This is a genomic window from Paraflavitalea pollutisoli (genome assembly GCF_029360705.1).
GTDB classification, from domain to species: Bacteria; Bacteroidota; Bacteroidia; order Chitinophagales; family Chitinophagaceae; genus Paraflavitalea; species Paraflavitalea pollutisoli.
Genome location: NZ_JARKMX010000008.1, coordinates 634387 through 692057, shown reverse-complemented (window position 1 = coordinate 692057; position 57671 = coordinate 634387). Strand labels below are relative to the sequence as shown.

Sequence of the window (57671 nt, the reverse complement as noted above, 5' to 3'; positions counted from 1 at the left end):
CCCCCTAAAAATTGACTTTTATCAATCAGTATAATTGACACTGAAAGTAATTTAACAAATAGCTATGCACCTAAATGTTGATTCAATACTATAATTTATTTGTTAGCGTTAGGCTTATACTCTAATGATGCGACATTGAATACTAGTATATTGCTGCGGAACTAATCTCCAATTTGCGACATCAAATATTTATGAATATTAAAAATACTCTTCCTTAAAAAAGCGTCGACAATAATACTTTCGAAATGAATGAAACAGATACCATAAAACAACTATGGACATTAATAAATGATATTTTAGCTTTATGTGCAAACTGGTTTGAAGTTATCGGCTTTATACTAATGATAATTACAACGGTTAAGGTCTTTTCAGTTAATAAGCGAATCAAGAATTTGAATAGTAAATATTTACTCAGAGATAGGATTAACGACCACCTCAAGGAACTCAAATCTTCGTCAGGGAAAATTGCGCAGCTTTTAGGAAGCTTCAACATTAATTTAAAGGACCTAAAATTAGAAGTTTCTAGTTGCTATGTAAATACTGTCAATCTCAAAAAGAAATCGTCTGTTTCCAATTTTCCTTCATTAAACTTATTCATTAAATCCGCTAAAAAGGTCTTAAATGCGCATAATGACAATCAGTCAATTTCCGGATGGGCAAGATTTTTGGGAAAACGGGTAATAAGGGAAAGTGATATAGACGAATTTTATAAACAACTCACCGCCCTTATTAAAGAAATTGAACACTTTCAAAAAGATCTAAAAAAGACCATTGTATGAATACAGACAGTCAAAACCAGTTTATACTTGCTCTTATTAAACAAACTAATAGCAAGAATATTGAATGGAGCAGCCGAGCGGTATCAGACCCAGAATTAGCAAACGGAGAAATTGTAATCGACAAAGTTTATTCGACTGAAATAAATGGCAAAAGATTCAATTTGTATCGATACAAATATAAACACTGGAAAGAATACGACGAATATGAATGGAATATAAGACCAAAATTAGAGCTAGTAGACATGTTTGAAAACGTTGAATTTGAATTCAACTACGACTACTCATTAGAGGACTTATATCAAATTGTTAGACAGCAGTCGTCGGGCATCCTGGAATTTATTGAAGAATTTATTTCAACTAAATTAGAAATAACATACGCTACATATGGCATTAAAGACAATATCATTGATGTGACAAATAAAATAAGGAACAAAGTTTTAGACGATAAACTAAGAGTATATGTGACAAACGAGCTAGGCTCCGATCCAGCACCGGGCAAAATCAAAGAACTTTCGATAACTTATAAAATAGGAAGCAAACAATATGTAAAAAAAGCTCAAGAGGGCACTTATTTAGAAGCGCCATAAAAGCTTTGAAAGACAGTATTAGTACCGAGATACTTGAATTAAGCACTAGGCTGTAAACATGCCGTGTTGAATATTTATCAAATGTTCAGCTACGAAATATAAGATCAATCAACTCGCAAATACTTTAACCTATATTCAGGCAATTTATTTTATGACATTTAAGGCCAAGATAAGCAAGAAACAATTTCCTGAGCCATATTGGCATAGGCTACTTCGCCATTTTGAAAGAAAAGGCTACATCCATAATGGTCTAACCATCCCATTTCTGATTGGATCACGTTCAATAATATATCCAGGAGAACCCCTAATAACAATTGAAGAGCTTTTATCAGAAGCCGCGGAATATGGCGCTATATTACAAAAATGCGCTGAAATAGGGGAATTTGTCATGGGCGCCATGAACTCAGATACCAGGCAGGCACAATGCAATCATCACGACATGGGTTGCATTTACCTTGCAGATGGGTCACTAGACCACGTTACTAATGCCGAAGATAAAATAAAGCTTATTCAAAAGATCTATTATCGTTATGTTGTCTACGGTCAATTTTCAAAAAACAACGGGTTATGGACTAGCTTCTCGGCTGAAGATGAAGCCAGAATAAAGGAAGCATTTCTATAAATAATAATAATACTGAATCCTACTTTCTCGACGCATCATCAAGAATGGTCTTGATCCTACGAACCAACTTGATCCAAAGCTTTTCCCGCTCTTGTTCACTCATCTCTATGACGGTATAATTGGGGGGATTAATAGCCTGATACTGACTGATATCCTCGTACTCGGAAAACAGGCAAGGTTTCAAAATTACAGTCAAAATCACAGCCCCCTTTTCTTCGGCAGATTTCAATAGTGAAGGCACTTCTATATCCTGAATAAAATCAGAGTTGAAAAAATCAGCGCTAGCAAACAAAACCCCAACTCTACAACCGCTTAATGCCTGCAAAATTTCGGACTTCCACTTTTGGCCTGGCAATATTTTCGAATCATCCCAAAATGAAATACTTCTAGCAATGGGCTTTAGATGCCTTTTGAATTCGTCTAATAGCTTCTTATCCTGATTGGCGTAACTAATAAAAACATCGGACATAATTATACTTTAAAACATTAATCAATCTTAGCTTCGATGCCCAAAACGTCGTCACCTAATCTAAACTCTCTAATTGCCATTTTTACTTGACTTACAGCATCAACCATTGCTTCGTCGATACCAGTACCAGCTCTGACCAGACCATTTCCATTATACAGGACTGGCCTAATCTCACTAATTGGCAATGACCGCCAATCACAGTCTTTGATAATAACAGGTATATATAGGCAAGACTTTGTCTCAGTTCTATCAAGCGCCTTTGTCATTTCATTGCAACTCGTCTCAGAATTAAAATAATTTGCACTTATTAGAGAGATAATAACGTCAGACGTGTCTAGCCTTTCTCGAATAACAATTTTTTCATTTACTCCAGCCGGCACGGTGTACATATCACTTATAGTTAACTTCTCAGACTTTTCTAATGCCTTGAGATGCTTTATGAAATGCAAACTCTCTTCAGCATCATCCGAGTGAGAAGACACAAATACCTTTATTCCTCCCCCTCGCTTATTGAAGGCAGCTCCGAGTACATCGTCGATTAAAGGGCGAATCTTTATCAAGTCAAAGCTTACATGGCAGCGTTCCGTATTTACGTCATTTCTTAAACATTCCCGCAGATAGTTGAATTCGAAATAATGTGGCTCGCCTTTTTGCCTGCATTTATTGCAAGTGCACGGAATTAACTTCTGCACCTTCAAATTGGAGTACGAAAGATTTATTTTATCGATAGAATCTAGTATTATAGCCAGAAACTCTTTCTTGTTATCTCCCCGAATTCGTATCCTAATCTCATTTTTCCCATAAGTCTCTATAACCTCTGCCCAAGTGCCTTCTCTATACAATACAACCCCATCTCTCCACGCATTTTTTTGATTTTCGATGTAATCATTCATCCTGACAATAAATCGTGTTAATATACCCTTGGGCATGAACTCGTAGGTGTACTTAAACGTAATATTATCTAGCTCACTCCATCTATAAACTGGTTTAGCTACTTGTAGGAGCTGAGCAGCAATGAAGTTATTTGAATCCTCAATTCGGTAGCACAACTCAAACTTCATCATTAGAGAAATTAGTTCATCGTGCATGTCCCTGTATTTCTCTTCACGCCAGATTTCCGCTAAATCTGCCTTACTAAAATAACCATTGCTATCAATTACTTTTCGATTGTCCAACACCCGATAAACTGCTTCCGTACCCCAATCAGGCTTAAGAATGATCCACCTTTTTAATACTACGTTATCTTTAAAGTGAAGCAAGACACCCAAGTCGTGAAAGTAGTCACTAAGAAACCATGCCCTTTCCTTTTCTTCCATGCCATAATTCCTACATATTTCTAAATACTCCCAATCAGTAATATAAGGGACTGTCTTTGATTTCTCTTCTAATTCTTTCCTTATTACCACCCAAATTTTAGGTAGCTCTGTCCCAATATGGGGCAACTCACCAATTTGATGTTGTATTGCTCTCTTGAAAGACGAAAGGCTTTTTTTATCTAGTTTTAAATTAAAGGAAAACGTGTTTCTTAGGATCCCAAAGCGCTCTTGCATTCCTACATTATTGATCCTATGCTTTCTCTCGGATTTCTCATTTTGAAGAAGTAACAAGGGGCTTTCATCGCTAAGCAATTCAATTGAGCTTAACCAATAATTGAAGTCAGTATTTTCAGCACGATTATCTGACAACAAAACATATAGTGATCTTTTAGTTAGAAAAAACTGGTGTGTTGTGTGGTAGATTTCTTGGCCGCCAAAATCCCAAATATTAACTCGGAACTTTGTCCCATCTGACGTTTCAAAATAGTACGGTTCTATCTTTATCCCTTTTGTTGAAGAATCAGTGAAAAATGAATCGTAATTTTCATCTAAAAGAAGATTTAACAGTGTAGTTTTACCAGCACCGGGCTCTCCTACAATGAGTAACTTTGATTCATACAATTTTTCCGTCCCGTTAGTCCGTTCCATAAAGTAATTCTTGGTAGCCTCATATCCCCTTGAATAGACCTCCACAGGCGGATCAATGACAGGATTATTATCTATGTTTAGGTGAGGAATACGAAACATGCCTGCATGCAACCTGGAAATATTATTATCCGCAATGTTTAGATAGGTAAGATTTGGTAGGCTTGACAATTCCTCATCTACTTCTGTTAACTTATTGAATCGAAAATGTAACTGTTTTAGAGAATTCATCCCATAAATTTCCGATGGCAGAATTGAAATACTATTGCTACGCGCATCTAACACTTCAAGATCAGTAAACTCATGCAACCAAGTCGGGAGACTCTTAATATTATTGCTACTGACATTTAAGCGCTGAAGCCAGTTTGCTTGCCGGAGGTTATCCGGAATTTCCAACAAACCGAGGCAGCTAAGATCTATATGGATTGAATGTTCAGCAATAGCTTTGGCAATCTTAGCATTGGCAATCTGTATGCTCATAAATGGTTTTGACTAATAAATATCTCTAAAAGCTCACACAACTTCTATTTAGCAAGATTAACCGTCACAATCTCCCCAGCTGTCACACCCAAGCCCTGGGCCAACTCAACCAAGGTAGTGTAGGTAATATTCACCTTTCCCTGTTCAATCTCTATGATACGATGATGCTCCAGATTGCAGGCGGCTGCAACCTGGCGGTGTGAAAGTTCCTTCTCCTGCCTGATCTTCTTAACATGCAAGCCTAGCTGCTTCAACAATTCAATATCCTTTTCGCTCTTCATAAACGGAAAGGTGATAAACTATGGAAAAAATAATGGTACCAAACTTGGTACCTGTTGAAAAGTTCTCTATCTTCGATTTACATTTGCAGCCTTAAAAACATTAAGCTGCTTCTGGATTCTCGCCTGGGAACGTCGGAACTTCAACAGGGATGAGATGAAAGAAGAAAGCTCACGTTACGGCGTGGGCTCTTCTTTGTCTGTCCCTAACCCTCCGACGGGTCCCAGGCAGCAAAGTCGAGACCTGCGCCTCTTCTTTTTGGGGCAGTCTCCGCACTCCCCATTTTACGCATTATACCATTTACGGGAATCCCTAAGGGACACCTGGCTGCCGTCGTCAGCAACCCATCCTTTTTATCAACAATAATCAGGTAGCTATGAAAAAGAAACGCCCTAATGCGGTCGCCCCGTCATTGGTTGATCTCCTGCGCCAACAAGACAAAGAAGCCTTTAAAACCCTCTACGACCGGTATGCGGCGGCAATATATGGCCTGTTGCTGGATATCCTGGAAAACCGCCAGGCAGCCACACAGTTGCTCGAAGAGACATTCCAGGAAGCCTTCGACACCATCCATCACTACGACCCAACCAAACAATCTCCCTTTACCTGGCTGCAACTCCTCGCACGCCAGCAAGCCATTCATTACCTGCGATCCAGTGAAGTGATACCCGAGCCCGACATCAACCACCAAGACTCAGGGCTGCGGAGCATCATCCGCCATATACCAGCCGACCAACGCCTCGTACTCGAATTGATGTACTACCACGGCTGCTCCAAACACAGCGTCAGCCAGCTACTGAAAGTTCCGCTGGAAACCGTCAACGATCGCTTTGCCAGCGGCGTGAAGATCATCCGGGAACACCTGAACAATATCGAGTCCCGACAATAATCGTCACAAACCCGGTCGATACGCTCATTATTCCACCTTCAATATATCCGTTTGCTTATGCCCAAAAGAAACCAGAACGTCCACACTGCTCTCCTCATCCGTCGACTAAACCCAAAAGATATCAGTCAACCCGCCAACGTCATCACAGAGTTTTTCACCAATTACCACCTGCAAGACCTACGCGAAGCCCTTTGGGAATGGCTGGTAACAGGCCTCACCAGCACCAACAACTATCAGAACGGCAGCAGCCGCAGCAACCTCATCTTCCTGTATGACCAACTTGAAAAACTGATCGAAGCCATCTATCTGCAAAATAGCCGCGCCAGAAAGTCCACCTCAACGAAACCAGTTACCAAACCCTTCAAGCGAACTATTAAAAGCTAACACCATCATCATCAACCTATGCACAACTACAAAATCAACCTGCAGATAGGCTGCGTCTACCAATGCCGGATCATCTATCCCTACGATGGCTGGCAATCCCTGCAAGCCATCTTCTCTCGATACAATGTGGTCGACCTCAAAATAGACCTGTACAATCTTTTCAAGACTGCCGCCATGAACCTGGAGCGCTTTTATTCAGAGACCGACATACTCGACCTTACTTACAGCTATGAGCACATCGACGTACTAATAGAAGACCTGTTCCTGGCGGCGAAAGAGAAAGGCGTTATCACCGAAATACCCGGCACACCACTACTACTCCCAAGGCATAAAAAGAACAATGAGCCATCAATGATCGACTCCGTATTCACCACCTGCCGCATGTACCACCCCCACGAGATCAGGGATGCTATCTGGGATATGTTTCAGTGGGGCATATCCGCCAAATCGGCCCGGCAAACGAAAAAGGGTAGGAGACAGATGATCACGCTCTACGAAACCATTACCGACCTCATCAGCGCTGCCTACTTCCTCTACTACCAGGCAGGCTGCCCCCGCTAACCATACCCGCATCCGCTCGCCAACCCCGCCTAACACCCTAAAATGATTGAAACGCGGCGGAGGTGGAAATGATTATGGTGACGGGCTAATGCTGGTCCAACCGCCATCGACGATAATGGTTTGCCCCGTGATATGCCGCGCCTGATCGCCAACAAGAAATAATGCCGCAGCGGCGATGTCACTCACTGTGGCGGGGCGGCCCATGGGCGTGATCGATGACCAGGTCTTTTGGTATGCTTCGTCTTCCTGTGTACGTTCGGTGAGGGTGGCGCCGGGCGCCACGGTGTTGACGGTAATATGGAAAGGAGAGAGTTCGATGACGAGGTTTTTGGCCAGCATTTCGAGGGCGGCTTTGCTCATGCCGTAGGCGGCAAGGTCCTTATGAGCCTGATGACCGGTTACGGAAGACATGAACAGGAGCGAGCCACCGGTAGCTTGTTGTTTCATTTGATGGGCGGCAGCCTGTGCGAGGAAGAACGTGCCTGCCAGATTAACCTGCATCACGCGGTGAAAGGCTTCAGGTGTATAGGAGAAAAAATCGCCGAATAGGGTAATACCCGCGTTGGCCATGACGATATCGAGGCGCCCGGTTTCGGAGACGGCCCTGTCGACCATCTGCCGGATGAAATGCGTATCGCTGGAATCGCCGGCCATGGCGAAACAACGGTCCGGAACTTCGGCGTTGATCCGGTTGGTTGCTTCATCGGCAAGTGCCGTATCGATATCATTGAGTAATACCCAGGCTCCATGCAGGGCCAGTTGCCGGCACAGTTCAAATCCGATTCCCTTGCCGGCTCCGGTGACGATGGCAGTTTTGTTGGCAAAGCTCATAGGATAAATATACGGAAACAAAAGCCGTCCAATGACCCAACAGATCAATTTGACCCACGACAATAGGTAACGGTGCAGGGCAAGAAAAGCCTGACATAGGGAAAAACTCGTAAGGCAGACATACCTCACCCCTCCACCTGTGCCAGCATGTCATCGATCATGACATCGTAGCCATCGAAGGAGTAGGGCTTGGTAAACACACCCAGGGCGCCTGCCTGGATACATTGTGCTTCCAGGGTCTTGTCGGCATAGGTAGAATAGATGAAGACGGGAATATGTTGATAAGCGGGCAGCTCTTTCAGCTCCTTCAGGGTTTGCAAACCATTTTGCCGGGGCATGTTCTGATCGAGGATGACAAAATCTGGCAGTGTACCAGCATGCGATATTTTGTTGAGCGTATGCAAAAGGTCAACGCCATCCTCCGCGAGGCTGGCCAGGGCCACATCCGCACGGGAAGCCAGGAAGTCGGCAAACATTTCCCGATCGTCTGCGTCGTCTTCCGCCAACAAAATTGTTTTAGGTACCATGTATAATTACTGAGTGTGTTTAATGGGTAGTAGAATCTGAAATACGCTTCCTCTTCCTACGGTGCTGCTCACATGCATCATGCCCTGGTGTTTCTCCACAATCTTTTTAGCGATCGCCAAGCCGATGCCCGTTCCTTCAAATTTCTCCTTAGCATTCAATCGTTCAAACAGGGAGAATATATTTGGAATGTATTTTTCGTCAAAGCCAATCCCATTATCGCTGATGCTAATGAGGTAGTAAGGACCATCTTCCCGGATGGCGCTATCAAAGCTTTTCTCCGCCAGGCGCTGCCCGGCGATCGTTACCACAGGAGCCACATCCGGGCTCGAAAACTTCAGGGCATTGGATACGAGATTCTGGAACAATTGCCGTATCTGCCCCCGGTTGGCTTCGATCGTCGCCGTGGCACCAATAAAGATCTGGGCCTGCTTTTCTTCCACCATCAGTTCAAAATCGTCCAGCAGCTCTTTCAGCAACACATTCAGGTCAACCGGCAGGAACACGCCATCATTGACCGATAACCGCGAGTAATTGAGAATGTCGATAATAAGCGTCTTCATCCGGTTGGCAGCACCGATCATCTTTTCCAGGTATTGTAATTCTTTACCCGCGGGATCGATAGCTGTGGTTGTCCTGATCCGGTCTCCAAACATCAGGATCTTGCGCAGCGGCTCCTGCAGATCATGCGAGGCGACAGAGGCAAACTGTTGCAGATCGTGGTTACTGGCTTCCAGCGTTTTGTTGACCAGCTCCAATTGCAGGTTGTTTTCTTCCAGTTGTTTCTGGTTATTCTTTTGCAGGCTAAGGTCGGTTACTATGATATTGATGAAGGTTCCTTCCGCTTGTTCCAGTTGGTTTAAGGACAACTGTACGGGTACAGACCGTTGGTCATGCACCAGTTCAATTTCGCCTTTGCAATCACCTTTCCCGCACGCTTCAACGAGGGTATGGAAAAATGTCAGGTGCTCCAACCGCACCAATTCATTAAATGGTTTACTGACCACTTCCGACAACGGCAGGCCAACCAGCGCCGCAAACTGCGCGTTCGCATATAAAATATTCCCGTGCTTGTCGAGTGTAACAGCTCCCTCATTCATCTTTTCGATAAAGAGGCGGTAATTGTGATCGGCCGATTGTAAAGTATACAGTTGATGCCCTTCACCGTTTTGAACGACCAGCGCATCGACCTGTCCGCTCCGTATCGCTTCGATCACGTCTTCCGCCTCCGAAAGTCGTCGGCGCGTTTCGGACAATTCCTGCAAGAGGTCTTCCTGTATCTTCGGTGGCTTCGGCATGCTATAAACCCAAATTGAGTATTTTCAATACTTTTTCTTTGTCCGACAGATCGCCAATGAGTTTTCGTTCCGGCAAAGGAAGTTTCTTAACCAGCAGGGGCAGCGCAATGAGCTGTTCTTGCTGGGCCAATGCTGGCTGTTGGTACACGTCGACCACATCCAGTTTATACTGGCCAGTTATATAGGTTTCGCAGATCTCCTGTATATTATTGATGGCACGAATTGAATTAGGGGTATTACCTGTCACGTACAGGGTGAATACAAAGGCAGGTCCGCCTTTGTCCGTATTGCCCGCTAACCCCTTTTTATGCATGCTGCTTTTTTACAGTTTTAATATCAAGTCCTACCAATACCTTTTCTTCGTTCGAGAGGTCGCCTATGATCTTTCGGATGGGTATGGGTACTTTCCGTACCAGGGTAGGGATGGCGAGTATCTGGTCGCCGGCAGCCAACTGTGGATTCACCAGCAAGTCGATCACTTCTATCTCGTAGCGGCCATCCAGGTGCAGCTCACAATACTTTTTCAGGTTGGTCAATGCAGCGGCCGATTTGGGCGTATTACCAGCTACGTACAACCGCAACTGCCATCTCTCTTCGACTGCCTTCGGCGCCGCCTTTTTTACCTTACTAGCTTTTGCCATAGTTACTTTTTCCTGGTTTACTTTTATTGCCGGCTTGCTGGCGATTCTTTTCCATAATGGCGTTCGTCAGTTCCTCTTCCCGGAATGTTTTGTTCAGGTCATCCTGCATCGACTCAAACTCTTCCCGTAAGGAGGCGATCTTGGCCTCCAACACCGTTTTCTTGCGTTCCAGTACCCGGTCTTTAAAACTGAGCGCATGTGTACGAAGTTCCACACCTGTAACCTCATTTAGTTGTTCCGCTTCCCGGGCAGAGCCAACCAGTATACCCTTAGGTCCCAGGTATACATCTACCAATTCGAGGCCAGTATCGGTGATCACAAACTCGCGCACACGGTTGCTGTGTTGCATTCCACGCGACTTCATGATGTAAATACCGCGGTTGCGTTCGCCGTTGGCCTCGATATCCCGTACCAGTATCCAGGCATCGACCAGCGAGGACACCCCTTCGTCGGTTTGAACCGTGTTGTCCTTCTCATATACCAGCGCCGTAAACAATACCGTGATCTTTTCCACCTGCAGGAAATCGATCAGCCTGATCAGCATCGACTTCACCTCCGACATGGAGCCGATCGTTACCAGGTTGGTGATGGGGTCGAGGATCACCGTTCGGGGTTTGAACTGCTTTACCAATTTATGGATCGTCAGCAGGTGCAATTCCAATCCCTGCAGGGTAGGGCGCGAAGACTGTATCTTCAGTAAACCTGCGTCTTCATGTTTTTGCAGGTCGATCCCGATCGACTTCATGTTGCGCACGATCTGCCGGGGCGATTCTTCAAAAGCGAAGTACAGGCAGCGCTCTTTTCGTTTGCAGGAAGCATCGGCAAAATAGGCTGCGATACTGGTTTTTCCGGTACCGGCCGTGCCGGAGATTAATATGGAGCTACCTCTGAAAAAGCCACTTCCGCTCAGCATAGCATCCAGGGTCGGAATACCGGAAGATACCCGTTGCGAAGAGACCTCATTGTCGAGCCGGAGCGAGGTGACCGGCAACACAGAAATGCCTTGCTCGTCGATAAGAAAGGGATATTCGTTGGTGCCGTGTACAGATCCCCTGTATTTCACCACCCGCAGCAACCTGGTGGAGATCTGGTTGATAACCCTGTGCTCCAACAGCAATACGCAATCTGACACATATTCCTCCAGGCCCTGGCGGGTGAGCGTGTTGATACCCTTTTCGCCAGTGATGATAGTAGTAACGCCTTTGTCTTTGAGCCAGGTAAACAGGCGACGGAGTTCCGCGCGCAGGATGCCTTCATTAGACAAGCCGCTGAAAAGGTTTTCAATGGTATCGAGCATGACCCGTTTGGCGCCGATGCTGTCGATGGCATAGCCGAGTCGTATAAAAAGTCCATCTAGATCATACTCGCCGGTTTCCGCTATTTCAGAGCGGTCGACATGAATATGATCGATCCAAACGAGCTTATCTTTTTGTAGCTTTTTCAAGTTGAAACCGAGGGAGGCTACGTTGGTTTCCAGGTCTGTGGCTTTCTCTTCGAAGGTCAGGATCACACCCGGCTCCTTGTATTGGAGGGCTCCGCGAATGATGAATTCGATGGAGAACAGCGTTTTACCTGCGCCCGCTCCACCGCAGATCAGCGACGGTCTGCCGGCGGGCAGGCCTCCGCCCGTGATTTCGTCGAAACCAACAATACCTGTAGGTTTTTTTTCTAATTGTCTGACCATTTTGTCTGAATTGGATCGAGCCATCCGATGCGGTTTTTGATACTTTAATTGCAGAAAATACAGCACATCAGTATCAATTGGTTATGATACCTTCCCAATTCCCCGCTCACTATATTGTCAAAATCATGCCAGACAGGTGCGTCTGTTTCGCTGGCAGGGTTTATAGGGCGAAAAACAGCGGTCAGATAGGAGGTTTTCCCGTTGTTGGGTCCGGGCAATACTGGTCCCCTTGCAGACCATCATTAAATGCAGGACCATCCACTGTCAACCATGATTGACTGTTCCTGTGATATGCCTTGCCTGGTCGGACACCAGGAATGAGGCAGCGGACCTCCCCGATTTTTTGTCCATCAAAATGCAGGCTGCGTCCATTTTCAAGCCGGGCCATTCTCTCCACCTTTGCCTTGTACTAACAAACAAGGCAATGGGCAAAACAGCTATTGTCATTTTATCCGACCCCAAGAAAGGGTCAGACGAATCCCTGGGGCGCGTATTCAATGCACTCGCCGCCTACAGGGCTATCTAAATCGCTATACCATGAATGAAGTTTTCCATGCCGGCGAGCGCGCCATACAACAACAAACCGGTGAAGCGCACCTGGCCGACTCCCTCAAAGGATTGATCGCCCCGGCGATCCCACGTGGTGCAATTCGCTTCGTGGAGCAGCAATCCATGGCCATTGTCGGCAGCAGGAATGTTGCCGGAGAACTCTGGGCATCGCTGCTGGTTGGCCAGCCTGGCTTCGTTCGAGTACCAGACCCAGGCCTGGTGGTGTTCGATACCCGCAAGCTCATCAGCCATCCTGCAGACCTGTTCTTTTCCAATATCCAGGATAATCCGCAGGTCGGTAGTCTCTTTATCGAGCTAGCCACCAGGAAGCGCCTCCGGGTGAATGGGGCCGGCCACTATGATGGCACCTCCATACAGCTTGAGGTTGCACAAGCCTATCCCAATTGTCCCAAATACATCCAGCGGCGTGTGATATCGATGCCGGAGTACTTCGAAGCAGTGAAGTCAATAACAAAGACAGGGGAGGGCCTTACCACGGCCTTTATCGATTGGATACAGGAGGCCGACACCTTGTTTGTGTCCAGTGCCAGCGCTCAGGGCGACCTGGATGTGTCGCACCGGGGAGGCAACCCGGGATTTGTGCAGGTGATCGACCACCAGGTGTTAAAGATCCCGGATTATCCCGGCAACAGCCTTTTCAATACCTTCGGTAATATAGTAGAAAATCCAGCAGTGGGATTGCTGTTCGTCGATTTCAATCAGCGGCAAACGCTGCAGCTTACAGGAACGGTCCAATTGCTGTTTGATCAAAATAGTGAAACAGACTTGCTCCGCACAAAAGGTACGGGTCGGTATTGGTTGTTTCGCCCTTTACACTGGATACACACCATCGACCACCACCAGGTAGACTGGCAGTTGCTGGACTATTCTCCTTATAATCCTTAACGCATGTTGAAAACAGCATCCTTTATAGTAACCCAAACCTCGCTCGGATATAACACCTGACCTGTAAAACCTTTCGCACCTGTTGGCACAATCCGTCTGTACACTCTTCAACCAGCAATCCTGGCGCGTATCACCAAAAACCACTTCCACAAAACCCTGTCGGAACTGATCGCCGAGCGCATCATTATCGAGGCAAAAAGAGAACTCTACCTGACGCCTAAGACTGTCAAAGAGATCGCCTACGAACCCGGCTATGACGACGAATACTACTTCAGCCGGTTCTTAAAAACCCAAACCGGCATCTCGCCGCAGTCGTACCGGGAGACGGTAGGGTGCAATAGCGGCGAGCAATAACTGTCAAAAGGGTGTAAAAACGCCCTGAAATGTTGTTTTCCCCGTTGTGGGTCCCTTTCAATACTGGTAACCTTGCAGAGCAATACTAAAACGTATACACTATAAAACGTTTGACATATGTTCTACACCGTAAAACCATCCGACACGCTGTCGAAGATCGCCGACAAGTTTGATGTGAAGTTGTCGCTGTTGCTGGCCTTCAATCCACAGATCACGGACCCAGACCGTATCAAAGTAGGCCAATCGATCAAGATTCCCAATCTCGAAGATGTTCCTGCCAATGCGCCCATCACGCAGGGGAAAGACGTGGCCGACCTGCTGGCCCGTGCGCGTTCTGCTGTCAAACAGGGCATCCGGTATAAACTAGGAGAGGGTGGTATGAAGCCCACTGCTGCCATGCCCGACTCGAATGGCAAATGTGATTGCAGTGGATTCGTGTGCTGGGTCTTGGGCGTTTCGCGTAAGACGACGCACCCTTTCTACCAGAAGCATGGTGGCTGGATCTTCACCGACTCCATGGAGGCCGATGTGAAGAGCTCTTCGGGCATCTTTGAAGGACTCAACACGCCCGAACCGGGTTGTATTGTCGTATTTGGTGCCGGCAATGCCATCGGTCACGTAGGCCTGGTGTCGGAAGTAGCCAATGGTAAGATGAAGAAAGTGATCCATTGCAGCAGTGGCAACGATGCCAATTTCCGCGATTCTATCCAGGAGACCGGTCCTGCCGTATTCAACCGCGCCGATGCGCTGTGGGGTAGGTTTGCGGGGGTGGTGTAAGGTCGGCCCACTTTAATCGGCTATGTAAGCCAGCGTTGTTTTCAATTTTTCGGGATTCTTATTGGCATCGCTGATGATCAAAAACCCATTCGCGAGTCTAACAAGCCCTTCCCAGTTGTTGCCGCGCGTGGGTATTCGCTTGATCTCTTTCCATACCCAGGAAGAGCCCTTTTGCTCAAGTTGAACGATTCGGGCAAACACCGAGTCAGGAGCAAAACCTGGAATTCGGCTCCTGATCTCATCGAGGTGACTGCCCACATACAATGCTCTTTCACCCGGATAATAATAATTGAGTGCATACCATTTTCCGGTATCGTCTTGCGTCATATCGGTGATCCGAAAATCAACTGGCGCGATAGGCACCTGTTCAAGACCGCCAAAGTCTGGCCTAACCTGACTGGCAAAAGGTCGCATGCCAAATCCCGTATTGAATTCCGGCAGGATAAAAAGCTTTGTACCTGATCGGTCCTGCCGAAGGGTGATGGCTTCAAACCCAATCTGCTTCACCTGCTCGTTTGGTACATTTTTCAACACCGGATCCGCCACCACAACGTTCTTCACGGTTAAAATGGCTGATGGGTCGATATCTATTTCATGTGTCTTTTTATTGAGCATTCCCCGGATAACAAAACCGACCGACTTGTCGCGCTGGGCGTAAGCTGTTTCTATGGTCATGAATACGGTATCACGGTAAATGACGATCGCTTCGAAGCCCCTGAAATGGTCTTTTACATAACCAGGCAACTTTTCTATATTTTTCAGCGGTACTGGCTTGACCACAAGGGCAGTCTTCCGTTGGCCTTTTGGTTTTTGCATATCGGAAAGATATCCGAGGAGCACCGTCTTATCCAGGGAAAATATTTTATAATCTTTCGCGGGAGCAATATGACTACTGGCGCCATACTGCGGTAATAGGTACACTTTGTCCTGGTAAGCACACAGACCGGAATATTCAAGGTCTGCGCCGCTATTCACTAGTTGTATGGTTGTAAGTTGCTGCGCAATAAGCCTTCCGGTGGTGCCCAAACATAGTATACTGGTCAGCAGTAGAAGTTTGTTGGTCATGTTTTTAGTGTTAAAAGTCCCTGTGGATTACGCCTCCTTCTTCCGAAATACAGTCATCTAAGATGATCCTGTCACATCGAACTCACTCGTCAAAAACAAATCAAAAGGCAGCCCTTTTGCCTGTAGTACCCCAATATTTGCTTTTTAAAACGAAATGGCCAACGGTGAAAACACGGTACAAAGTCAAGTGATTTACCCTTTCCACGGCCAAGAAAGAGTCATGACATTTGATAGTCATTGCTCACCATAAGGTTACCGTTATGTTTAATAATCCTGTTCTTGATGTGTTTATCGGACTAATATTTATTTTCCTGTTGTATAGTCTGTTGGCCACCATTTTCCTGGAATTGTATGCCACCATATTTGCACTTCGGGCCAAACTGCTCCAAAAGGCCATTCGTCGCATGTTGATGGACGGAGCAGCCGATGCCGACAATCTATTGGGCGATCTCGGCCGTTGGCTGGCGGCTCCATTCAGGAGGATCTTTTCGAAAGCTTCAGAAACAGACAAGTCTGCCTACACTCAATTCTTTGACCATCCCTCTATAAAATACCTGGGTGAAGGAAGAATATTTCGACGTCCTTCCTACCTGCACGGGCACAATTTCTCGCAGGTAATGATTGATTTACTACGCGGACCCGGATACGATGGTCGCACCACCAACGAATCTACCCTCATACGAGACGCTCTGGAGCAAGACAAATTGAAGCTTCCTTCGGATACAAAACGGCAGTTAGAAATGTTGTTCGCCAATTCCAAACAGGATGCCAGTCAGTTCAAGCATAAACTGGAAGATTGGTTTGAAGAAATGATGGAGCGAACGACAGGCTGGTACAAGCGACAAACCCAGTTCCTGTTGATCATTATCGGATTTATTCTTGCCTGGAATTTCAATGTGGACACGATTGCCATTGCTCAAATACTGATGAAGGATGACGATGCCAGGGCCAGGATCGTCGATATGGCCATTGCCCGGGAGAAAACCTATGGTGCCATTATCGATTCGGTAGGCATCAAGAAGGTTAAAGTGATAAAGACATACAAGAACAATGGAGACACCACAGCCATCGAAATGGTCACAGATTCCGTGGTCTTTCCGGGCGCTTCTAAAGATTACCTGGATTCGACACGCCAGCAGTTGTTAAAAGATGCGGCTGAAGTACAGGGAATACTGGGATTGAAGGGTATTCCTGATCATATTGATTCTACGTCGTGCAATGTAAAAGTCCATTACCTCGACTCCCTCCTGAAGCTACCTATGGATACGGCGGCCCATGCAAACCTTGTAAAGCTTAGAGCAGAAACTTATACCTGTTGCCTGAAAAAAAACGCCCACCCTTCCAATCCCTATCAGCAAAGTGGCCCGATCGTAATTTTCTTTGGATGGCTCATTACGGCATTAGCCGTGTCACTGGGAGCACCCTTCTGGTTTGACCTGCTGAATAAATTTGTAAAACTACGCGGAACGGGGCCGCAGGTAAGCAATACTTCCGCCATTGACAATGGCAGCAAGGGCAATACAACAGCAGCTGGAAACCCCGTGAAGGACAACAACAATAATGACATTAAAGGTTAATGCCTGTGAAAGCGATACTGAAATATCCACTATACAGAAGGATCTCTCCCTCTAATGAGGAAGAAGCAAAAGGATACCTGCCAGTTGGTTCGGTGATTAATATCACGAAAATTGAGTCAGGAGTCTCAATTGATACGTTTTCTCACTGGTATTTAGCGGATGATGGCTTCTATTATTGGGGTGGGGGCGTAGACGCGCTTGAGTCCTCATTGCCATTAGCGGGCACCAATGCCTTTGCAGGCGATTTCTGGTTCAAAGACCTGGGGATAAGGAATATCTGGAGTCAGCACAGCGAAATGGGAGAAAGAGCACAGGTGTTGATTTTGGACAGTGGCGTCAATAAAAACATTACACAAATTGCTGCTGCTATCAAAGAACCGGTCCTCAACTTTGTTCCCGATTCCACGTCTACTACCAGTAATGACCCATTCAGTCATGGTACGCATTGTGCTTCATTGATTGCAGCCAGAGACCCAGAGCAGTTTGTAGGAGCAGCTCCTGCGTGTCAATTATTAGTAGGCAAAATAACAGAATCAGGCAAGGTAAAGGATGCAGGTACGATGAAAGCTGCCTTAAGGGAATACCTCAAGGATCAATACGACATTGATATCATTTCTATTAGCCAGCAATTATTCAAAAATGATGATGAATTAAAAGTGCTTGTAGAAGACCATGTAAAAAAAGGTCGTATTGTCGTAGCCTCCATGGGCAATGATCCTCTTTCAAAAAATCAAAACTTTGATCGCTATCCGGGTCGGTATGAGGTTTGTATCGGTGTAGGATCCTGTTCGGCCGATAAGAAGCTTTCCAGTTTTTCTATCTTCCCTTCCAAGACTAGCATTTTCTGCTTTGGAGAGCAGATTCTATCCTACCAAAAGAATGACACGCCAACACCATTAAAAGGGACCAGCCAGGCCACGGCCATTGTAGCGGGCATTTGTGCGCTGGTTATTTCCTGGCTCAAAAAGAATGGCTTTACCTACACACCTGCAGCCATTCGGGATTTACTACAGAAATATTCCACACCCTTGAACGGAAGTCAGGGTCCTGTAATTCACCCAATACTAATATTTAATACGCTCGACAAATTCAAAAAACATGAAAAAAGGAATTTACAGGATTGTATTGATGCTGATCTTGTTAGTGGTCATTGATTCTATAGGAATGGCTCAGGATGCAACCCACGTCAAAAGGATAGCTTACTACGATGCTATTGTACTACGTAAAGCTATGGACAGTACCACTCTTGAAATGCCTAATGACAATGACACCTTAAATCAAATACTCAGTTATTATCTGGGAGGCATAGATGTAAGTTCTCTTGCTTTAGACAATCCTTACTTAGCGAAATATTTTCCCACTGGGGAAGTCGCTTCTATGACCACAGAGGCGGCAAAGGAGGTAGGCAATTCGTTTAGCATTAAAGCAGGCAACATTGGAGGCATTAATGTCAGCAACATTGCCGACGGTATAGCCAGGTTCCTGATCAAAAGGGGAAAGGAAGAATTGAATGCAGCTTTCTTTAGACGGCTCCAGACTTTCCTTGAAAAAAATGACGAGTGCAAAATATTATTTCCTAACACCTGCGAGTTCTTTAGAAATGTGGCCTCGTTCCGCTACGCAGAATTTATTCAAGGTTTGCGGGAAGCATTCTACAAAGACCTTTCAAATTTAATCATAGGTTTGAATCAGCTGATAGACCTGCCTAAATATCAAAAGCTATTAGTCAACCTTCCAGAAATAAGGGTTGCTATTCGATCAATCAGAATCATCAGCGAATTGTCGCAGTCAACGGATAATACGCCCATTAATCCTGCCATCCTTATAGAACACCTGGCTGCGCTTAATGAGTGGCCCGAGATTCATCCTAACCTTGGGAATGCCTGGAAGCTTTTGGAAATAGTTTCAAATAGCATTCGAAATCAAGACAACACCCGTATATGGGTTCCATTGACAGACCTTAACAAGCTCATTAGTGATAGTGTAACCCGGGATCTTTTTCTGGGACTATTTTACGAGCAAGTGAAGGGGATTGATTTCAAGATTGGCAGAGACTCTGTGTCTTTAAAGAATGTTATGGATTCTGCGAAAAAGTACAACGCCGTGTTTAGCGTGACCAGCATGATAGAAAACTTCGCCCTGCTGACAAATGACATAGACAGAACGATTTTAGATTATAAAGATAAGAAAGCAAAAGGCAATCTTTCCAATGACGACTATTACACCTACATTAGCAAGGCGATCAATATTACCGAATATGGGTTTAGAATGGCGAATACACTAAAGCCCAACTTGATAAATGACCATTATATTGTTATTGCAAAAAGCGGTAACGAATTGTATAAAAACATCTACAGCAAGGATTACAATAGCGCTGTAAAGAATGCCTATAATATCCTGGACCAGGTTTTTAATCATGCACAAGACTTGGTACAAGAAAAAAAGGAGCGTATAAAACTTAATGATGAACACAAACGAGTATTAGATGGTGTCTCAAGTAGCTTAGATTCAACTGCAAAACAGAGGTTTAGTGACTCACTTCTAAATATACAAAAAAGTGAATTTGAAAACTCCTTTGCCAACGACAATCTGCCCACCAAAAAGTTCCTGGAATCATTCCTTAAATATGGCAATTTCCTGGCATCCGTTGTCAAAGCAGAGTCCGCAGCAGAGGTTGAAGCAGCCCTCGATGCAACCGCCTTACCCGCAGGCAGCTACTCCATCAAGCAAAACTCACACTTTAACGTCTCGCTAAACGGCTACATAGGATATGGTTGGGATATAGATAAAGGCAATGGCTTCTATGCACCGATCGGATTCTCTTTCAACATGGGTTTGGGAAAAAAGAAGGGTGGAGCCTTATCCATATTTACAGCCATTATCGATGTAGGCAGCATTGTCTCATACAGGTTGAAAAACGGTAACGACGAGGATCTTAAGCAGGAGGTGAGGCTTGAAAGTATTTTCGCACCATCGGCACAACTGTTGTTTGAAATACCAAGACTACCCATTGCATTTGGTCCAGGCTGGAGAAGAACGCCTAAATTATTCTACTCCAGCAGCACCAATTTCACTGTCGTTCCTGCCAAGGATGTAATAAATATCTCTGTACTGATTGATATTCCGATTTTCACGCTGACAAACCGCAGCTATAAAAAATAGCCTCTTAAAAGGCCTCCCGATGTGGGAGGCCTTATATTATATTTACAAGAAATGGACCTCTGTTATGACCCACTCCCTTGAATTTACCTGCTGGAAAAACGATCAACCACTGGAAATACAACTAGAACCAGAAGCCATATTGTTCACCGCCAACCCTGGCGATACCCTCAAATTTGTTCCGGAGCAACCGACCAGCAAATTTCGATGGACGATTCGGTTAGACGATAACTCCAAAGCAGTGCAGGTTTTTCCTGACCCGCCGGATGGTTATGGCAACGTGCAGGTATATCGAAATGATCAACTTATCTGGCAAACAACTTGACCACATACAGGCATCATCCAGTAACTAAAAATTTCATACATGCCAGTATGTAAATCAACAGACCGCTGCATCTATCCCTAAAACATCCATGAAATTAACCACGTTTGCTCTGCTATTGATAAGCACTTGCACCTTTGCGCAATCGTCCAACATTCGAAACCTACTCGACACTGCTTTAACGGAAAACAAATCACTATTCGTCTATGCGAGCCCTATAACAACCATTCAGCTCGACAAAACTGACATCAATCACTATACCTATTTGCTAAGCGAATACACCGACTTACCATTTGATACCCTGAGTTTTCTTGAAATCATTCAAAATGTTAGCCAGCTGGATACTAGCAAGTGGACCGACGATGAATTGCCCAGGCATTTGCTGGTCAATAATCGGCAGGAAACGATTCAAAAAAGTTATGTACTGCGAAAATTCAACACCATAGACGAGCAAAAGGTCCAACACTATTTAGAGCGCGTCGCCCAATTCAATACCACAGCACCCGAAGCAAGAAGGATTTCCTACTTTTCCAGGCCGCTTTTCAACAACGCAAAAACAGTTGCTCTTATTCGGTGGGGATACACTGGGGGAGGATGTGTAGTGCTATACCAACGGCAAGCCAACCAGACCTGGTTAGAACTAGGCCCCATTCAGCTATGGGCCTACTGACACCCCCTACAGGAATAGATCCCCCTAAAACTTAATCACCAACTTCTCGGCCACCAGCGTTCCATCCTGGTAGTATTCGAAGGTCCAGTCGGCGCCTTTCTTGAACACGATGCCATGGATGGTGCCTTTCTCGCCCAGGAAAGTATCGGGGGCAGATGTTTTAAACAGGGTCATCACTTTGGCAGGTTTGGTATCGATCAGCTGGAAACCCGTCGCCGTTGCCTGCGCATACAATGTCCCGGCATCACTGGTTACTGCCGCCGCCACGGCCGGCGTTACAGCAGGTAGTGCTGGCGTCGTCGTCACCGGAGTTACAGTAGCGGCAGCAGCTGGCACCGCACGGGTAGGAGTGTTGCCGTTATAAGCATATTGTGTTGTATCAAACGATTTGAAGGCATCCCGCAGCGCATCCTGGTAAGCCACCGCCCATTCCTTCTCACGACTCTTGCCCTCCCGGCTCTTGTACAACACCGCGCCCTGGCAGTCCTTCAGCGTCAACGTCAGGTTGGTCGCCAGAAAGCCCTTGCGCAACGTCACATCCGCCTTCAGCGCCTGGCATTTGTCTGCGGCAATATCGGCCGGCACATCCGAACCATCGATATATACGGTGAACCCCTTCTGTTCGAGTAAGGTCTTGGTCAGGCTGTTCATACTATACTGGTCAGCGTCCTTCAAAAACTCAAACTTCGACGGTACCAGCACCACTTTGTAGTTGTTGATGGTGGTTTGAGCCATAGTTCCAAGGGTAACAAACAGTAAGGCGATCAGGAATATCTTTTTCATAACTGTGATTAGGCTGGTTTTGTGCGAAACGATACGTTGCAATACGCTACGAATGTAAGCAAAATGGAATACAACGACCAACGGAAACATGACCGCCCCTGAAGCCTGCAACCGGTTGCGCAATTTACCGGCAACAAAGCCTCCCAAAACCCAGTACATTTGAATGCATGAAGCGCCTTGCCATACTACCGATCGCGTTATTACTGGCCACAGCAGCCACTACGCAGCAGCCCACGAGCAGCCCTTTGCCAGCAGCAAATAGGCAAAATTCCACTGGGTGGCAAGGCCAGCCGGCAGCCGTACAGGTCAGCTTCGCGTCCGGCAGCCAGCGTTACGCGCAGGATACCCCACCCACCATCGAAGTGAGCAACCAATGGTCCGCAGCAGGCTGGAAAGGCGAGAAGGTCCATACCCAGCTACTCATCTGGAGTACCACGCCCGTCACCGATATTCGCGTCGAAACCAGCGACCTTGTCAGCCAGCCCGGTAGCCGCATTTCCCGCAAGGCTGTTACCACCGGTTTCTTTCAATATGTCATGACCGATGAATTCCGGAATGGCTGCGGCTACCGCAAGCCTGCCGACTTCGACTCTTCACTCGTTGCCGACCTCATCCGCACCGACCTGCACACGACCAACCTGCCCGCGCAATCCGTGCAACCCATCTGGGTCACCATCGCTATCCCCGCCTCGGCAAAAGCCGGCCGCTACAAGGGAAAGATTACCGTAGTAGCCGGTCAACGCCACACCTTGCAGATCGATCTCAACGTGGTCAACAGAACGCTGCCTGCTCACAGTGAGTGGACCTACCAGCTCGATCTATGGCAGCACCCGGCCGCCATCGCTCGCGTACATCAACTGCCCCTGTGGAGCGACGCCCATTTTGCGGCCATGAAAAAGTACTATACCATGCTGGCTTCTGCCGGACAAAAAAACATCACCGCCAGCATCGTCAACGAACCCTGGGGCCATCAAACCTTTGATGACTATCCCAGCCTCATTCAATGGACAAAAAAACGCGACGGTCAATGGCAGTTCGACTATAGCCTGTTTGATAAATACATCAGTTTTGTGAGAAGCTGCGGCATCACCGGCGACATCAATTGCTACAGCATGGTGCCCTGGAAGATCGCCTTTACCTATTTTGATGAAAGTCTTGGTAAGGATACCGTATTTACCCAGGCAATTGGTTCCGACGCCTACAATGCTTTCTGGCGCCCCATGCTCACCGACTTTACCCGGCATCTTAAAGCCAGAGGCTGGTTCCAGCAAACGACCATCGCCATGGACGAACGCCCCCTCCCCGCTATGCAAGCCGTTATCAAACTGCTGAAGTCGGTCGACCCAGGCTGGAAGATTGCCCTGGCCGGCAATTACCATTCGGAGATAGAAGCCGATATCGACAACTATTGCATCGCCTCCGGACAACAGTTTCCACCCGAGGTGCTGGCTACTCGTAAAAAGAGGGGCCAGGTGAGCACCTGGTACACCTGCTGTTCGGAGAAATACCCCAACGGGTTTACCTTCTCACCACCAGATGAACACGTTTGGATGGGGTGGTACACTGCTGCTACCGGCATGGATGGCTACCTGCGCTGGGCCTACAACAGCTGGCCCCAACGCCCTATGACCGATAGCCGCTTTACCGCCTGGCCCGCCGGCGACACCTACCAGGTATATCCTGGTCCGCTGAGTTCGATACGTTTCGAAAAACTGGTAGAAGGCATACAGGATTATGAGAAGATACAGCTGCTGCGAAAGACATACCATCAAACGGGGCAGACCACACAGGCCAACGAACTGGAAGCCGCCCTGCGGACCTTCACCATCGATAAACTATCCACCACACCCGCTGCGCTACAGGTAGCGCCCCTCAAAGCGCTGCTGAACAGATAGACAACAAGGATGTAGTATGCAGGAATACAGGCTGGTAGTCGTGTAAACGGACTAGCTTTAAAACAGGTGAAGACTTACAGCTGGTTTGTATGGACGGTTAGTAGCTGGCGCGGGCGTGCGCATCTTGCAAAAATGGCCGTTGGAGTAGGGACAAAAAAAAGGGTCCACTGTAGAAACAGCTGACCTCTAACGATTGCTTGCCATATGAAAAAAGGTAAAAATCTAGTGGAAGGGAGGACGTCTTTTGCTACTCTTTTCGTCTTTCGTTCTTCATTTCCTCCGATGACACAAAGATAGATCAGGAATGCACGCTGCCAACACCAAATAATTGTCTGTTTCATGACGGCTAACATCTATATGAAATGTTAAAAGCCTTTATTGGTGCGGCTTTCAGGTCATTCACCACATGATCACCAGCCTAAAAAGCGCCCTAAAAAAACATCGATTGTTGTCAAAAATACATTCATCTGCTACTGTTATACCCATCATGCCGGTTATAAAAACCTATAAATGTCGCCGCTGAACAACTGTTAGCACAAGCAAACAAACAACCATTAGTTTTTAATGCCCCGTACATTGAACAACCGGGAGGCACCATCCCGGATCATGCCCCTAAAAAACAACCTCACTTCGTCGTTCCCTTTCCACAATTCATCCCGCAAAATCACCAATCCGTTAATCGGGTGTCGAAATCGGGCCAATTGAACCTACCTTGTGTGGCGAGTGCGCAATATGGCATGGAAACTACCCCGATATAGTGGCAAAGATTACGTCTTGTTGGCCTGGTCCGTCGGCCCCTTTGCGATCAGCATCAACGCCCTGATGCTGGGCACGCTCTATTTTACCGACTACCGGGTATTCCTGACGGCCACCCCGTTGGCGGCCATCGACTTCTCCATCGGCTTTACCCTTTGTTGTGTGATCGGTGTATGGCTACGCAACCAGTACAAACAGGAAACCGGCATCAGCAGCCGCATGCTCGTCATGATCGGCTTTTTCATGATCATGACGGTGGTCTTTCTCCTGGGCCTGTTCCGTATCTACGAGCAGATCCCCATCTACCAGTATCGTTTTGACGTCAACGAATTTGTGTGGGCCTGTATCAGTACGGGCATCTTTGTCATCTTCATCACGTTTATACAGGAAGGCATCTACCGCTACGAGATCTGGAAGGTGAAGATGCAGGAACACGAGCAATTGAGCAATGCCAGCCGGCAAAACCGGTTGCAAACCGTCAGGAACCAGGTGAACCCGCATTTTCTGTTCAACAGCCTCAATGCTCTTTCCAGCCTCATCGATGACAACGAAGAGCAGGCGGAAGCTTTTCTCGATGAAATGAGTAAGGTATATCGCTACATGCTGCGCAACGAAGAAGGGGAGATGGTGACCATAGAGGCTGAGCTGCGTTTTATCCAGTCGTACTATTACCTACTCAAAACCAGGTATGGCCACGGCTTGCAGATTACCGTCGACGCACGGCGTGATAAGGAAACATGGTGGTTGCCACCACTCACGCTGCAAACGATCGTCGACAATGCTTTCACCCAGAACAGCCTAAGCCCCCAACAACCTTTGTGCATTGCTATCACGACCAGTAACAATACCCTGACCATCCGGCACAATGTACAGCCTAAGCTGCGCAGTGAGGAACTGGAAACGGAGTCGGGCATCGACAACCTGGTGACCCGCTACCGCTTGTTGCACCAGGCCAGCATCGATATCCAGGAGAATGACCAGGAAAGGACCATCGTATTGCCCCTGTTTGCCTACAAGAAGGAGGTGGCGCTATGAAGATCCGGCGGGTACCTAAACTAAAATTGTACACTTTCCTGCTGTCGATGCCCGTGATCGATGTCGGTATCAACCAGATACTGTACGGTGAGCGGTTGTGGCAGGAATGGCCGCTGTGGGCCATATCGTTTCCATTGGTGTACGTGTTGGGCGGTTTGTCGTGGCTGGCCCGCATTACCGCCTCTACCAAAGTCGAAAAGAAATTCCCGGAGCTCAACCAAACCTGGATACGCTTACGCTACCGGTTGCTGGTGAGCCTGGTGTCGATGGCGACGGCTACGCTGGTGGTGCTCACGATCTACAGTGTATTTCATATTGGCGGGTATCATTTCCGGCCTTCGGATATCTGGCGGGGATGTTTGCTGGCATTATCGGTCAACGTGTTGTTTGAAACCCTGTACGATGCGGACTATGCCATTGGCCGCTACAAGGCGGCGGAAGAAGAGAAAGAAGTATTGCGGCAGGCCAGCTTTCGGGAAGAACTGGATACGCTGAAGAACCAGGTGAACCCGCATTTTCTGTTCAATTGCTTCAATACGCTGTCCTCACTGATCCACGAGGACAAGCCACGGGCCGACCGCTTCCTCAACGAGCTGAGCAAGGTATACCGGTATCTGCTGAAGAACAATGAGGAGGGGCTGAGTACGGTGGAAAGCGAGCTACGCTTCGTACAATCCTATTTTCAGTTGTTGCAGACACGGTATGGGGATGGTATCCGGCTGGAGATAGGGCCTTATGAACGGTTTGCTCATTGGATGTTGCCCTCGCTGAGCCTGCAACTGCTGATCGAAAATGCCGTAAAGCACAATATCGTGTCCAAAACACAACCCCTCACGATCCGCATCGATGTCCGCGATCAACAGTTGATCGTGGCTAACAACCTGCAGCGCAAACTAGCCGCCGTACCCAGCAGTAAGATCGGCCTGCGCAATATCCGGCTGAAATACGAACTGCTACAGCAGCCGAGCTTTACGATCGATGAGACGGCCAACAGCTTTACGGTGGCGTTGCCGTTGTTGCCGGATGGGGTAGGCATGGGCCTGTAAACGACAGATTTGTACCCAAATCCAGCACAACAGGGAAGCCTTGCTGGCCGAATCAGCCAATTCCTTTTACTTCGCCGCCTGAACCCACTAACGGCACCAGACAAATGCTTGCAGTAACCACATCTAACACTGATCAGGGAAAATGAAGAACAGGGTGTTTTTTATGCTCACCCATTACGGGCTTAGCATTGCCGCCTTATTAGCGTCCACCTACTTACAATGGATTAGCGGTGAGCCGGCATCTTATCTGCTGTGGCTAGTCATTTTCACTGCCGTCATTGGCACGGTCTTGTTTCCGGTCATTGCCTTCCTGTTGCAAGCAGCTCCCTGGCCAATTGGCCTGAAGTGGCTTGGTGTATTTGTTTACCTGTTGCTCATCCTGAATATGATTCCTTATTTTTCCAGTGACGGCCGCCTGCTCACGGTAGAGATTTTTACCATGGGCAACCAATCACCAAAACCCTCCTTTCCCTTCAACGGAGGACTACACATCATTACCTTACTTAGTTTTCTATTGTCACTGGTGATCTTTAGGAAAAAGCCCATTGTAGCGTAAATGATACCGCTACTTTGTAGCGATGGCTATTACAGGTTTGCTATATTATTACCTCATTTAAGTTCTCCAAAAACACTACTAAAAGGCATTGAGGTTACCGGGAGCCATCCGACGGTCGAGATTTTGCCAACATGTGCTGGATGCGCCTTTCAGCCTCTTCCCTGGTAATGCCATTGTAATAATCATGTACAAAGGGATGGTCAAAGTCATCGTGCGGAACGATCTCGGGCCTTTGGTTACCAGTTTTGGTGTACACCGATGTGGGAATCGAACCGCCTTCGCCCAACTCATATCCCGAAATGCGGTTACAAAGCCAACCGAAATAGCACGTTTCATGGTTTTCGTTGTTGTAATTGGCCGAATAGTCGTCAAAACTATTTTCACTCAGGGAAACCCAAAGGCCGTATTGCAAATCCTGGCAATGGTCGATGACTTTTTGTGTCAAGGTAACCCTGATGAATCTATCCGTTTGATCAGGGTGGGTAATCACGCAAAAGTCGCTATCTATTTCGGCCATGGTGTCTTTGTCTTCCTGGGATAATTGCGCATAGTAATCCGGAGCGATAAAAGTCAACGCGGGCCATTCGGCGTGTTCTTTCCCGCAGCAGCTACAAGTGAATTTGATTTGTTCTGACATCAGTGTATTTTAATAGGAAGTCTGTAGTTTAGCTAACAAACACGATTAACCATGGAATTTACCGCAGTTTTTTGATGTATGCCATCAATCAACGATCTCAAACTCTATCGGAGCGATACGCTCCCTGGTTGTATCGACGTATTGAACGATAATATTGGAGAGCACGATACGGTCACCGGCTTTTAAGGTTGTGAGCAATTGGGTTAACCCGGCGCCAAACCGTCCGCCTTCGTTTTGCAATTCTATGGTAGCTGCACCCGAACGATACAGGGAAAAATGAAAACCAGTAATTTTCAAGGGAACTTCGACCAGTGGATTCTCCAGCATGGCAACGACGGCGCCCAGTTCCGTGATCAACTGTTTTGTAATAGTTCCTGCCCTTCGGTTGCCGACATACGCAACGGGCGGGCTCCGCTTGATACACCGAAAAGGTAGGGACCCAATTTTTCGACGTTGGCTCCCTGAAACATCAAAAACTTCGATTTCAATCACACTAGACGCCGCCGTATCAGGCCGGATGGTAAAAGAACAACCCTTCCGGGTAAAAGAGCATTGCTTTGCCTGCAGTTCAAGTTTATCGCAGGCAACACCATTGGCAACAACTACCAAAGGATTGCCCATGCCCTTATAGATAACATTGTTCACTTCGGAGGTAATGGTAAAATCCTGCGCCGTCGCAGTCAGCGCATTGGCCAATAGACAGGCCACTATGAGCATTCGGAACTTCATGGTGCGAAGGTGTAGTGTCAGCTGCCGGCACAACGCGTCGTTGGAGGGGCTTAAGCCTCTCTCATCCCAGGCCGACGCCGAGAACTTGTCTCGTTGGCGGAATGACAATAATTTTTCAACCTGGTCCTTTTCAGCTTGCATGGCAAGTTTTTAAAATTAGCTAATCTACATTGAGACGGCGCTATTCCAACACCATAACAGCATCAGACTGGTAGCCATCTAAATCATCCACCCGAAATTTATCTTCACAGGACGGTCGAATAGTATATATCTTTATCACGCAACCTCCATACACATCGATTTCTTCGCCATCGTAGGTGGTCTCACAGTAGGATATAGTCAGCAAGTAGCTTAGCCATTATCGAATTCATTCGGATTGTCATATCGCGATCTTTTGCATCAATGTACAGGGAACAACATAACAAAAAAACAACTTATCCCTTTTTCCTATTGTCGGTAATCCTCAATCCGCACCAAACAGCTTTCCATCACATTAACGCCCCAAAAGCGGCTGGAATAGGCCCTTATTCTTATGTTTGATTTGAGACGCCAGGAACTCATCAAAAGTGTCCGATAACTTATCATAAGGTATATGACCCATGCCAATAAATGGGAGCTTTACAACATCCCTGGAGCTAGTCTCGAAAGCGTAAGCGTCTTCCGCGCCGTCGGAGCCCCAAATAATGATGTTGGGTGCAAACTCCCTAACATTATAGGCCTGATTTAACTCAAGAAGCTCTTCAGCACTCCATAGTACAAGATAATTGCTTTCCGTTTCCCCTTCAAGTCCATTTGTAAACTGCAGAAACGATTTATAATCAGCTGGGAATAAGAAGTTGAAATAGCTTTCTGCAGCCGCAATAGCAGCATCTGTGGCGGGAGGAACGGTATCAAAGCTCATTGCCAATTTCTCAAGCATTGCTTTCATTGCTTTGTCGTTTCAACTCCATAATCTTTTTATTCCAATAGGTCGCAAGTTCTGCGTGCTGCATTTTCGATACAAATGTTATGTTTTGACCATCAGTTGGACTGCCTCCCAATAGGATAGGATGCACCCTATGAAGATGTAGCCCTTTCCGTTGATTAACTTTTGTCTTTGGCACTTTGTGTTATTTTATTACAGGTAAAAGGGAACATCAACAAAGAAACCCAGGCCCAAACAATTCCCTCATCGGGCTATCTATTCAAAAAATCAAGCTCACCATCCTTAATCGACTTGATGTATTGCTTAGGGAGCTCCTCGTTATCGATAAAAGAAACAGACACCCATTCACTTCCTGGGGTATACAACAGCCTGAAATTGTGTTGCCCCACATAAATGTCTGCAATGTGTGAGGCATTTGACGATATCCAGCCAGTAGTGTTTCGATGTCCCCATTCCGCGAATTTTCGATAGGCTTTGGTATCGGGTGCCAATTTGAATCTAACTATTTCATTCCATGACTTCGGCCGATGGATTGTATCGATGTTCACGCCTAGTGGTTTACTTCCGTAAAAGTAATCATTAATAGTAATGTCAGTCCTACAGCTCACCAAAACCCACAGTCAGCATAAATAAACCCCATAGTGATCGCGGTAATTTCATCCTTGTCATCGTTGATTGCTATCTCTTTGTACAAGTTTAACGGCATACAAAATACCGGCTCTTTCTTCACACTCGACAATGTCCAGGTGCTTGAACTCCCATGAAGAAGTGTCTTCATATACTTCGAATACCTGATAGCAGTCATTGGGCAAACACTCGGCCTGAGCTGTCTTCCAAGAATTGTCTTCACTTTTTATTAGAATACCTGTCATGGTAGCAAAGCCATCTGTCCAGTGATCCTTGTCCAGTTCATATTCACTAATTTCAAATTTGTCCGGGTGGTATTTGAACCCATTCAGACCTTTCAGGCGGTTGATGGCCAATTCGGCTTGTTCCATGGTTGAATAAATACCAATGAGTTTTGTCTCATCGTACCCATCAAGGTCATAGGAATGATGTAAAATAAATGCTGTTTTCATTCACTTAATGTATGCTACTTTGAAGTCCAGGTACTCGCAAGGCAAACGGCATTGCATCACTCCTTCCAATAAGCCAAGAGCACCGGTCGGCCGGTGATCGATTTCCACCGGGAATACCTACTTCTCGTACGTGGCTCTATGTTACAGAAAACTAACCAGATATAATAGTGAGCAGCCCCTTTTTTGTTAGATAAATAGATTTTTTATCAAATTTATAAATAGTCAGTCTATGAAAGTCGATGAGGATGGATGTACCCTGAGCAAAACCGACAGTAAGTTCCAGGGCGGGGGAGGGCACCAGGTTTGCACGTGCGGGTATATGCGTATTAAATCCCATAAACGCACCCTGTTGCATTATTTGCCGGTATATGGCTGTATTGCTACGGGTATCATCTACACGGCTATTGGGGCGATAGCCATCTTATCATTTCTGAAGGTCAGGGAGGGTGGGGCAGACGAGAACAGTTTGCTGGCGATCCTGAACGACTATTGGGTGGGTAAGATCGCGATTGGCCTGATCCTGCTGGGAACGCTGAGTTATATCATTTGGCGGTTCTATGAGGTCTGCGCGGATCCTTATGGCTATGGACGGGGCATAAAGGGAATAGCCAGGCGGGTTGGGGTTGGCCTGAGTACGGTGGCCGACATCCTGATCGTCTATGCGGCTATCCGTGTATTGGTGGGCGGCACAGATATCCAGACAGATGGTCAACCGATGGAAGAGCGGGAGCTCACGGCCTACCTGATACAACATCATGGCATTGGTCCGGTGTTGGCGATTGGTATCACCTACCTGGTGACCGCGATCATTCAGGCGTTGTATGGCATCTCCCAAGGGTTCCGGGAGCGGATAAACATCGAACAATTCAGACCTGTGTTCCGATGGTCGGTCCAGGTGCTGGCCTGGGCCGGCTACCTTGCCCGTGGCGTGATCCTGGGCATCATCGGTTACTTCTTCCTATTGGCCGGCCTTCACCATGACCCGCAACGGGTAGTCAACACCGACAAAGCTTTCGATTTCATCGGCGACCACGTCGGCCACCTATGGTTCATCCTGGTAGCCATTGGCACGATCTGTTATGGGCTTTTCATGTTTGCTCATGGAAGGGCGTATGATGTGGATGGGGATTGACTTCGGGGCCACCTCAGTTGGTCGGCCACGAAAAGCTTATCTTCCCAATTGCTGGAGTTTTCGAGTAGATATTTTAACCTGTCCGCATCATCCATGGTAACCTTTGGATGCTCCAATTTACATGGCTCTAACACCTCGCTGTCTCGACAATAAGCGGGACTAAAATATTCGCCCAATTCGATGTACCTAGGTAAGTAGTCAATAATTCCCATTGGTCTGAAATTTATGCAAAATAATCGAGGTAACTACAGGTCTTTGAACCTACCAAGCTACTAGATGACCAATGCGTCTGCGCCCTGCCTCCCATCGGTAAGGTTACCCTGTGTCGATTCTTCAGCGCTGTTGCAATAATATATTTTATAAACTGTATAGTTTATCCCGATTAGAATACTTATGAGTTTCCAATAGAAGCGACCGAATTGCTGGCAATGCGCTAAAACTTAGTCAAAAATCTGAACACTGGTTGCAAAATAATATCTTTACTTACTAAGTAGAGCAGTATAGAATTCCGTTCGCGTTTGCCCCAGCTTTGTGTTATCAAAATTGATGTATATGACAACAGCTACGAACAAACCTGTAACCCATCCCGGCACGATGGTGCCGACACCCACGGACAACTGCCGGGTGATGGTCTGGATACCCTCTACACATCCTCTGCACTCCTTATGGAAACTGTCTCCTTACCAGAGAGCGGTTAGAGCATGTGTAGAGCATGTGTAGAGGATGTGTAAGAGGGAATGCCGACAAGTAAGCGACGCAACGGCGAGGCGAAACAACCTGACTTTACCGCTTTCTATGTTCCTTTTTGATCCGGACAATCAGTTTATTCAAGCGAAAACAAAATCCAATGGTTATCGCCCCCAATACTCACTAATGCGTATTGCAAACATGACCGCCCTGACTTATTTTTCCCGGGAAATCTAATACGTTACATGAAAACAACCGCTTTAACCCACTACCTGGCTGGTCTATGCCTGATAATACTGGCAGGGTGTAGTAAAAACAACACCGAAACGCCAGTCGACCCCAATCCGGTGGAAGAGAAGACTGCCACTTTTATCACCACCAACGCCACCCCGGGTGGATCGGTGGTATTGGAGACCAGCTTCCCCCTTTCTTCCGCCACCTATAAGATCACTGTTGGCGGCAAACCCGCCACCCTCGTCAAGCTCAACAACCAGCAGGCCGGCTTTATCCTGCCCGTAGTACCGGCAGGCGCCATCACGGTCGATCTCACGGCCATCGGCGTAAAACCCGCTGCCTACACCGTAGGAACTTATTCAGCGATCACCGAAGCACAACCCGTGATCAGCTCATTCATCAGTGACCTGAACAAAGCCGTAGCATTGCTGGAAAAACAGCAGGAAGACACCATTCGCCAGGTATCCGCCAGCCGCGTGGCCATGGCGAAAAGTTTGCGCGACAACTTCCAGGCATTGTATGCCACCCTGCCAGATGCCGACCGCCTGGAGCTTGCTTATCACCTGCAACAAATGAAGTTTAATGGGTCAGATCCCCTGGTCAATGGAAAACAAGTGATGAACACGACCAACCTGCGCGATCCCGCCGATAGGCTGGTTACCCTGGGAGAATTGGTCATCACCCATACCACACTCACCATATCGGGCATGGCCATTGCCGTGATCGGCTTCTACGCACCAGAACCAACCCTCTTATCGAAAGTGCTGGGCATAGCGGCCGGCGCCTTTGCCGTCGCCAACTTAGCGCAAACCTGGCGCCTGATCGACGAGTTTGCCGATGAGTTTGGTAAACAAACCCAGTTTAAGGAACTGTCTACCGATGGAGGTCGGGTAGCCCAACCTGCTGGACAACAGGCTCGCGCAGACAATGTAAAAATGATGAACAAGGTGGCACTGCAGTTCAGCTTTACCTCCGAATTCCAAACCTTCTCCAGCCAGGATGCACAAAGCACCAATGCCTTCACCAAAAGCATCTTTACAGCACTCGATAAACTGTCGGTTTCCTATGAAAAGTTCTCCGCCGCAGTCAATTACGCCAAATCCTGGTTCAGTGCCGGTGCGCCAGCCCTCGAAACTTATGTTTCGCCCATCCGGAAAACCCCGGCCTCCACTACCATGATCACGCCTTCCAGCAAACTGTCCTTTAACAACGTCAGCGATCCGGGCATACAGGTCACCTACGTCAACAACGCAGACAATACAGTCACCATCAAAGCATCGAGCGAAACCGTAAAAACAGAGAAGACTTTTTCCTTCGATGTGGTCTATAACCACGCCAAACTGGGCATCAGCAATAAAAAGACCATCAACGCAACCTTTAACCCCAACAGCAACGAATGGATGGCACGACTGATCGGTAGTAACTGGAAACTAACCTACTACCTGCGCATGACGCCCCAGAAATACCAGGAATATACAGCCAGCTACAACAGGAACCCCGACGGCGCGTCCTATGTACCCGACACCGACAACCGCCTCCGAATCAAGGACTATCCCACAGAGATCTCGTTCAAATCAGATTCTACCTTCAGCGGCGTGGGCACTTTCCCTTACGGCTACCAACAAAAAGTATCGATCAACGCCCCCAATAAATGGCAGGTGAGCGCGACCGGTGCCATCTGGTCACGGTTCACCGCCGCTAAAGACCAGCCCGATTTTCACCTCGTGACCGGACAACTGGAAGTCATCGATACCAAAACCATCAAAGTGAAAATGCAACTGTTCACCTGCGATTGCGAAGAACCTTTCTCGATATTACAAAAACAATAGATGCCTGACATAAAAGGCCTTACATAAAAAAGCCCTCCGCATTGGCGGAGGGCTGTATTGTCGACGGTCAACAGGGACCGGCATAGTAGGAAGATAATTGATCGGACGGTCTATTATCTGCTTTTCATCGATATGAACATTCCTACTGTGGGTACGAATGATGGACTGATGCGTTTCATGGATATTGGAGGACTATTGGATTATTATTGCGGATCAACGAGGTAAAATTAGGTCTTCCGGCCACCTAAACGCAGACATGCCAGCTGCTAATGGAAAACTTTAGCACAATTCACTACCGCCCTTAATATAATGCACTTATCGATCGTATATATACGATCCTACAACTTCGTAAAATTGCCGTGTCCCCATACCGTATAGAAGCAAAAGGCCACCTCATGCAGCCTATCGCAACGGCTGACCGCTTTCAACACTGGCCCGGCGCCGGCCACTGAAATACATCCTGAAGAATTTAACAGGCACCCAAAGAAAACCAAAACATTCGCCCTGCTCTTTGCCAGTATGCTTGTGGTGTTGTTTGTGTGCCCGGCGGATAGCGAGCAGGTAGGGATTCTTCGTATCACGCAACCATTTCAGCCGTTGGTGAATGAAGATATCGTGCACAAAGAAATAAGCCATTCCATACAGCAGAATGCCCAGTCCGATAAAGAAGAGGTAATTGATGCCGCCCCGGGTTCCCAGGTAAAACAATACGATCGTGGGCAGTGCAAAGATCACAAAGAACAGGTCATTGCGCTCCAGCTCATGGTCATGACTGTGGTCATGATGGTCCTTGTGCAGCGCCCACAAAAACCCATGCATCACATATTTGTGAATACACCAGGTGGCCCCTTCCATGAGCATAAATGTAGTAAGCGTAATAAGCGTAAAAATCATGCGGGTAAAATTTTATGGTCACAACACAGCCACTTTATATTGTACATAGCTGCTCATCATCAAGGATAATTTCTGCACGTTGGGAATGCGGATACGCTCCTGCAGAATACGCTGAGCAGGCAGTTGCTGGATTTTCCTGAACAATGACCAGTAATACTTATAAGCCAGGTACACGCCAAACCGCGAACAGGGTGGAAGCCGCCGGATACCAATCAGGGCTTCTTTGAACTCTGCTTCGATATCTGCCTCGATGCTGCGCTTAATGTGGTTATCGAAACAACTCATTTCGATGTTGGGGAAATAGGTACGGCCCAATACCTGGTAATCGTCCTTCAGATCCCGCAGAAAATTGACCTTCTGAAATACCGACCCTAGCTTCATGGCATAGGGCTTCAACGCATCATAGGCTTTGGCATCGCCTTCCACAAACACCTGCAGGCACATCAGCCCCACCACTTCTGCCGATCCCAGGATGTACTCCTTGTACCGCGCCGAATCGTATTCCATCGGCGAAAGGTCCATTTGCATGCTATGCAGGAACTGCCTGATCAACTGACGGTCGATCTGGTAGCGGTGTACCGCTTCCTGGAAGGATTGCAACACCGGATTGAGGGAAATGCGTTCATCTAGTGCCTGCCAGGTTTGCTCCGTAAAGCGCTCGAGCAGCAGTGATTTGTTGTAGTCATGAAAACTGTCGACGATCTCATCGGCCAGCCGGACATAACCGTAGATAGAATAGATCGCTGGCCGGATAGATGGGCTCAAGGCCATAATGCCCAGTGAAAAACTGGTGCTGTATTGCTGGGTGATGCATTTGCTCACTTTGCGGGAAAATTGGTCGAATAGTATTTTCAAACGTTGGTGTTTGTTAGGTGATTAAGTTCATTAGCTACGATCTTGCCCGATATCAACGAAGGGGGCACACCCGGCCCGGGTACGGTGAGTTGACCGGTATAAAAAAGATTGTCGAGTTGCTTGTTACGGATAGATGGCTTTAACACTGCCGTTTGCGAGAGCGTATTGGCCAGTCCATAGGCATTACCCCGGAAAGCATTGTAGTCCTGCACGAAATCACGTACACAATAGCTTCTTTTATAATCGATCAGGTCCACCAGCCCGGTGGCGCCCGAGGTTTGCTCTATCCGCCGGATCATTTGTTCGAAATAATGCGCGCGTACGGCTGCGTCATCCTGCAGGCCGTTCGCCAGGGGCATCAGCAGGAACAGGTTTTCGTGGCCGGGGGGCGCTACGCCGGGATCTGTTTTCGAGGGGCAGCAGGCATAAAACAGCGGTTTGCGGGGCCATTGCTTGCGGTGATAGATGTCGTCGATATGGATATCAAGGTCATGCTCGAAAAACAAGGTATGGTGTTGCAACCCGGGGATTCGCTCGCGGAAACCCAGGTAATAAATAAGCGACGATGGTGCAAAAGTACGGCTTTCCCAATATCTCTGTCCATAGTTGCGAAACGAAGGCTCGAGCAAGGTTTCAGTATGGTGATAATCGGAAGAGGCAATCACTGCATCGAAACGACGTTCCTGACCCTTAATCCGCAGCGAGCGCACCTTGCCGCCAGCGGCGTTGATCTGCTCAACCGGCTGGTCGAAATAAAACTGCACCCCCTGTGCCTCAGCAATCGCGTACATGGCTTTGACCAGTTCATAGAAGCCACCCATCGGATACCAGGTGCCCAAGCCATAGCCCCCGTAATTCATCAGGCTGTAGAGGGCCGGTATCCGTTGAGGTGATGCACCCAGGAAAATTACCGGAAACTCCATCAAAGCCACCAGCCTGGGGTGACGGAAATACTTTTTTACGTAACTGCGAAAATCCGTGAGCAGGTCCAGCCGGAAAGCACTGGCGGCAATTTTGGGCGATACAAACTCCCACCAGGAATGACAGGGCTTGTGCACGAACTGACGCATACCGACCTCATACTTATAACGGGCCGCCTTCATGAAAGCATCCAACCTGGCGCCTGCACCCACCTCCGTTTCCTCAAATAAATTGCGCAGGGCTTTGTAGTCGCGGGGTACCGCCAGGTGGCCATCGGCAAAGACCATGTCAAACTGCGGATCGAGCGGTACCAACTTGTAAAAATCGGTAGCGGAATAGCCAAAATCGACAAAGAAATCATTGATGATATCCGGCATCCAGTACCAGCTGGGTCCCATATCGAACGTATAACCGTTATCCGTTGTAAACTGACGCGCCCGTCCGCCCGGCGTACTGTTCTTCTCAAAAACATGAACGTCGTGCCCGGCCTTGGCTGCATAGGCGGCCGCTGCCAATCCTGAAATTCCTGAACCAATGATTGCTATCTTTTGCTGCATATCGTCTTTGCTTTTTTGATAAGGCCGCTACGCCTCGGCCCAGGTCCTGAATTCAGCTACCCGCTCGCGGCTGATGATGAACTCATCCTCCCTGCCGGCACCTTTCACTTCCAGTTTGAGCCGGCTGTTGAGGTGCGGTTTGATGTATTCGATCGCCGAATACCGCACAATGTACCGGCGGTTGAGCCGGAAAAACAGTTTAGGGTTCAGCAATTGTTCCAGTTTTTCCAGGGTATAGTCGATGAGGTACCGCACCCCCTGCTTATCGGTGAGGTATACGATCTTGTTATCGGCCTGAAAAAAGGAAACATCTTCCGCCTGCACAAATTGCAGGCGCTGCCCGATGCGCCCCAGGAACCGGCTCTTGAATCCTTCATCCGCCACCACCTGCTGCACCCTCGGCAGCACCTGCTGGTAATCGATGGCCGGCGTTACTATCTCCTTGTATTTGTGAAAGGCCTGCGCAAGGGCATCCGCCGTAACAGGCTTTAATATATAATCGATGCTGAACAACCGGAAAGCCTCCATCGCGTACTGATCGTAGGCCGTGGTAAATACAACGGGCCCCTTATAGGCGATCCGCCGGAAGATGTCGAAGCTATGTCCGTCGGAAAGCTGGATATCCGATAGGATGAGGTCTGGGGCCGGATGCTGTCGTAGCCAGGCCACCGTTTCACCCACACTTTCGGTGCAATAGATATCCCGTATAGATGGGTCGTATTGACCGATCATCAGTTGCAGCCGTTGGGCAGCCAGTAATTCGTCTTCCACGATCAGCACTTTCATAACATCAGTTTAAATGCAATAAGGGCAATTGAACTTCAAACACCTCCGGCGACTGGTGAATGGTGATCTGCCGGCCGCATACCAATTCGTACCGCTTGGCAATATTGGTGAGCCCGATCCTGTTCGACTGCTCCACCGATTGGCGCGGCTGCCGGTTGTTACGAACCGTGAGGTTGCCAGCGGCATCTGCCAACACTTCGATGTGCAACGGACTGTTGCGCGAGATCACATTGTGCTTGATGGCATTTTCGATCAGCATTTGCAAGGCTACCGGGATGATGTAGCTGTTGTAATATTGTTCCGATACACCGATATCTACCTTCAACCCATCCGGGTAGCGCTGTTGCAGTAGGTACACATAGGGCTGAATAAAGGCCAGTTCCTTTTCGAGCTCCACCAGTTCTTTATCCTGGCTGTGCAGAATATACCGGTACACTTTGGAAAATGCTTCGATAAAGCGGTTGGCCCGGGGATTGTCCTTGATCACCATGCCCGAGAGCACATTGAGGTTGTTGAAGAGAAAATGAGGATTGACCTGGTTTTTAATCGCCTGCAGTTCGGCTTGCGCACTGATGCGTTTTAACGCCTCCGCTTCCGTGGCCTTGTTGCGGTACTCGCGGAAAAAGTAGAGGATGGCATTGAGCAGGTGAAAGAGCAGGCTGATGAGTCCCGCATAGATCAGGTTCAGCTTAAAAGGCATTTCCAGCTGCGCGACCGGGTAGTGGTAGATACCGACCCCCACTATATACACAATGGCAACGGTAGCGAGGCAGGAGATACTGAGACCAGCTGCAAAGAAAGCTCCCAGGTATTTGATGCGTTGTTGCTGGGGGGGAAACCGCCTGATCAGCCAGGGCTCAATCAAGCGGCTACCTTCCCAGGTGACCAACGTCACCAACACGAAGATCATCAGGGCATGATACCAGGCTATATCAATGTGAAAATAACGGTACACCTCACACAACACCGTATTGATGTAAGCGTAAGCGGACAACAGCATTATAAAAACATATCGGTATCGATGCGTAAACATGTGTTTCAGTTCAAATTAGGGTAACAATACCTGGTCGACTACATGGATCACACCATTTGTCGTCACGATATTAGTCGCCACAATATTGGAAGCGGTCGTGTTGCCATTGCCTTTCACTTTGGCTCCTCCACTCAGTGTAATCGTCAGCTTACCACCGCCTGCGGTTGCGGGTTGTGCACCTTCGGAAAGGTCGGACGAGAATACCCGCGCTGCCACCACATGGTTCAGCAAGATCGGCTTCAGGGCAGCTGGGTCAGCAGCCTGTATGGCCGCGATGTTGGCAAAACCCGCGTTGATAAAAGCCTGGTTGGTCGGTGCAAATACCGTTAAGGGCCCCGCTGCTGTCAAGGCATTTACAATATCACTGCCCGCCCGTTGTACCGCTGCTACCAGGAAGGTAAAGTTGGGATTGGCGGCTGCCGTCTGCACGATATTGCCTGCTGGTGGCATCAGCACTTTTTCCACGATGTGGATCACGCCATTGGTGGCGCCGATATCCGCCTTTTTCACTTTAACGCCGTTGATGAATACGCCGGCTGTGTTGCGGGTTGCAAAAGCCTGCTGGCCACTCAGGGTGGTGATGGGTGCATTGGGTCCGGCGGGCACATCGGCTGCCATGACCTTCATCCCCAATACATGGTACTGTAACACGGCTTTCAACAAGGCAACCCCTTCGCCACTCAGGGCATTGATCTTGGCTTCGGTATCCAGGTCGGGCGTACCGTCGCCATTGAGGTCGACCATTTTAAAAGCGGCATCATCCGGTGCAAACACCGTCAGATTGGCGGTGGTGGCCAGGGTATTGGCCAGACCTGCTTTTACGACGGCCGCTTCGAGCAAGGTGAGCTGCGGGTCGGCGACAACGGTTTCGGTAATGTTGCGCTGAACGGGCTTGTCGTCGTCCTTCTTACAACCCGTGATGCCGAAGGCAGTAACGGCAGCAGCAACCAATAAAGACTGACTAAACAATCGAATACATTTCATAGATGATTTTTTAAGTAAGTGAGTGATGGTGATTACCAGCCTCACCACTGCTTAAATCCTGCCGCGATCGACAGTGCCGGAGTGAAACCGCACAAAAACGGTGCGAACCGTCAAACCATTATTCCCTGGTCGATTAAACACCATAATGGTGCCTGCAAGCGCGGACAAATTGGCCATTGAACGCTACACTCAATCTTATCCTTCCCATTGGGGATGTCCATTTTGTTCAACAAAATTAAATAAAAGTTGAACAAAATAAGCATTACCTTTATGGAGCTGATAAATAATTAAATCCCACTCGTCCGTTGGTACACACAACACTCAGGGCAGAAGTGTGGTTACGCGCATGACATAGCAAGAGCCGCCGAAAGGCGTTAACCGGAAGTTATTTTTGACGAAACGCGTTGGCACATGATTATCTTTGCACGGCCATGAAAATGTATCATATATCCGAGTTGGAACAGTTATCGGGCATCAAAGCCCCGACCATTCGCGTATGGGAACGCCGGTACAACCTGATACAGCCCGGCCGTACCGATACCAATATCCGGCTGTACGATGATCAGCAGGTGCGGAAACTGCTGAACGTCGCCACCTTACTGGACAACGGCTATAAGATCTCGAAAATAGCTGCCCTGGAGGAAGAAGACCTGCATGCCATGGTGCTTGGCCTGCAGGGACCCACTGCAGAAGGGGAGGCCGCAGCCACCACCTTTATTCATGAACTGGTAATAGCGATGCTGTCCTATGACGAAGCGGGTTTTGAGCGTACTTATGCAGCCGCCGTTAAACGATATGGGGTATTCGAGGCCATGCTGCAGGTTATGTATCCCTTGCTGGAGAAAATTGGCATCATGTGGTCGACGGCAGACGCGATGCCGGTACAGGAGCATTTTGCAGCAGCGGTGGTACGGCGCAAATTGATTACCGCCACGGATGCGCTGACCATCAAAAAAAAGCGGCGCAAGAAATTCCTGCTGATGCTGCCGCCGGGCGAGTGGCACGAGATCGGCCTGTTGCTCGCCAATTACCTCATCCGCTCCAAAGACATCGAAACGATCTACCTGGGACAAAATGTACCATACGAACAGGTCAGCGCTGTAGTCGCCAAGGCGGGCGTTACCCACCTGCTGCTCTTCTACATCACGCGGCCCGTGCAGGATGACCTGCGACAGATCCGCCAACAAATGGCTCTTCCACGCGAGCTACCGCTCCTGATCGCGGGCAGCGAATACGCCACCGGTGGTTTGCGATCGGCCCCGGCCACTTTCCTGTTGCAATCGCCCCAGGAACTGTTTAAATACCTCTAAACCCGCCGGGGGCATACAACGCACCCTCGATTGAACTTACCGCCCCTGGCGGTACACCGACCAGATATAGTAACCAATGGCCGCGGCCAGGATCACCGCAAAGCTCGACCAGGAGATGGCCCCAGTGGTTAATAGCTTGTGACATCCATAGAAAAATGAGGGCGGTAGGGTGTGATATCAACATGTCGTTTACCCGCGATGTGCAGCGACCGTTTTATCCCGGGCATCTACTGCCGTGGGTTTTACCTGCTGCAGCGGCAGGATGATCGTGAATATTGCCTTCCCGATATCTGTTCCTGCCGCAGATATAATACCATGGTGCACATTGACAATTTTACGGCACATCGCCAGGCCAATACCAGTTCCTTCGTAATCTACACGATTGTGCAGTCTTTGAAAGATCAGGAATACCCGTTCAGTAAAATGGGGTTCGAAGCCAATGCCATAATCGGTAAACACGATGGTGGTGTAAGCGCGCCCTTCGGGCAGTTGATGCGCTGCTGCTTCCCGGGCAGTCGTGGCATGCGCCGTGATGGCAATGACGGGTGGCTCCTGTGGCTTCCGGAATTTCAAGGCATTACCCACCAGGTTGAGAAATAGCTGGTACATGTGCAGGGGTACAGCTTCGATCGTTGGGAGCTGATCGAAAGTGACCAAGGCACCCGTCTGCTCGATCAGCAGGTCATAGTTTTCCAATACTTCCCGTAACGTGTCGTTCAGGTCCACAGTTTCAAACGCTTCCGTGGACTGTGTGATCCGCGAAAACTCCAGCAGTTCCCGCACCAGTTTGCGCATGCGGCTGGCGGAGAGCTCGATTCGATCCAGGTAGTTTTTGCTATTGGCCGGAGGCTCGGGCCCGAGTGACCGGCCCAGGAGTTCGAGGAAGGTAGTGATCTTACGCAGCGGCTCCTGCAGGTCGTGCGAAGCGATATAGGCAAACTGTGCCAGCTCGGCGTTGGAGCGCTGCAGTTCAATGTTCAGCAGGTCCAGTGCCCGCGTCCGCTCGGCCACCAGTTCTTCCACGCGCTTCAATTGATTCACCTGGTCGGTGATATCGAGTACGGATCCGATAAAACGTACGGGTTGGTCTGCGGCATCGAAATATACTTTGCCTTTGGCCTTCACCCAACGCACGCGCTGGTCTTCAAAGCCAACAGTCCGGTATTCCACATCGTAGTTGCCGTTGGTTTTGGATTTATTGAAAGCATCTTGGATCACTTGCAGGATGCCCGGCCGGTCATCGGGATGCAGTCCCATGGTAAAATCGTACTCGTAACTGACCGGCTCATTATGGTGGATGCCAAACAGGATCCGGCAACGCTTGTCCCAGACCATGGTGCCCGCCTGCAGGTCCAAATCGAAGGTGCCCAGGTCGGCCGCTTCTTTGGAAAGTCTGGCTACTTCCAACGCCTGTTCCAGTTCGAAGGTCGCCTGCCGGTTTTGTTCTTCCATTTGCTTGCGGTCGGTGATGTCTACGCAGGCGCTGATGTAGCCGGCAAAATCGCCCTCGCGGTTGAAACGTGGCGCCACATGGGCGAGCAGCCACCGATAGTCCCCAGCCGTATTTTTCACGCGGATTTCCGTATGCAGCAGGCGCCTGGCTGTAAACGCCTCCTGGTAAGCAGTCATATAAGGTTGCTGGTCGTCCGGATGCAGCAGTTCAAGCCAATCGTAGGCAAGGATCTCTTTCATTGCCTTGCCGGTGAGTTCGAGCCATGCCTTGTTGAAGTAGATGGCCCTGCCCGAGTTTTCGGCCACAGCGATGAAGATCGGGCTGCTTTCTGCCATGGTGCGGAACCGTTCTTCGCTTTCCTGCAGCACAGACTCTACCAGCTTGCGTTCTGTGATTTCCTGCGAGATGCCTACGAGTTCATAGGGCTTGCCCTGGTCATCGTACCGTAGGCGGCCCCGGACATTAACCCAGTGCACAGACTGATCGGGCCAAATGATCCGGTATTCTATATCGTAGTCACTAGCTGCATCCAGGGCTGCCTGCACGGTGGCCTGCATCCGATCGCGGTCATCCGGATGTATCAGCGACAGCAGCCTGGGGTAGGTGAACGGTTGGTCGACCGGCTGCCCAAAATTGAGCTTACAAATGGTGGAAGCCTCGAGTGTACCAGTCGCCAGCGTCAGGGTCCAGGAACCCAGGTTGCCGGCGGTGAGGGCAAACCGCATGCTTTCCTCGCTATACTTAAGGCTCGCGGCGGTGACGACCTTGTCGGTCGTTTCTGTACAAGTCACCAGTACACCGGCAGCGGCATTGGTTTCGTCGCTGACCCGGCTATAGCAAAAGGTCCAATATACGTTTTCGATCTGCCCGTTGCGAAAGATGGGCACCAGCTGGTCTTCAAACCACACCGCTTCGCCACAATCCATGACCTGGTCGATGAGGGGTTTGATGATGGTCCAGATTTCGGGCCAGGCATCTACGGCTTTCATGCCCAGGATGCCGGGATGTTTGCCTTCGTTGCCCAGGCTGGGCCGGTAACCATCGTTGTAAAAACAGATCAATTCCGGTCCCCACCAGAGGAACATGGGGAAACGCGCATTCAACACGATGCTGACGGCCGTGCGCAGGCTTTGCGGCCAGGTTTCCGGCGCGCCGAGAGAGGTGGTTGACCAGTCGAAATTGCGGGTGATCTGTCCCATTTCGCCGCCGCCGCTTAAAAAATGCAATTGCTTATCTGCATCGGGTAAACTCATCGTAGCTGGGTGTACAGCAAAGATGCTGGAAAATACCCGGTTAAACATGGAAAAATGGGATAAACAGGGGAGGTGATAATGGTATATACCTATCCCGAAATCATACGTATGACATGATAAATTACAAGCAGGGCGCCCTTACGAGCGCCCTGCTTTGTTTTATAGCGATTCAGTTACCATGGCTAGTCACAACCCCAGATCAACCCACTGCGGGCAAAGGAACCCGTCTTGTAGGTGATCAGGTTTTTGAGAATATGGTAACCGGATCCGCCAAACGGCGCCCGGTTGAAGTTGACCATATCATCAGGATTCAGCGCGGTAATCACCGTCATGATCTTTTGCGTATTCCAGGGATTCACCCAGCCAGCCATCAGCATATAGCCCTTGCCATCGTATTGCTTCGACGCTATGACACCATCGTCTGTAATCTTGATAGGTAGCTGCGCCATCACCTGCTGCACCACCGCATTGCCCGTGGGGGTGCCCACCACAAACAGGTTGTACTGACTGAGGTCATATTTCGACACCTCCGCATCGGTGATCATGGTGCCCTTCGCTGTATTGGGTATTAGCTTCACAAATCCCTTGATGAACGCCTTCAGGCGCGCATCGGCAGCCGTATCCTTCTCCTGCGAGGAAAGAATGATCAGGATGCTGTCTTTCCGGAAGATATCGCCGATCTGCGGCATCTTTTCGACATCGGGTTTGCGGATCGCTTCCACAGCCGCCATCCATTGGTCGATATCGGCTTGCGTCACGCTCTTGAACGCCTCCACGATCTTCGGCATAAAATCTTCCAGGGTAGGGTAGGTGGCCCGGTTGGTCTCGTATTGTTTCAGCGCCTCCAGCAAGGGCCACAGGTAGATCCAGCGGCGCCCCTTCTGGGGCCTAACATAATTCTGCTCGGCAAAGGCCTCTCCAAACTTCTGCGCCGCCAGCCGCAAGGCCACCGCTTCCGTCAGGTGCTCGCGCACCACCGCAAACCATTCGGCATAGGCCTGCTGCTTCATCGATTCTTTGATCGGCTCATGCAGGTGCGAAAGTGCTTGCAACTGGTCTGCATAAGGCTGCTTTTCACAGGCAGGGTTGGCGAAGGAATGGCCAAACTCATGCCATACCAGGTTGTACAAGCGGCCCTGGTCGAAGGTAGGGATGCGCATAAAACTCTTGGTAGGCGCAATGACCGCATACAATTCACGCCCTTTCGCAGTCCTCAACCGCGGACCGAAATTGCCCCAGCCAAAGAAGTTCAGCACCAGGTTGAACTGGATATCCTCCTGTTTTTTCACGCCGTAATAATTCAGCACCCGTTCTTTCTCCTGAAAATTCTCCAGGTTAAAGGCCAGGCTTTTCAGGCTGATGTTGTAAAAAGCTTCGTTGCTGTTGAAGAACTGGGCATAGTCGGTCTCGGCCACAAACTGCTTCAGGTAAGTCCGAAAAGAATCGATTTTCTTATCCTTTGCCTGGTCATAGGTAAGGTCCTTGCGCCAGTCGAAATTGTTGTCGAGGTGCAGCAGGAACCAGATCGGCGCATCGATGTACCCAAACAGGCCATTGTGGAGGTGACGTTTGGAGAATTGTAGCAAGGGATGGTTTTTGTGCTTTTCCATGTACAGGTCTACCTTGGTCTTGTAGTCGATGTCGATATAGTTGGTCAGCGGCACTCCGGAGGCCAATACCACGGCCTGGTACAGTTCAATGCGGGGATCGACGCTGAAGTTGACACCGCCATACTCAAACTTAAAAGACTTGAAGGCCGGTTTGGGTGCGGGATGGGCCAGGGCCGCCGACCCCGTCACCAGGCAAAGCAATACGGGTAATAATTTCCGGAAACGATTCATGCTATACTTTTTGAAATAGGGAAAAATGATATCGCCGCAAAACTAGGCGATGGGGCTCCCCTGAAATTGTAAAAATCATGCATTTTAGGAGCGGGGGATCAGTACGAGTTCCTCCTGCACCACCGTAGTGACCTGATGGATCAGGCCGGGATTACAATCGGTGATCTGGGTGAAATCTTTGATGAAATGCGATTGGTCGTAGTAACCCAGGTCATAAGCAAGCTCGGTAAGACTGAGGTACCGTCGATGCAGCAGGGCCTTCAAGGCCCGCCGGAAGCGGATCACTTTCAGGTACTCTTTGGGCGATTGTCCCACATACTGTTTGAAATGCCGGTATAGGGTAGAGGTGTCTTTGTTTTCGGTAGCGGCCAGCGATACCACGCGGCTATTGGCAGGCTGGCGGTCGAGTTGGGATACAAGGCGGTCGATGTTGAGCTGCCGGCGGTTCTCCTGCAACGCTTTTGACAGGAAGGCATCCAACACCGCCACCCGGGCTGCTGTCTGCTCCGTGGCAAACAAACGCTCCGCCAGTGAAGCCCCCTGCTGCCCAAAGAGCAATCCCAGTACATCGGTTTCCGGCATCAACTCTCCGTACGGAACGCGCGTAAACAATCGCAAGCCCCCCGCCTGGAAGATCACACAGACCTGGTCCATTTCCCCATGGACCGTCACATCGAGCTGCTTTTTGTGAAAACCATATAGGCGGCTATGAACTTTGCTGCCAGGATGTATGATACAGGTATTCTCCGATCGGGACACCCTGGTTTGCACCGTATTGGCTTTGTAGATCGTGAGACAAAGATTGGTAGCGGGCAAAGACTGGTACTGATAATGCCCACCAGCCTCCTGCGAAGAGAAGATATAATACAGGCCCAGGTCCTGCAGTATTTTCGAAGCGGGGTACTTGATGGCAATATTCATGGTGATCAGTCAGCCGCCGGCCTGAAGGCCACCCGGCGATATTGCAATATAGACAACAATCCGTAGGGAATGTTGCTTATAATCTTCGGTGATATCGGCGCCCCATCACCCAAATAAAATATACTTCATTAGTTGGCAACCAGGTAATTCTTTGCAGGAGCAACGCCCGTTTATCGATCTGCCTGTGCCTTCTTCGAGGCCGCATACTCAGACGGACTGATGTTGAATTGCTTCATGAAGTCGCGGCTGAAATTGGCCGCCAGGCTATAACCCACCATCTCCGCTACTTCGTAGATCTTGCGATCGCCGGTCGACAGCCATTCTGCCGCCTTCTTCAGCCGCGTAATGTTGATGAGTTCGTTGGGAGAAAGGTTCGAGAGCCCACGGATCTTGCGGTACAAGGTGGGCCTGCTCATATTCATGATACGCGCCAGCTGGTCTACGTTGAAATCGGGATCTGCGAGATGCGCATGGATATGATCGTTCACCGCCAGCAGGAACTTTTCATCGGCCCGTGAATAGGCCATCGTTTTGATATTGGCCAGCGGAGAATTGGCAAAATGATCCTTGATCTTGTTGCGGTTGTTGAGCAGGCTCCTGATCTGCGCCAGCAGGTGCGGTTGCGAGAATGGTTTTTCGATATAGGCATCGGCCCCCAGCTCCAACCCCTCGATCTTCGATTGCAAGGAGTTCTTGGCCGTCAGCAGGATCACCGGGATATGGCTGTACTCCATGTTCGACTTCACCTCCTTACACAAACTGAACCCATCCATGATCGGCATCATGATGTCGCTGATGATGAGCTGTACGTTAGCCGCTGCAATCTTTTCCAGCGCTTCAGCGCCGTGCTGCGCTTTGATCACCGTATACTCGGCCGACAGTTCCCGGGCAATAAAGTCCAGGATCTCTTTGTTGTCTTCCACCAGCAGGATCATATTCTTGTCGCCCGGTTCTTCCAGATCAGCAGCAGGTGGGGCGGTAGTGGCCGGGGCATCTGCCCCATACAACTCAAACTCCGTGTCCTGGTGCATGGGCAACGTCAGGGAGAAATGGTTTTGTTGCGCATCCGTATCCACCGATAAAGTACCCCGGTGCAGTTCTGCCAGTGACAAGGCCAACGCCAGTCCAATGCCGGTGCCCTGCTCTTTGTCGGTATCCTTGATGCGGTAAAACGGTTCGAATATCTTTTCCTTCAGGTGCGGTGGGATCAGGTAGCCATCGTTGGATACGCGGATACAAAAGAAATTATCATCGCTCCCAAAAGGCATAATCCTGACCACCACAGACTGCTTGCTGTACTTGATGGCATTGTTGAGCAGGTTGCTGAGGATCTTCCTGACGGCCTCCGGATCTACATACGCCTGAAAAGAGATACGCGGCAGCTCCAGTTTGAAGTCGATCTTCTTCTGTTCCGCAGCCGGTCTAAACGACTCGACCAACTGCTGCAGCAACTCACGGATATCTGTCTTCACATAGCTGAGGCTGACACTGTTGTTTTCGGTTTTCCGGAAATCCAGCAGTTGGTTCGTCAGGTCGATCAGCCGGTTCGTGTTCTTGTCCATAATCGTTAGATTGTCTTTGATGCCCTCCGACAATTGGGGCGTAGCCAGTATTTTATCCAGCGGCAATTTGATCAGTGTAAGCGGTGTACGTATTTCATGCGCCACATTGGTGAAGAACTCGATCTTGGAACGATATGCCTCTTTCGCCTTTTCGTTTTCGAGCAGGTCCATGCGCCGTTGTTGCCGTGCTTTTTGAAAACGATGGTATTTGCGTACCGCATACCAGGCGGCGAGCGAAGCGACTACCACATACATGCAATAGGCCGGCCAGCTCTTCCACCACGGCGGGTGAATAACCACTTCCAGCACGGCCGGGTGTTCCGTCCACTGGTTATTGCCCTGCAAGGCCCTGATCAGGAGACGGTAGTGCCCCGGTTTTACATTGGTGAAATACAGGCGGCGGTTGTTCTTCAGGAGCGTCCAATCCTCCTCGAGTCCTTCCAGCTTATAACTGTACTGCGTCATTTCCGGCGCCACATACGTCAAAGCGGCAAAGTCGACGCTGAAAGTTGAACGGTCGTAGGGTAGTTGAAGGCGTCCGTCCTCGCCGGGCAACACGTCCTGCTCCTGCACCTGCAACCCGGTAATCCATACCGGCGGCATCGTTGCCGGGCGACTCAGTTCACGCGGCATAAAACTCGTAAGCCCTTTTACACTGCCAAAGTAGAGGCGGCCCTGGGGATCTTTATAACCTGAATTGTAGTTGAACTGGTCGTTGAGCAACCCATTGGCCTGGGTGTAAGCCGCAACAGCACCCTGCTTACGATCATATTGCACCAACCCGCGCGAGGTCGTGATCCACAACTGGTGTTGATCGTCCTCCAGTATTTTGAATACAAAATTGCTGGGCAATCCTTCCTTTGTGGTGATCCGCGTAAAAGCAGTGCGCTCCACATTGAGCCGGCTAAGTCCACCGCCTTCCGTACCCAGCCACAAGACGTGCTGCGCATCTTCATACAACGCATTGACCGTGTTGGCGGCAAGACTTTTTGCGTCGGCCGCATTGTTTTCGAAATGACCTGAAACCTGTGTGACCGGGTTGAAATAGTACACCCCGCGGTCATGGGTACCCACCCAAATGGTCTGGTCATGGGCTTCCAGCATACACGACACGAAGATGCCACCGGGTATGGCAGCGATCTGCGTGAAATCATCGGTTGCCGGATTGTACCGGAACAGGCAATTGCCGGTACCCACATAGATATCGCCCGAGGTTGTCTGCAGCAGGCTGACGATAAAATTACTTTTCAACTGATGGGGCGCGGGTCCTGCCACATAATGCTTTTTGACGATGCCCGTGCGGCGGTCCATGATATCGAGGCCATTCTCGTACGTGCCGATCCACAGGTCGTTGCCGGTAGCCAGCAAGCCGTGGATATTGGAGTAGGAGATACCGTGTGTATTGCCCGTGGGGGTAAACTGCGTAATATGTCCGGTGGCGGGATCCAGCTTATTGAGGCCGGCATCTTCCGTACCGATCCAGATATACCCGTCGGCATCGGCACAGATCTCACGCACGATATTGCCACTGATGGCACGGGCCGAGTGATCGGGAAAGAATTTCTGGAAGCGATCGTATTGACGCGAGTAGTAATTGATACCCCCGAAATAAGTACCCACCCAGATGCCGCCTTCCCGGTCTTTGCACAAAGTATAGACCGCATTGTCGGTGAGCGAATAGGGATCGGCTACCTGCTTGCGCAGTTGCGTGAATTGTTGCGTGTGTTCATCCAGCACGAAAATGCCCGACTCGGTCCCGATCCAGTATTCGCCGGATGCGTAAGGCACGATGGCCCGTACGGCAATCGGTGTTTTATTCGGATTGTAGGCCAGCAGATCGCGGTAATCGCCGGTGGCCATATTGAATTCTTTGAGGCCCTGGTTGAACGTGCCCACATAGATCGTCTGTCGATCGGTAGCGCGTAAGGTGAGTATCCACCTGGAAGGCGCCGGGGGCGAATGGGTGAACACGGAAAAAGCCTGGAACTTACCGGAGGCGGCATCGAATCGTTGCAGCTTGCCATCATCGGTGGCTGCCCACAGGGTACCCTGGCCATCGCGGCAAAGCGTGGTGGCGTTGAAATATTCGTGGGGGGCAAAACGCGTCAGCGTTTTGGTCGTCAGGTGGTAGCGGTAGAGGGTAGTGCGGGAAATGAACCAGAGATGCCCACTGCTATCCGTTTCGAGCGCGTTGATCTCGGGCAGGGTATCCGATAGCAATACCAGTTGCTCCTGGCGCCGATCGAAGTAAAAAAGACCATTGCGGCAGCCGGCCCACAACACCCCCTGTTGATCCTCCAGCAGGCAGCTGATGAAATAGGCTGTATGGTCCTGTCCCTTGCTGGGCACCGAAAAAGCTTTGAAGCGGTAACCGTCGAACCGGTTGAGGCCGTCTTTGGTACCAAACCACAGAAAACCGTGCTGGTCCTGCAGGCTGCAATACACGGTATTGTTCGACAACCCGTTCTCTACCTGGTAGTGGCGGAAATTATACCGCTGCGCCAGCGCGGGCAACGCCATCAGTATCCATATGGTCAGCAATACGTATCTCAATCGTACAATAAAATTAGTACTTCTGTATTTTCCTGTTTGCCTTGTTGGCTTGTTGCCTTAAATGTACCAACACAAATTAAAAGATAGCCCCTCAATTTAATGCGTGACACGATTTGAAAGCATTTTGACCAATCCTGATATTTTAATATTGAACACAGCTGGCTTACTTGCAGGTTGTTAAAAGACTTGCCATGTGTTGCTACCATCTACATCGCTCATTCCCGGGCCCTGTCAGGCTGTCGCCATGCGACGACCCTGCGCCCCTCCACGCAGGCAGCCTTTTAGCAGCTCAACTATTCTACTACACCAAAACTGCCCACAATGATGTACAACAGACGAATGGCCAGGGCCTTCGTAAGCACGATTGTCAGCTTGCTATGCTGTCTATCCCTATTCGCGCAGCAAACGATTAAAGGGGTGATTCGCACACCCGCCGGCGATGCCCTTCCCGGCGCTACCATTACCGTTAAAGGCACAACGCGCTCCGTGGTGGCCGATGCCGACGGTAAATTCTCGCTCAATGTAGCCCCCGGCACGGTGCTCGTCATCAGTTCCGTAGGCTACCAGCCCAAAGAAGTGACGGCTGCCAGCGGCGACATCGAGGAAACACTGGCCGTGGCAGAAGCCTCGCTCAGCGATGTGGTGGTGATCGGCTACCAGACCGTGCGCAAAAAAGACCTCACCGGCGCGGTAGGCGTCATCAATCCCGCCGCTGCCAACCGCAATGTAGCCTCTTCCGTGGCAGAGTCCATCCAGGGCCTGGCCGCAGGTGTTACCGTGCGCAACAGTGGTACCCCCGGTGGCGGCGCCAAGATCGATATCCGCGGCGCAGGCACTTTCGCCAATAACAACCCGCTCTACATCATCGACGGTATGTACAGCGATGCCACGCCCGACTTCAACCCCAACGATATAGAATCCATCCAGATCCTGAAAGACGCCTCCGCCGCTGCCATATATGGTAGCCGCGCCGCCAACGGGGTGATCATCATCACCACCAAAAAAGGAAAGGAAGGCCCCATGACGATTGGTGGCAACCTGAAGACCGGTATCCAGGAAGTACGCAAGCGCTGGGATATGATGAACAACGACGAGTACAAAACACTCGCTTCACAGCTGTTTACCAATGGCGGATTGCCCATTCCCACCATCATCACGTCCGATTACAACCCGGCCGTCAGCACCGACTGGCAAAAAGAGTTCATGCGCACCGGCAATATCCAGGATTACAACCTGTCGTTGTCGGGTGGCAGCAAAACCGCCAACTATTATATCTCCGGCAGTTATTTCAAGAATACAGGCCCGGTCATCGACAATGAATTTGAGCGCGCCGGCCTGCGGATCAATACCAGCGGCAAAAGAGGCCGTTTCACCTTTGGCGAGAACATGCTGATCTCGTACACGCACGACGATCCGATAGCGGGCGACATCTTCACCAATCCGTTTGTGGACATGATCACCATGCTGCCCGTGGTACCGCTGCAAGACCGCGTGCGTTATGCGTCGGCCACCAATCCCGAAGGATGGGGCATCGGTCTCAACAACGCCTATGTAAATACGCTGGCCGCCAACGTACCCGCCCTGCAAAGCCTGCAACAGCAAGACCAGTACAATTTCAAGATTCGCGGCAACGTATTCCTCGACTACAACATCCTCAAAGGACTGAACTACCGCTTCAACGTAGGCGGAGAAGGCAGCTTCGATCGCTACAAAGCATTCCGTCGCCCCGGCACCATCCGCCAGGGTACGCCCAGCCCGCTGGCTACGGCCAATGAGAACCGCGGCAATTTCCGCTCTTTCCTGTATGAGCACACGCTCAACTTCGACCGCAGCTTTGGCGCCCACCGCGTGAGTGCCGTAGCCGGTTTTACCAACCAGACCTTTACCCACGAAATACTCTCTGCGCAAAAGACCGGTTTTGTGCCCGATGCCAATGGCAATTACAACCTCACCAACCTGGTGCAGGGGTCGGATGCACAAGCGACCAGTACCACCAGCAAATGGAACAACGTGGGTTTCCTCGGCCGCGTGAACTACAGCTACCTGGAGAAATACCTGGTGAGCCTGACCTTCCGCCGCGACGGCAGCTCTTTGTTTGGCCCTACCTACCGCTGGGGTAACTTCCCCTCGGCATCGGCCGCCTGGCGCATCAGCCAGGAAGATTTCTTCAAAGTGGACTGGATCAGCGACCTGAAGATCCGTGGCTCTTATGGAGAACTGGGTAACAGCGAGTTCCTGCGCCCCTGGCAATACTATGGCTCTATCAATCCCTTCCCACGGGCCGTATTTGGCCCCGGCGAAGTGGAACAACTGGGTGCCATCAATACGCAGCTAGCCAACGCCAACCTGCGCTGGGAAACCAAACAAACCACCAACTTTGGCATCGATGCGGGCCTGTTCAACAACCGCCTGTTGCTGACGGCAGAATATTTCATCGCCAATACCAACGATGTATTGGTCGATCTGCCCATCAGTTTGACCACGGGTAATGCCGGTGGCAACCCACCTGTGAACGCTGCCTCCATCCGCAACAAAGGCTTTGAGCTCAGCGCCACCTACCGCAGTGCCAATGCCGGTGATTTCCGCTGGGATGTAACGCTCAACTTCACCACCATCAAAAACAAAGTGACCGGCTTTGGCGATACGGCCACCAAGTACACGCAGATCGGTGATGCCCGCACGCAACTGGGCCGTTCGATCGGAGAGTGGTATGCGCTGAAAACAGATGGCCTCTTCCAAAGCCAGGCAGCCATCGATGCTTATACGAATAAGAATGGAGACCGGCTGCAACCCTGGGCCAAGCCCGGCGATGTACGCTATGTAGACAGTGATGGCGATGGCGTGCTCAATACCGATAAGGACCGTGTGTATGTAGGTACCCCCTGGGCCGATTTCGAAGTAGGGGCACTTTTCAATGCTTCTTACAAGAATTTCTCCCTGAGTATGCAGTGGTACGCCGTAGTTGGCAATGACCTCTACAACCGCCCCCGTTACCAGGTAGACCGCATGGACCAGAATACCAATTTCCGCAAGGGCGCCAATCCCTGGACACCGCAAAACACGAATACCAGCATGCCCCGCGCAGCGATCGGCGCGCCCGACCAGGGTATTCAGTTCAATGTGTTGCCACAAACCGACCGTTGGCTGGAAAGCGGCTCTTACCTGCGCCTGCGCAACATCGAGCTGGGCTACACCATTCCGAAGAGCGCGTTGAACTTTATCGGTTTCACCTCGGCGAGGGTATTTGTGAGCGGACAGAACCTGCTCACGTTTACCAATTACTCCGGCCTCGATCCGGATATCACCGGCGTGAACATTTTCGAACGCGGACTGGACAATGGTCAGTACCCGGCCCTGCGCATCCTGAGCGCCGGCGTCAATTTTGGTTTCTAATTGTTTAAGCACACAACTTCTGCAACATGAAAAAACACATGACATACCTGTTGGCCGGCACGCTGCTCTTGACAGCGGCTTGTAAAAAGTCGACCAACCTCGATATACCGAATCCCAACGTGCCGGATGAATCCAATTTCTGGCAAACATCGGGTGATGCCCTGCTGGGCGTGAATGCCGTTTATGGCAATTTTTACCGCAATGGAGCGCCTTTCTCCCGCTGGCAGCCATTCTATATGGATGTGCGCTCAGACGATGGCTACAGCACCAGTGGCTGGAACGAATTGCGCAGCATCAGTGGCCTCAACATCACCCAATACAGCTTTGAGGTGAACTACGATACCTGGGGACACCACTGGCGGGGGGTATACCGGGCCAACCAGGTTATCGCCAACGTACCAAATATTCAGATGGAAGGGTTGCTGAAGAACCGCTACCTGGGTGAAGCGAAATTCCTGCGGGCTTTGTACTACTACAACCTGGTGACCATCTGGGGCAGCATTCCGCTGATCCTGCAACCTTCCACACCGGCCGATAAACCGGCACAGGTACCGCAGGACCAGGTCTGGGCACAGATCGAAAAAGACCTGACGGAAGCCGCTGCGGCCTTACCTCCTTCGTACAATGGGGATGATATCGGCAGGGCAACCAAAGGGGCGGCCTTCGGTTTGCTGGGTCGTGTATACCTGCAACAGAAGAAATACCAGCCTTGTGTAGATGCCCTTTCTTATTTCACTACAGGAGCCGGCACCGGCCTGTACAACCTTACGGCCAACTATGCCGACAATTTCCGCCATACGACGGAAAACAACTCCGAGTCGATCTTTGAAGTACAATTCAAGATGCGTCCGGAGAATGGGGGAGATGATGGTCCTACCTCTAACGTAGGTACCAGCCGGGCACCCTTCTTTGCACCACCCACCAATGGCTTTACCGATGCCAATATGCACCGCTGGGTAGTACACGAGTTCCTGAAGGAAACCACGGCTGCCGGTGGCAGGGATCCCCGTCTCGCCATCACCGCACTCTATGACAGCACGGACGAGCGTGGACCAAACTTTACACCGGTATATGGACAGACCTTCACCGCCCGCAACTTCGACAACAACATGAAGACACGCGTGTGGTACCGTAAATACCTGGATGATTATTTCCGCATCAATGAATTTGAGATCTTCAACAGCCCGATCAATTACCGCGTGATCCGCCTGGCCGATGTATACCTGATGTATGCAGAAGCGCTGAATGGCCTCACCCGCACCAACGACGCGTATGCGTGGGTAGACAAGGTGCGCCAACGTGCCGGCCTGCGGTTGCTGTCTGTCGTACGACCCGGTATGACGCAGACACAGTTCCAGACACAACTGGAGCACGAACGCATCACCGAGCTGACGGGTGAAAGCCTGCGCTGGAATGACCTGGCCCGCTGGGGTTATTTTGAAGATGCCACAAAGATCGAACAGTTGAAAGCACGTGATTCGGAGTTTGGCAATTTCGTACAGAACCGCACCAGGTACATGCCCATCCCCCAATCTGAGATCGATATCAATCCTAACCTGAAACAAAATCCCAATTGGTAATCCTTATGACCAGTTTAAAGAACACCCTGCCGTTGGTGATGATCGTAGCGGCAGGCACCATCAGTCCTTTCTGTGGCAAGTCGGGCAACAATACACCGGCGCCACCACCAGCGGCCGACACGACACGGTTTACCAATCCACTACTGGGTGGATCGGACCCCTGGGTGATCCAAAAGGACAATGCGTATTATTATATGCACACCGCAGGCAACCGCATTTCGTTGTGGAAGACCAATAAAATGTCGTCCCTGGCTATGGCAACGCGCAAAGACATCTTCACACCGGCTACGGGTGCGCCTAATTCGGCAAACGTATGGGCGCCGGAACTGCACTACCTCGATGGCAAATGGTATTGCTATTACACGGCCGGTGCCGGACCAGATGTTACCCAACGTACCTGGGTGCTCGAAAACAGCAGTGCCGATCCAACGACCGGCACCTGGACCGACAAAGGCAAGCTCTTCACCGCCGACTCCGATTTCTGGGCCATCGACGGCACCGTACTCGAGCACAAGGGTAAACGCTATTTCCTCTGGAGTGGCCGGCCCAACCAGGCGGTGCAGAACCAGAACATCTATATTGCTGAAATGGCCAATCCCTGGACCCTTACCGGCACGGCCACCGTGCTGACCAAACCCGAACTGACCTGGGAAGTACAGGGTGGACCCGTCAACGAGGCGCCGCAGATCCTGCAAAACAGCAGCGGCAAGGTGTTTATGGTCTATTCGGCCAGCGGCTGCTGGACTGATGATTATGCCCTGGGTATGCTGACCTTGAAAGACGGCGGCAACCCGCTGGTGGCCACCGACTGGGGCAAAGGCCAGCAACCGGTATTTGTCAAGAAACCCGAAAACAAAGCCTATGGTCCGGGACACAATGCCTTCTTCAAATCGAAGGATGGCAAGGAAGACTGGATCATCTACCATGCCAACAACAACAGTGGGGATGGCTGCGGAGAGAAACGCAATGTCCGTATGCAGTCCTTTACGTGGAAGGCCGATGGCACGCCTGATTTTGGCATACCCGTAACGCCTGGCCTGCTGGTGAAAAAGCCCGGTGGTGAGTAAAAATGATACGCAAGCG

The 57671-nt window shown here is 49.5% G+C and carries 48 protein-coding genes; 23 read left to right on the top strand and 25 right to left on the bottom strand.

What is annotated here, in order from left to right; translation table 11 throughout:
- The first annotated feature begins 245 nt into the window (after positions 1-245).
- The 3 genes from P2W70_RS16895 to P2W70_RS16885 all read left to right on the top strand — a co-directional run bounded on the left by P2W70_RS16895 (position 246) and on the right by P2W70_RS16885 (position 1988).
- A complete protein-coding gene (locus P2W70_RS16895; RefSeq protein WP_276482674.1) occupies positions 246-779 on the top strand; it encodes a hypothetical protein in 534 nt (177 codons plus the stop codon).
- Complete coding sequence (locus tag P2W70_RS16890) at positions 776-1366, top strand: hypothetical protein (RefSeq protein ID WP_276482673.1); 591 nt, start codon at positions 776-778, stop codon at positions 1364-1366. The genes P2W70_RS16895 and P2W70_RS16890 overlap by 4 nt, the downstream gene beginning before the upstream one ends.
- A gap of 151 nt (positions 1367-1517) precedes the next feature.
- Positions 1518-1988: a hypothetical protein gene (locus P2W70_RS16885; protein WP_276482672.1), complete on the top strand. Its 471-nt coding sequence runs from the start codon at positions 1518-1520 to the stop codon at positions 1986-1988.
- 19 nt (positions 1989-2007) lie between these two features.
- Here the strand turns inward: P2W70_RS16885 and P2W70_RS16880 are convergent, their stop codons facing one another.
- The 3 genes from P2W70_RS16880 to P2W70_RS16870 are packed head-to-tail and all read right to left on the bottom strand — an operon-like array spanning position 2008 to position 5179.
- The gene (locus P2W70_RS16880; protein WP_276482671.1) at positions 2008-2457 is read right to left on the bottom strand and encodes a toll/interleukin-1 receptor domain-containing protein; all 450 of its coding nucleotides are present in this window, start codon (positions 2455-2457) and stop codon (positions 2008-2010) included.
- 17 nt (positions 2458-2474) lie between these two features.
- Positions 2475-4898, bottom strand: a complete 2424-nt coding sequence (locus tag P2W70_RS16875; protein ID WP_276482670.1) for a COR domain-containing protein — start codon at positions 4896-4898, stop codon at positions 2475-2477.
- A 44-nt stretch (positions 4899-4942) separates the two neighbouring features.
- Entirely contained in the window at positions 4943-5179 is a 237-nt protein-coding gene (locus P2W70_RS16870) for a helix-turn-helix domain-containing protein (RefSeq protein WP_276482669.1), read from the bottom strand.
- A 374-nt stretch (positions 5180-5553) separates the two neighbouring features.
- On the opposite strand from P2W70_RS16870, the gene P2W70_RS16865 reads away from it, so the two are divergent.
- The 3 genes from P2W70_RS16865 to P2W70_RS16855 are packed head-to-tail and all read left to right on the top strand — an operon-like array spanning position 5554 to position 7011.
- Complete coding sequence (locus P2W70_RS16865) at positions 5554-6066, top strand: sigma-70 family RNA polymerase sigma factor (protein WP_276482668.1); 513 nt, start codon at positions 5554-5556, stop codon at positions 6064-6066.
- A gap of 57 nt (positions 6067-6123) precedes the next feature.
- Positions 6124-6450, top strand: a complete 327-nt coding sequence (locus P2W70_RS16860; protein WP_276482667.1) for a hypothetical protein — start codon at positions 6124-6126, stop codon at positions 6448-6450.
- Positions 6451-6468: 18 nt separating this feature from the next.
- Complete coding sequence (locus tag P2W70_RS16855) at positions 6469-7011, top strand: hypothetical protein (RefSeq protein WP_276482666.1); 543 nt, start codon at positions 6469-6471, stop codon at positions 7009-7011.
- Between the two features lie 72 nt (positions 7012-7083).
- Here P2W70_RS16855 and P2W70_RS16850 read toward each other — a convergent pair whose 3' ends face one another.
- The 6 genes from P2W70_RS16850 to kaiC form a co-directional block, all read right to left on the bottom strand.
- Positions 7084-7842, bottom strand: coding sequence for an SDR family NAD(P)-dependent oxidoreductase (locus tag P2W70_RS16850; RefSeq protein WP_276482665.1), 759 nt, complete (start codon positions 7840-7842; stop codon positions 7084-7086).
- 125 nt (positions 7843-7967) lie between these two features.
- On the bottom strand, positions 7968-8369 hold the full coding sequence (locus tag P2W70_RS16845) for a response regulator (RefSeq protein WP_276482664.1): 402 nt from the start codon (positions 8367-8369) through the stop codon (positions 7968-7970).
- 6 nt (positions 8370-8375) lie between these two features.
- Positions 8376-9665, bottom strand: coding sequence for a sensor histidine kinase (locus P2W70_RS16840; protein ID WP_276482663.1), 1290 nt, complete (start codon positions 9663-9665; stop codon positions 8376-8378).
- Position 9666: 1 nt separating this feature from the next.
- On the bottom strand, positions 9667-9978 hold the full coding sequence (locus P2W70_RS16835; protein ID WP_276482662.1) for a circadian clock KaiB family protein: 312 nt from the start codon (positions 9976-9978) through the stop codon (positions 9667-9669).
- Positions 9971-10306, bottom strand: a complete 336-nt coding sequence (locus P2W70_RS16830) for a circadian clock KaiB family protein (RefSeq protein ID WP_276482661.1) — start codon at positions 10304-10306, stop codon at positions 9971-9973. Before P2W70_RS16830 ends, P2W70_RS16835 begins: the two co-directional genes overlap by 8 nt.
- Positions 10293-11990, bottom strand: coding sequence for a circadian clock protein KaiC (gene kaiC / locus P2W70_RS16825; RefSeq protein WP_276482660.1), 1698 nt, complete (start codon positions 11988-11990; stop codon positions 10293-10295). The genes P2W70_RS16830 and kaiC overlap by 14 nt, the downstream gene beginning before the upstream one ends.
- A 537-nt stretch (positions 11991-12527) precedes the next feature.
- On the opposite strand from kaiC, the gene P2W70_RS16820 reads away from it, so the two are divergent.
- The 3 genes from P2W70_RS16820 (at position 12528) to P2W70_RS16810 (ending at position 14576) form a co-directional block, all read left to right on the top strand.
- Entirely contained in the window at positions 12528-13445 is a 918-nt protein-coding gene (locus P2W70_RS16820; protein WP_276482659.1) for a pyridoxamine 5'-phosphate oxidase family protein, read from the top strand.
- Positions 13446-13535: 90 nt separating this feature from the next.
- The gene (locus tag P2W70_RS16815) at positions 13536-13799 is read left to right on the top strand and encodes a helix-turn-helix domain-containing protein (RefSeq protein WP_338119866.1); all 264 of its coding nucleotides are present in this window, start codon (positions 13536-13538) and stop codon (positions 13797-13799) included.
- A gap of 117 nt (positions 13800-13916) precedes the next feature.
- Positions 13917-14576 (top strand): LysM peptidoglycan-binding domain-containing protein, encoded by a 660-nt coding sequence (locus P2W70_RS16810; RefSeq protein WP_276482658.1) that lies wholly within the window; start codon positions 13917-13919, stop codon positions 14574-14576.
- Positions 14577-14588: 12 nt separating this feature from the next.
- Here P2W70_RS16810 and P2W70_RS16805 read toward each other — a convergent pair whose 3' ends face one another.
- Positions 14589-15641 carry a hypothetical protein gene (locus P2W70_RS16805; protein WP_276482657.1) on the bottom strand — a complete coding sequence of 351 codons (1053 nt, stop codon included), beginning with the start codon at positions 15639-15641 and terminating at the stop codon, positions 14589-14591.
- 284 nt (positions 15642-15925) lie between these two features.
- Here P2W70_RS16805 and P2W70_RS16800 point away from each other — a divergent pair, with 284 nt between their 5' ends.
- The 4 genes from P2W70_RS16800 to P2W70_RS16785 all read left to right on the top strand — a co-directional run bounded on the left by P2W70_RS16800 (position 15926) and on the right by P2W70_RS16785 (position 21369).
- Positions 15926-17218 carry a hypothetical protein gene (locus tag P2W70_RS16800; RefSeq protein ID WP_276482656.1) on the top strand — a complete coding sequence of 431 codons (1293 nt, stop codon included), beginning with the start codon at positions 15926-15928 and terminating at the stop codon, positions 17216-17218.
- 5 nt (positions 17219-17223) lie between these two features.
- Positions 17224-18372 carry a S8 family peptidase gene (locus P2W70_RS16795; RefSeq protein ID WP_276482655.1) on the top strand — a complete coding sequence of 383 codons (1149 nt, stop codon included), beginning with the start codon at positions 17224-17226 and terminating at the stop codon, positions 18370-18372.
- Entirely contained in the window at positions 18317-20380 is a 2064-nt protein-coding gene (locus tag P2W70_RS16790; RefSeq protein ID WP_276482654.1) for a hypothetical protein, read from the top strand. Before P2W70_RS16795 ends, P2W70_RS16790 begins: the two co-directional genes overlap by 56 nt.
- A gap of 410 nt (positions 20381-20790) precedes the next feature.
- On the top strand, positions 20791-21369 hold the full coding sequence (locus P2W70_RS16785) for a hypothetical protein (protein WP_276482653.1): 579 nt from the start codon (positions 20791-20793) through the stop codon (positions 21367-21369).
- Between the two features lie 24 nt (positions 21370-21393).
- Here the strand turns inward: P2W70_RS16785 and P2W70_RS16780 are convergent, their stop codons facing one another.
- Positions 21394-22152 carry a hypothetical protein gene (locus P2W70_RS16780; RefSeq protein ID WP_276482652.1) on the bottom strand — a complete coding sequence of 253 codons (759 nt, stop codon included), beginning with the start codon at positions 22150-22152 and terminating at the stop codon, positions 21394-21396.
- A gap of 167 nt (positions 22153-22319) precedes the next feature.
- Here P2W70_RS16780 and P2W70_RS16775 point away from each other — a divergent pair, with 167 nt between their 5' ends.
- From P2W70_RS16775 to P2W70_RS16760, 4 genes are all read left to right on the top strand, one after another.
- On the top strand, positions 22320-24047 hold the full coding sequence (locus P2W70_RS16775) for a DUF4091 domain-containing protein (protein ID WP_276482651.1): 1728 nt from the start codon (positions 22320-22322) through the stop codon (positions 24045-24047).
- Positions 24048-24779: 732 nt separating this feature from the next.
- Positions 24780-25838 carry a sensor histidine kinase gene (locus P2W70_RS16770; protein WP_276482650.1) on the top strand — a complete coding sequence of 353 codons (1059 nt, stop codon included), beginning with the start codon at positions 24780-24782 and terminating at the stop codon, positions 25836-25838.
- Positions 25835-26884 carry a sensor histidine kinase gene (locus P2W70_RS16765; RefSeq protein WP_276482649.1) on the top strand — a complete coding sequence of 350 codons (1050 nt, stop codon included), beginning with the start codon at positions 25835-25837 and terminating at the stop codon, positions 26882-26884. Before P2W70_RS16770 ends, P2W70_RS16765 begins: the two co-directional genes overlap by 4 nt.
- Positions 26885-27026: 142 nt before the next feature.
- Positions 27027-27440 (top strand): hypothetical protein, encoded by a 414-nt coding sequence (locus tag P2W70_RS16760; RefSeq protein ID WP_276482648.1) that lies wholly within the window; start codon positions 27027-27029, stop codon positions 27438-27440.
- A gap of 94 nt (positions 27441-27534) precedes the next feature.
- On the opposite strand, the gene P2W70_RS16755 is transcribed toward P2W70_RS16760, so the two are convergent.
- The 4 genes from P2W70_RS16755 to P2W70_RS16740 form a co-directional block, all read right to left on the bottom strand.
- A complete protein-coding gene (locus P2W70_RS16755; RefSeq protein WP_276482647.1) occupies positions 27535-28077 on the bottom strand; it encodes a DUF2199 domain-containing protein in 543 nt (180 codons plus the stop codon).
- Between the two features lie 84 nt (positions 28078-28161).
- The gene (locus tag P2W70_RS16750; protein ID WP_276482646.1) at positions 28162-28947 is read right to left on the bottom strand and encodes a GldM family protein; all 786 of its coding nucleotides are present in this window, start codon (positions 28945-28947) and stop codon (positions 28162-28164) included.
- A 352-nt stretch (positions 28948-29299) separates the two neighbouring features.
- The gene (locus P2W70_RS16745) at positions 29300-29734 is read right to left on the bottom strand and encodes an SMI1/KNR4 family protein (RefSeq protein WP_276482645.1); all 435 of its coding nucleotides are present in this window, start codon (positions 29732-29734) and stop codon (positions 29300-29302) included.
- Positions 29735-30396: 662 nt separating this feature from the next.
- On the bottom strand, positions 30397-30810 hold the full coding sequence (locus P2W70_RS16740) for a DUF7336 domain-containing protein (RefSeq protein WP_276482644.1): 414 nt from the start codon (positions 30808-30810) through the stop codon (positions 30397-30399).
- Positions 30811-31039: 229 nt separating this feature from the next.
- On the opposite strand from P2W70_RS16740, the gene P2W70_RS16735 reads away from it, so the two are divergent.
- Both P2W70_RS16735 and P2W70_RS16730 read left to right on the top strand, forming a co-directional pair.
- Positions 31040-31942, top strand: coding sequence for a DUF1206 domain-containing protein (locus P2W70_RS16735; protein WP_276482643.1), 903 nt, complete (start codon positions 31040-31042; stop codon positions 31940-31942).
- A 932-nt stretch (positions 31943-32874) separates the two neighbouring features.
- On the top strand, positions 32875-34692 hold the full coding sequence (locus P2W70_RS16730) for a hypothetical protein (protein WP_276482642.1): 1818 nt from the start codon (positions 32875-32877) through the stop codon (positions 34690-34692).
- Between the two features lie 402 nt (positions 34693-35094).
- On the opposite strand, the gene P2W70_RS16725 is transcribed toward P2W70_RS16730, so the two are convergent.
- The 6 genes from P2W70_RS16725 to P2W70_RS16700 are packed head-to-tail and all read right to left on the bottom strand — an operon-like array spanning position 35095 to position 40722.
- On the bottom strand, positions 35095-35586 hold the full coding sequence (locus tag P2W70_RS16725; RefSeq protein ID WP_276482641.1) for a sterol desaturase family protein: 492 nt from the start codon (positions 35584-35586) through the stop codon (positions 35095-35097).
- 18 nt (positions 35587-35604) lie between these two features.
- Positions 35605-36441 (bottom strand): phytoene/squalene synthase family protein, encoded by an 837-nt coding sequence (locus P2W70_RS16720; RefSeq protein WP_276482640.1) that lies wholly within the window; start codon positions 36439-36441, stop codon positions 35605-35607.
- Positions 36438-37919, bottom strand: a complete 1482-nt coding sequence (locus P2W70_RS16715) for a phytoene desaturase family protein (RefSeq protein ID WP_276482639.1) — start codon at positions 37917-37919, stop codon at positions 36438-36440. The genes P2W70_RS16720 and P2W70_RS16715 overlap by 4 nt, the downstream gene beginning before the upstream one ends.
- A 27-nt stretch (positions 37920-37946) precedes the next feature.
- A complete protein-coding gene (locus tag P2W70_RS16710; protein ID WP_276482638.1) occupies positions 37947-38705 on the bottom strand; it encodes a LytR/AlgR family response regulator transcription factor in 759 nt (252 codons plus the stop codon).
- A gap of 4 nt (positions 38706-38709) precedes the next feature.
- Positions 38710-39705 (bottom strand): sensor histidine kinase, encoded by a 996-nt coding sequence (locus P2W70_RS16705; protein WP_276482637.1) that lies wholly within the window; start codon positions 39703-39705, stop codon positions 38710-38712.
- A gap of 48 nt (positions 39706-39753) precedes the next feature.
- Complete coding sequence (locus P2W70_RS16700) at positions 39754-40722, bottom strand: fasciclin domain-containing protein (RefSeq protein WP_276482636.1); 969 nt, start codon at positions 40720-40722, stop codon at positions 39754-39756.
- Positions 40723-41153: 431 nt separating this feature from the next.
- Between P2W70_RS16700 and P2W70_RS16695 the strand changes: the two genes are divergently transcribed.
- Positions 41154-42032, top strand: coding sequence for a MerR family transcriptional regulator (locus tag P2W70_RS16695; RefSeq protein WP_276482635.1), 879 nt, complete (start codon positions 41154-41156; stop codon positions 42030-42032).
- A gap of 189 nt (positions 42033-42221) precedes the next feature.
- Here the strand turns inward: P2W70_RS16695 and P2W70_RS16690 are convergent, their stop codons facing one another.
- The 4 genes from P2W70_RS16690 to P2W70_RS16675 all read right to left on the bottom strand — a co-directional run bounded on the left by P2W70_RS16690 (position 42222) and on the right by P2W70_RS16675 (position 51615).
- Complete coding sequence (locus P2W70_RS16690; RefSeq protein ID WP_276482634.1) at positions 42222-44738, bottom strand: PAS domain-containing protein; 2517 nt, start codon at positions 44736-44738, stop codon at positions 42222-42224.
- 182 nt (positions 44739-44920) lie between these two features.
- Positions 44921-46579: a DUF4932 domain-containing protein gene (locus P2W70_RS16685; protein WP_276482633.1), complete on the bottom strand. Its 1659-nt coding sequence runs from the start codon at positions 46577-46579 to the stop codon at positions 44921-44923.
- Between the two features lie 84 nt (positions 46580-46663).
- Positions 46664-47500 carry a helix-turn-helix domain-containing protein gene (locus tag P2W70_RS16680; protein ID WP_276482632.1) on the bottom strand — a complete coding sequence of 279 codons (837 nt, stop codon included), beginning with the start codon at positions 47498-47500 and terminating at the stop codon, positions 46664-46666.
- 170 nt (positions 47501-47670) lie between these two features.
- Entirely contained in the window at positions 47671-51615 is a 3945-nt protein-coding gene (locus P2W70_RS16675; protein ID WP_276482631.1) for a hybrid sensor histidine kinase/response regulator transcription factor, read from the bottom strand.
- 321 nt (positions 51616-51936) lie between these two features.
- Here P2W70_RS16675 and P2W70_RS16670 point away from each other — a divergent pair, with 321 nt between their 5' ends.
- The 3 genes from P2W70_RS16670 to P2W70_RS16660 are packed head-to-tail and all read left to right on the top strand — an operon-like array spanning position 51937 to position 57655.
- Entirely contained in the window at positions 51937-55008 is a 3072-nt protein-coding gene (locus P2W70_RS16670) for a SusC/RagA family TonB-linked outer membrane protein (protein WP_276482630.1), read from the top strand.
- Positions 55009-55034: 26 nt separating this feature from the next.
- On the top strand, positions 55035-56588 hold the full coding sequence (locus P2W70_RS16665; protein WP_276482629.1) for a RagB/SusD family nutrient uptake outer membrane protein: 1554 nt from the start codon (positions 55035-55037) through the stop codon (positions 56586-56588).
- A gap of 5 nt (positions 56589-56593) precedes the next feature.
- Positions 56594-57655 (top strand): glycoside hydrolase family 43 protein, encoded by a 1062-nt coding sequence (locus P2W70_RS16660; protein WP_276482628.1) that lies wholly within the window; start codon positions 56594-56596, stop codon positions 57653-57655.
- Positions 57656-57671 lie beyond the last annotated feature (16 nt).

Coding starts and splice junctions, on each gene's coding strand:
- P2W70_RS16715 (WP_276482639.1), bottom strand. CDS start 37,919: ATGCAGCAAAAGATAGCAATCATTGGTTCAGGAATTTCAGGATTGGCA.
- P2W70_RS16725 (WP_276482641.1), bottom strand. CDS start 35,586: ATGATTTTTACGCTTATTACGCTTACTACATTTATGCTCATGGAAGGG.
- kaiC (WP_276482660.1), bottom strand. CDS start 11,990: ATGGTCAGACAATTAGAAAAAAAACCTACAGGTATTGTTGGTTTCGAC.
- P2W70_RS16745 (WP_276482645.1), bottom strand. CDS start 29,734: ATGAAAGCAATGCTTGAGAAATTGGCAATGAGCTTTGATACCGTTCCT.
- P2W70_RS16690 (WP_276482634.1), bottom strand. CDS start 44,738: ATGAGTTTACCCGATGCAGATAAGCAATTGCATTTTTTAAGCGGCGGC.
- P2W70_RS16765 (WP_276482649.1), top strand. CDS start 25,835: ATGAAGATCCGGCGGGTACCTAAACTAAAATTGTACACTTTCCTGCTG.
- P2W70_RS16770 (WP_276482650.1), top strand. CDS start 24,780: ATGGCATGGAAACTACCCCGATATAGTGGCAAAGATTACGTCTTGTTG.
- P2W70_RS16835 (WP_276482662.1), bottom strand. CDS start 9,978: ATGCATAAAAAGGGGTTAGCGGGCAATACGGACAAAGGCGGACCTGCC.
- P2W70_RS16805 (WP_276482657.1), bottom strand. CDS start 15,641: ATGACCAACAAACTTCTACTGCTGACCAGTATACTATGTTTGGGCACC.
- P2W70_RS16855 (WP_276482666.1), top strand. CDS start 6,469: ATGCACAACTACAAAATCAACCTGCAGATAGGCTGCGTCTACCAATGC.
- P2W70_RS16760 (WP_276482648.1), top strand. CDS start 27,027: ATGAAGAACAGGGTGTTTTTTATGCTCACCCATTACGGGCTTAGCATT.
- P2W70_RS16870 (WP_276482669.1), bottom strand. CDS start 5,179: ATGAAGAGCGAAAAGGATATTGAATTGTTGAAGCAGCTAGGCTTGCAT.
- P2W70_RS16895 (WP_276482674.1), top strand. CDS start 246: ATGAATGAAACAGATACCATAAAACAACTATGGACATTAATAAATGAT.
- P2W70_RS16750 (WP_276482646.1), bottom strand. CDS start 28,947: ATGCAAGCTGAAAAGGACCAGGTTGAAAAATTATTGTCATTCCGCCAA.
- P2W70_RS16735 (WP_276482643.1), top strand. CDS start 31,040: ATGAAAGTCGATGAGGATGGATGTACCCTGAGCAAAACCGACAGTAAG.
- P2W70_RS16730 (WP_276482642.1), top strand. CDS start 32,875: ATGAAAACAACCGCTTTAACCCACTACCTGGCTGGTCTATGCCTGATA.
- P2W70_RS16670 (WP_276482630.1), top strand. CDS start 51,937: ATGATGTACAACAGACGAATGGCCAGGGCCTTCGTAAGCACGATTGTC.
- P2W70_RS16865 (WP_276482668.1), top strand. CDS start 5,554: ATGAAAAAGAAACGCCCTAATGCGGTCGCCCCGTCATTGGTTGATCTC.
- P2W70_RS16885 (WP_276482672.1), top strand. CDS start 1,518: ATGACATTTAAGGCCAAGATAAGCAAGAAACAATTTCCTGAGCCATAT.
- P2W70_RS16875 (WP_276482670.1), bottom strand. CDS start 4,898: ATGAGCATACAGATTGCCAATGCTAAGATTGCCAAAGCTATTGCTGAA.
- P2W70_RS16680 (WP_276482632.1), bottom strand. CDS start 47,500: ATGAATATTGCCATCAAGTACCCCGCTTCGAAAATACTGCAGGACCTG.
- P2W70_RS16695 (WP_276482635.1), top strand. CDS start 41,154: ATGAAAATGTATCATATATCCGAGTTGGAACAGTTATCGGGCATCAAA.
- P2W70_RS16840 (WP_276482663.1), bottom strand. CDS start 9,665: ATGCCGAAGCCACCGAAGATACAGGAAGACCTCTTGCAGGAATTGTCC.
- P2W70_RS16705 (WP_276482637.1), bottom strand. CDS start 39,705: ATGCTGTTGTCCGCTTACGCTTACATCAATACGGTGTTGTGTGAGGTG.
- P2W70_RS16660 (WP_276482628.1), top strand. CDS start 56,594: ATGACCAGTTTAAAGAACACCCTGCCGTTGGTGATGATCGTAGCGGCA.
- P2W70_RS16780 (WP_276482652.1), bottom strand. CDS start 22,152: ATGAAAAAGATATTCCTGATCGCCTTACTGTTTGTTACCCTTGGAACT.
- P2W70_RS16665 (WP_276482629.1), top strand. CDS start 55,035: ATGAAAAAACACATGACATACCTGTTGGCCGGCACGCTGCTCTTGACA.
- P2W70_RS16740 (WP_276482644.1), bottom strand. CDS start 30,810: ATGAAAACAGCATTTATTTTACATCATTCCTATGACCTTGATGGGTAC.
- P2W70_RS16775 (WP_276482651.1), top strand. CDS start 22,320: ATGAAGCGCCTTGCCATACTACCGATCGCGTTATTACTGGCCACAGCA.
- P2W70_RS16790 (WP_276482654.1), top strand. CDS start 18,317: ATGAAAAAAGGAATTTACAGGATTGTATTGATGCTGATCTTGTTAGTG.
- P2W70_RS16755 (WP_276482647.1), bottom strand. CDS start 28,077: ATGTCAGAACAAATCAAATTCACTTGTAGCTGCTGCGGGAAAGAACAC.
- P2W70_RS16685 (WP_276482633.1), bottom strand. CDS start 46,579: ATGAATCGTTTCCGGAAATTATTACCCGTATTGCTTTGCCTGGTGACG.
- P2W70_RS16860 (WP_276482667.1), top strand. CDS start 6,124: ATGCCCAAAAGAAACCAGAACGTCCACACTGCTCTCCTCATCCGTCGA.
- P2W70_RS16830 (WP_276482661.1), bottom strand. CDS start 10,306: ATGGCAAAAGCTAGTAAGGTAAAAAAGGCGGCGCCGAAGGCAGTCGAA.
- P2W70_RS16700 (WP_276482636.1), bottom strand. CDS start 40,722: ATGAAATGTATTCGATTGTTTAGTCAGTCTTTATTGGTTGCTGCTGCC.
- P2W70_RS16810 (WP_276482658.1), top strand. CDS start 13,917: ATGTTCTACACCGTAAAACCATCCGACACGCTGTCGAAGATCGCCGAC.
- P2W70_RS16710 (WP_276482638.1), bottom strand. CDS start 38,705: ATGAAAGTGCTGATCGTGGAAGACGAATTACTGGCTGCCCAACGGCTG.
- P2W70_RS16820 (WP_276482659.1), top strand. CDS start 12,528: ATGAATGAAGTTTTCCATGCCGGCGAGCGCGCCATACAACAACAAACC.
- P2W70_RS16890 (WP_276482673.1), top strand. CDS start 776: ATGAATACAGACAGTCAAAACCAGTTTATACTTGCTCTTATTAAACAA.
- P2W70_RS16845 (WP_276482664.1), bottom strand. CDS start 8,369: ATGGTACCTAAAACAATTTTGTTGGCGGAAGACGACGCAGACGATCGG.
- P2W70_RS16880 (WP_276482671.1), bottom strand. CDS start 2,457: ATGTCCGATGTTTTTATTAGTTACGCCAATCAGGATAAGAAGCTATTA.
- P2W70_RS16850 (WP_276482665.1), bottom strand. CDS start 7,842: ATGAGCTTTGCCAACAAAACTGCCATCGTCACCGGAGCCGGCAAGGGA.
- P2W70_RS16785 (WP_276482653.1), top strand. CDS start 20,791: ATGAAATTAACCACGTTTGCTCTGCTATTGATAAGCACTTGCACCTTT.